The 56,070-nt window shown below is 72.9% G+C and carries 51 protein-coding genes (1 of these 51 cut by a window edge); 32 read left to right on the top strand and 19 right to left on the bottom strand.

The genetic code is table 11. From position 1 onward, the window contains the following. Positions 1-68: 68 nt before the first annotated feature. Positions 69-1,181 (top strand): alpha/beta hydrolase, encoded by a 1,113-nt coding sequence (locus tag AB5J87_RS15895; protein WP_369377332.1) that lies wholly within the window; start codon positions 69-71, stop codon positions 1,179-1,181. Here AB5J87_RS15895 and AB5J87_RS15890 read toward each other — a convergent pair. Then, complete coding sequence (locus AB5J87_RS15890; RefSeq protein ID WP_369377330.1) at positions 1,168-2,322, bottom strand: ABC transporter ATP-binding protein; 1,155 nt, start codon at positions 2,320-2,322, stop codon at positions 1,168-1,170. The genes AB5J87_RS15895 and AB5J87_RS15890 overlap by 14 nt on opposite strands. A 184-nt stretch (positions 2,323-2,506) precedes the next feature. Here AB5J87_RS15890 and AB5J87_RS15885 point away from each other — a divergent pair, with 184 nt between their 5' ends. From AB5J87_RS15885 to AB5J87_RS15870, 4 genes are all read left to right on the top strand, one after another. Next, the gene (locus AB5J87_RS15885) at positions 2,507-3,193 is read left to right on the top strand and encodes an ABC transporter permease (RefSeq protein WP_369377329.1); all 687 of its coding nucleotides are present in this window, start codon (positions 2,507-2,509) and stop codon (positions 3,191-3,193) included. Then, positions 3,193-3,882, top strand: coding sequence for an ABC transporter permease (locus AB5J87_RS15880; protein WP_369383542.1), 690 nt, complete (start codon positions 3,193-3,195; stop codon positions 3,880-3,882). The genes AB5J87_RS15885 and AB5J87_RS15880 overlap by 1 nt, the downstream gene beginning before the upstream one ends. Before the next feature lie 39 nt (positions 3,883-3,921). After that, on the top strand, positions 3,922-4,908 hold the full coding sequence (locus AB5J87_RS15875; RefSeq protein WP_369377328.1) for an ABC transporter substrate-binding protein: 987 nt from the start codon (positions 3,922-3,924) through the stop codon (positions 4,906-4,908). Between the two features lie 96 nt (positions 4,909-5,004). After that, positions 5,005-6,147, top strand: coding sequence for a hypothetical protein (locus AB5J87_RS15870; protein WP_369377327.1), 1,143 nt, complete (start codon positions 5,005-5,007; stop codon positions 6,145-6,147). Between the two features lie 104 nt (positions 6,148-6,251). On the opposite strand, the gene AB5J87_RS15865 is transcribed toward AB5J87_RS15870, so the two are convergent. Further along, complete coding sequence (locus tag AB5J87_RS15865) at positions 6,252-7,394, bottom strand: NADH-quinone oxidoreductase subunit D (protein WP_369377326.1); 1,143 nt, start codon at positions 7,392-7,394, stop codon at positions 6,252-6,254. A gap of 101 nt (positions 7,395-7,495) precedes the next feature. After that, complete coding sequence (locus tag AB5J87_RS15860; protein ID WP_369383541.1) at positions 7,496-8,395, bottom strand: SAM-dependent methyltransferase; 900 nt, start codon at positions 8,393-8,395, stop codon at positions 7,496-7,498. A 426-nt stretch (positions 8,396-8,821) separates the two neighbouring features. On the opposite strand from AB5J87_RS15860, the gene AB5J87_RS15855 reads away from it, so the two are divergent. Then, positions 8,822-10,039, top strand: a complete 1,218-nt coding sequence (locus tag AB5J87_RS15855; protein ID WP_369377325.1) for a sensor histidine kinase — start codon at positions 8,822-8,824, stop codon at positions 10,037-10,039. A 31-nt stretch (positions 10,040-10,070) separates the two neighbouring features. Then, on the top strand, positions 10,071-10,745 hold the full coding sequence (locus tag AB5J87_RS15850) for a response regulator (RefSeq protein ID WP_369377323.1): 675 nt from the start codon (positions 10,071-10,073) through the stop codon (positions 10,743-10,745). Positions 10,746-10,762: 17 nt separating this feature from the next. On the opposite strand, the gene AB5J87_RS15845 is transcribed toward AB5J87_RS15850, so the two are convergent. Then, complete coding sequence (locus tag AB5J87_RS15845) at positions 10,763-11,077, bottom strand: ArsR/SmtB family transcription factor (protein ID WP_369377322.1); 315 nt, start codon at positions 11,075-11,077, stop codon at positions 10,763-10,765. Between the two features lie 99 nt (positions 11,078-11,176). On the opposite strand from AB5J87_RS15845, the gene AB5J87_RS15840 reads away from it, so the two are divergent. Beyond that, complete coding sequence (locus AB5J87_RS15840; protein ID WP_369377320.1) at positions 11,177-12,154, top strand: zinc-binding alcohol dehydrogenase family protein; 978 nt, start codon at positions 11,177-11,179, stop codon at positions 12,152-12,154. Between the two features lie 658 nt (positions 12,155-12,812). Here the strand turns inward: AB5J87_RS15840 and AB5J87_RS15835 are convergent. Then, entirely contained in the window at positions 12,813-13,901 is a 1,089-nt protein-coding gene (locus AB5J87_RS15835; protein ID WP_369377318.1) for a DUF5937 family protein, read from the bottom strand. 98 nt (positions 13,902-13,999) lie between these two features. Between AB5J87_RS15835 and AB5J87_RS15830 the strand changes: the two genes are divergently transcribed. After that, positions 14,000-14,224, top strand: a complete 225-nt coding sequence (locus AB5J87_RS15830; protein WP_369377316.1) for a hypothetical protein — start codon at positions 14,000-14,002, stop codon at positions 14,222-14,224. A 65-nt stretch (positions 14,225-14,289) separates the two neighbouring features. Here the strand turns inward: AB5J87_RS15830 and AB5J87_RS15825 are convergent, their stop codons facing one another. Further along, positions 14,290-15,453: a low specificity L-threonine aldolase gene (locus AB5J87_RS15825; RefSeq protein WP_369377314.1), complete on the bottom strand. Its 1,164-nt coding sequence runs from the start codon at positions 15,451-15,453 to the stop codon at positions 14,290-14,292. Positions 15,454-15,570: 117 nt separating this feature from the next. Between AB5J87_RS15825 and AB5J87_RS15820 the strand changes: the two genes are divergently transcribed. From AB5J87_RS15820 to AB5J87_RS15775, 10 genes are all read left to right on the top strand, one after another. Further along, entirely contained in the window at positions 15,571-16,470 is a 900-nt protein-coding gene (locus AB5J87_RS15820; RefSeq protein ID WP_369377313.1) for a Rossmann-like and DUF2520 domain-containing protein, read from the top strand. Beyond that, a complete protein-coding gene (gene panC / locus AB5J87_RS15815; protein ID WP_369377312.1) occupies positions 16,467-17,453 on the top strand; it encodes a pantoate--beta-alanine ligase in 987 nt (328 codons plus the stop codon). The genes AB5J87_RS15820 and panC overlap by 4 nt, the downstream gene beginning before the upstream one ends. After that, entirely contained in the window at positions 17,450-19,177 is a 1,728-nt protein-coding gene (locus AB5J87_RS15810) for an L-aspartate oxidase (protein WP_369377311.1), read from the top strand. The genes panC and AB5J87_RS15810 overlap by 4 nt, the downstream gene beginning before the upstream one ends. Before the next feature lie 2 nt (positions 19,178-19,179). Beyond that, the gene (gene nadC / locus AB5J87_RS15805) at positions 19,180-20,190 is read left to right on the top strand and encodes a carboxylating nicotinate-nucleotide diphosphorylase (RefSeq protein ID WP_369377310.1); all 1,011 of its coding nucleotides are present in this window, start codon (positions 19,180-19,182) and stop codon (positions 20,188-20,190) included. 3 nt (positions 20,191-20,193) lie between these two features. Beyond that, positions 20,194-21,000, top strand: a complete 807-nt coding sequence (locus AB5J87_RS15800; RefSeq protein ID WP_369377309.1) for a type III pantothenate kinase — start codon at positions 20,194-20,196, stop codon at positions 20,998-21,000. Positions 21,001-21,178: 178 nt separating this feature from the next. Next, the gene (locus AB5J87_RS15795; RefSeq protein ID WP_369377307.1) at positions 21,179-21,745 is read left to right on the top strand and encodes a hypothetical protein; all 567 of its coding nucleotides are present in this window, start codon (positions 21,179-21,181) and stop codon (positions 21,743-21,745) included. A 14-nt stretch (positions 21,746-21,759) separates the two neighbouring features. Next, complete coding sequence (locus tag AB5J87_RS15790; protein WP_369377306.1) at positions 21,760-21,939, top strand: hypothetical protein; 180 nt, start codon at positions 21,760-21,762, stop codon at positions 21,937-21,939. A gap of 119 nt (positions 21,940-22,058) precedes the next feature. Continuing rightward, complete coding sequence (locus AB5J87_RS15785; protein ID WP_369377305.1) at positions 22,059-22,526, top strand: BlaI/MecI/CopY family transcriptional regulator; 468 nt, start codon at positions 22,059-22,061, stop codon at positions 22,524-22,526. Between the two features lie 9 nt (positions 22,527-22,535). After that, entirely contained in the window at positions 22,536-23,057 is a 522-nt protein-coding gene (locus AB5J87_RS15780) for an amino-acid N-acetyltransferase (RefSeq protein WP_369377304.1), read from the top strand. Positions 23,058-23,211: 154 nt separating this feature from the next. Beyond that, the gene (locus AB5J87_RS15775) at positions 23,212-23,550 is read left to right on the top strand and encodes an Lsr2 family protein (RefSeq protein WP_369377302.1); all 339 of its coding nucleotides are present in this window, start codon (positions 23,212-23,214) and stop codon (positions 23,548-23,550) included. Here the strand turns inward: AB5J87_RS15775 and AB5J87_RS15770 are convergent. Then, on the bottom strand, positions 23,529-24,158 hold the full coding sequence (locus AB5J87_RS15770; RefSeq protein ID WP_369377301.1) for an SCO3374 family protein: 630 nt from the start codon (positions 24,156-24,158) through the stop codon (positions 23,529-23,531). The two genes, AB5J87_RS15775 and AB5J87_RS15770, sit on opposite strands and share 22 nt — an antisense overlap. 450 nt (positions 24,159-24,608) lie before the next feature. Here AB5J87_RS15770 and AB5J87_RS15765 point away from each other — a divergent pair, with 450 nt between their 5' ends. Further along, positions 24,609-27,134, top strand: coding sequence for an ATP-dependent Clp protease ATP-binding subunit (locus tag AB5J87_RS15765; RefSeq protein ID WP_344077224.1), 2,526 nt, complete (start codon positions 24,609-24,611; stop codon positions 27,132-27,134). A gap of 78 nt (positions 27,135-27,212) precedes the next feature. Here AB5J87_RS15765 and AB5J87_RS15760 read toward each other — a convergent pair whose 3' ends face one another. Further along, complete coding sequence (locus AB5J87_RS15760) at positions 27,213-30,386, bottom strand: NACHT domain-containing protein (RefSeq protein WP_369377300.1); 3,174 nt, start codon at positions 30,384-30,386, stop codon at positions 27,213-27,215. Between the two features lie 341 nt (positions 30,387-30,727). Here AB5J87_RS15760 and AB5J87_RS15755 point away from each other — a divergent pair, with 341 nt between their 5' ends. Beyond that, positions 30,728-31,378: a M23 family metallopeptidase gene (locus AB5J87_RS15755; RefSeq protein WP_369377298.1), complete on the top strand. Its 651-nt coding sequence runs from the start codon at positions 30,728-30,730 to the stop codon at positions 31,376-31,378. A 125-nt stretch (positions 31,379-31,503) separates the two neighbouring features. On the opposite strand, the gene AB5J87_RS15750 is transcribed toward AB5J87_RS15755, so the two are convergent. Next, positions 31,504-32,061 carry a TetR/AcrR family transcriptional regulator gene (locus tag AB5J87_RS15750; protein ID WP_369377297.1) on the bottom strand — a complete coding sequence of 186 codons (558 nt, stop codon included), beginning with the start codon at positions 32,059-32,061 and terminating at the stop codon, positions 31,504-31,506. A 108-nt stretch (positions 32,062-32,169) separates the two neighbouring features. On the opposite strand from AB5J87_RS15750, the gene AB5J87_RS15745 reads away from it, so the two are divergent. Beyond that, entirely contained in the window at positions 32,170-33,744 is a 1,575-nt protein-coding gene (locus AB5J87_RS15745; protein WP_369377296.1) for an MDR family MFS transporter, read from the top strand. 265 nt (positions 33,745-34,009) lie between these two features. Here the strand turns inward: AB5J87_RS15745 and cseC are convergent, their stop codons facing one another. From cseC to AB5J87_RS15715, 6 genes are all read right to left on the bottom strand, one after another. Then, positions 34,010-35,320 carry a two-component system sensor histidine kinase CseC gene (gene cseC / locus AB5J87_RS15740; RefSeq protein ID WP_369377295.1) on the bottom strand — a complete coding sequence of 437 codons (1,311 nt, stop codon included), beginning with the start codon at positions 35,318-35,320 and terminating at the stop codon, positions 34,010-34,012. A gap of 10 nt (positions 35,321-35,330) precedes the next feature. Beyond that, complete coding sequence (gene cseB, locus AB5J87_RS15735; protein ID WP_369377293.1) at positions 35,331-36,035, bottom strand: two-component system response regulator CseB; 705 nt, start codon at positions 36,033-36,035, stop codon at positions 35,331-35,333. A gap of 93 nt (positions 36,036-36,128) precedes the next feature. Further along, on the bottom strand, positions 36,129-36,728 hold the full coding sequence (locus AB5J87_RS15730; protein ID WP_369377291.1) for a hypothetical protein: 600 nt from the start codon (positions 36,726-36,728) through the stop codon (positions 36,129-36,131). Between the two features lie 41 nt (positions 36,729-36,769). Beyond that, entirely contained in the window at positions 36,770-37,378 is a 609-nt protein-coding gene (locus AB5J87_RS15725) for a SigE family RNA polymerase sigma factor (protein ID WP_369377290.1), read from the bottom strand. Between the two features lie 267 nt (positions 37,379-37,645). Continuing rightward, positions 37,646-38,557 carry an A/G-specific adenine glycosylase gene (locus tag AB5J87_RS15720; protein WP_369377289.1) on the bottom strand — a complete coding sequence of 304 codons (912 nt, stop codon included), beginning with the start codon at positions 38,555-38,557 and terminating at the stop codon, positions 37,646-37,648. A 52-nt stretch (positions 38,558-38,609) separates the two neighbouring features. Next, positions 38,610-39,224, bottom strand: coding sequence for a phosphatase PAP2 family protein (locus AB5J87_RS15715; protein WP_369377288.1), 615 nt, complete (start codon positions 39,222-39,224; stop codon positions 38,610-38,612). A gap of 111 nt (positions 39,225-39,335) precedes the next feature. On the opposite strand from AB5J87_RS15715, the gene AB5J87_RS15710 reads away from it, so the two are divergent. After that, complete coding sequence (locus AB5J87_RS15710; protein ID WP_369377287.1) at positions 39,336-40,178, top strand: hypothetical protein; 843 nt, start codon at positions 39,336-39,338, stop codon at positions 40,176-40,178. A gap of 475 nt (positions 40,179-40,653) precedes the next feature. On the opposite strand, the gene disA is transcribed toward AB5J87_RS15710, so the two are convergent. Then, positions 40,654-41,778, bottom strand: coding sequence for a DNA integrity scanning diadenylate cyclase DisA (gene disA, locus AB5J87_RS15705; protein ID WP_369377286.1), 1,125 nt, complete (start codon positions 41,776-41,778; stop codon positions 40,654-40,656). A gap of 36 nt (positions 41,779-41,814) precedes the next feature. Beyond that, positions 41,815-43,224, bottom strand: coding sequence for a DNA repair protein RadA (gene radA, locus AB5J87_RS15700; RefSeq protein WP_369377285.1), 1,410 nt, complete (start codon positions 43,222-43,224; stop codon positions 41,815-41,817). Between the two features lie 210 nt (positions 43,225-43,434). On the opposite strand from radA, the gene AB5J87_RS15695 reads away from it, so the two are divergent. Beyond that, complete coding sequence (locus tag AB5J87_RS15695; protein ID WP_369377283.1) at positions 43,435-45,159, top strand: hypothetical protein; 1,725 nt, start codon at positions 43,435-43,437, stop codon at positions 45,157-45,159. A 78-nt stretch (positions 45,160-45,237) separates the two neighbouring features. On the opposite strand, the gene AB5J87_RS15690 is transcribed toward AB5J87_RS15695, so the two are convergent. Next, a complete protein-coding gene (locus tag AB5J87_RS15690; RefSeq protein ID WP_369377282.1) occupies positions 45,238-46,050 on the bottom strand; it encodes a hypothetical protein in 813 nt (270 codons plus the stop codon). Positions 46,051-46,090: 40 nt separating this feature from the next. Here AB5J87_RS15690 and AB5J87_RS15685 point away from each other — a divergent pair, with 40 nt between their 5' ends. The 4 genes from AB5J87_RS15685 to ilvD all read left to right on the top strand — a co-directional run bounded on the left by AB5J87_RS15685 (position 46,091) and on the right by ilvD (position 50,795). Continuing rightward, a complete protein-coding gene (locus AB5J87_RS15685) occupies positions 46,091-47,023 on the top strand; it encodes a Ppx/GppA family phosphatase (RefSeq protein WP_369377281.1) in 933 nt (310 codons plus the stop codon). A gap of 101 nt (positions 47,024-47,124) precedes the next feature. Next, positions 47,125-47,940: a sugar phosphate isomerase/epimerase family protein gene (locus AB5J87_RS15680; RefSeq protein ID WP_369377279.1), complete on the top strand. Its 816-nt coding sequence runs from the start codon at positions 47,125-47,127 to the stop codon at positions 47,938-47,940. Further along, positions 47,937-48,575 carry a TetR family transcriptional regulator gene (locus AB5J87_RS15675; RefSeq protein WP_369377277.1) on the top strand — a complete coding sequence of 213 codons (639 nt, stop codon included), beginning with the start codon at positions 47,937-47,939 and terminating at the stop codon, positions 48,573-48,575. The genes AB5J87_RS15680 and AB5J87_RS15675 overlap by 4 nt, the downstream gene beginning before the upstream one ends. A 369-nt stretch (positions 48,576-48,944) precedes the next feature. Beyond that, a complete protein-coding gene (ilvD, locus tag AB5J87_RS15670; RefSeq protein ID WP_369377276.1) occupies positions 48,945-50,795 on the top strand; it encodes a dihydroxy-acid dehydratase in 1,851 nt (616 codons plus the stop codon). A 531-nt stretch (positions 50,796-51,326) separates the two neighbouring features. Here ilvD and AB5J87_RS15665 read toward each other — a convergent pair. After that, positions 51,327-53,522 carry a PQQ-binding-like beta-propeller repeat protein gene (locus AB5J87_RS15665; protein ID WP_369377275.1) on the bottom strand — a complete coding sequence of 732 codons (2,196 nt, stop codon included), beginning with the start codon at positions 53,520-53,522 and terminating at the stop codon, positions 51,327-51,329. 137 nt (positions 53,523-53,659) lie between these two features. Here AB5J87_RS15665 and AB5J87_RS15660 point away from each other — a divergent pair, with 137 nt between their 5' ends. The 4 genes from AB5J87_RS15660 to AB5J87_RS15645 form a co-directional block, all read left to right on the top strand. Next, positions 53,660-53,959, top strand: coding sequence for a peptidase (locus AB5J87_RS15660; RefSeq protein WP_369377274.1), 300 nt, complete (start codon positions 53,660-53,662; stop codon positions 53,957-53,959). Between the two features lie 33 nt (positions 53,960-53,992). Beyond that, positions 53,993-54,487, top strand: coding sequence for an EamA/RhaT family transporter (locus AB5J87_RS15655; RefSeq protein WP_369377272.1), 495 nt, complete (start codon positions 53,993-53,995; stop codon positions 54,485-54,487). A gap of 617 nt (positions 54,488-55,104) precedes the next feature. Beyond that, entirely contained in the window at positions 55,105-55,980 is an 876-nt protein-coding gene (locus AB5J87_RS15650; protein ID WP_369377271.1) for an ABC transporter ATP-binding protein, read from the top strand. After that, on the top strand, positions 55,977-56,070 hold the start of the coding sequence (locus AB5J87_RS15645) for an ABC transporter permease (RefSeq protein ID WP_369377270.1). It continues 644 nt past the right edge of the window; the window shows 94 of its 738 coding nt (coding positions 1-94); the start codon lies at positions 55,977-55,979; its stop codon lies beyond the right edge, outside the window. Before AB5J87_RS15650 ends, AB5J87_RS15645 begins: the two co-directional genes overlap by 4 nt.

The raw sequence follows: 56,070 nt of genomic DNA, 5'->3' as shown, positions 1-56,070 counted from the left end.
GACGGGACATCCCGGGGGAGGGTTCCCTCGGTCTCAGGAAAATCTCAGTCAGAAAGTTTCGACGACTCATGGGTCTCACGAGCAACAAGGTTCTGGCGCTGGCCGTCGTACTGGCGGTGGTGCTGTTCGCGCTCACCATCTGGCTCTGGCCGCGGCTGGCCAGGCGCAGCTGGCGGGCCGTCCTGGGCCGGATCGGCCTGCTCCTCGGCACTCAGCTGATGCTCTTCGCCTCGGTCGGCCTCGCCGCCAACAACTCTTTCCTGTTCTACGGGTCCTGGGCCGACCTCTTCGGCCAGGAGAACGGCATGGGCGTGGTCGTCGACCACTCGGCCGGGACCAAGGACATCAAGGTCACGGGGAAGCAGAAGCCCGACACCCCCGGCGCGGGCAACCCCGCCGTCGGCGGAGAGATCCAGAAGGTGGTCGTCCAGGGCGAACGGTCCAAAATAGCCAGCCCCGCCTACGTCTATCTGCCCCCCGAGTACTTCCAGAAGAAGTACGAGAACCAGAAGTTCCCGGCCGCCGTGGTGCTGACCGGCTACCCGGGCACCGCGGAGAACCTGATCAAGGGGCTGCGGTACCCGAAGACGGCATGGGCGCAGGTCAAGCAGAAGAAGGCGCAGCCCATGATCCTCGTGATGATGCGCCCGACGGTGGCGCCGCCGCGTGACACCGAGTGCGTGGACATCCCGGGCGGCCCGCAGACCGAGACCTTCTTCGCCAAGGACCTCCCCAAGGCCGTCTCCGAGACGTACCGGGTCGGCACCCAGGCGCGGAACTGGGGCTTCATCGGGAACTCGACCGGCGGCTACTGCGCCCTGAAGATCGGCATCCACCACCCGGAGACCTTCGGCGCCAGCGCCGGTCTCTCCGCGTACTACAAGGCCGCGAGCGACCCGACCACCGGTGATCTCTTCCATGGCGACAAGGCCGCGAAGAATCGTTCCAACCTGCTGTGGTCGCTGGACCACGTGAAGCCCGCCAAGTCCTCCTTCCTGGTGACCAGCTCCAAGTCGGGCGAGGACAACCTCAAGCCGACGCTGAAGTTCATCGAGAAGGTGAAGTCGCCCGCGCGCGTCTCGTCGATCACGCTCGACAGCGGCGGGCACAACTTCAACACCTGGCGGCGGGAGATCCCGCCCACCCTGGAGTGGATCAGCGGTCGCCTCAGCGCGAACTGACCGTCTCGACGTCCACTTCCGTACGGGGGAGGTCCTGGGCGTCCGCGTCGATCGAGCGGCGCAGCGCCTCGTGCAGCCGGGCCGGGGTGAGCACGCCCAGGAAGCGGCCCGAGCCCTCCTGGTCGATGACCGCGATCCACCCGGCGTCGTGCTGGAGCATCGTGGCGAACGCCTGCTTGAGCGAGGCGCCGACCGGCAGCCACGCCTCCATCCGCCGGGCGTGCTCGCGCACGGTCGCGCCGCCGCCCGCCGCCGCCGCCCGCTCGGCGGAGATCCAGCCGTGCAGCTCGCCCGAGGCGTCCAGGACCACCGCCCAGGGCGCGTCCAGGGCCGCGGGCAGCGGGTCGTCGAGCCGGACCACCGGCGGCTGCTCCAGGTCGCCCTCCTCGATGGGCGTCACCGAGAGCCGCTTCAGGCCCCGGTCCGCGCCGACGAAGTCCGCCACGTACGGGGTCGCGGGGGCGCCGAGGACCGCCGAGGGGGCGTCGAACTGCTCGATGCGCCCCTGGCCGTACACCGCGATGCGGTCGCCGAGGCGGACCGCCTCCTCGATGTCGTGGGTGACGAACAGGACCGTCTTGCGGACCTGCGACTGGAGCTTGAGGAACTCGTTCTGCAGCCGCTCGCGCACCACCGGGTCCACCGCGCCGAACGGCTCGTCCATCAGGAGCACCGGCGGGTCCGCGGCCAGCGCCCGCGCCACGCCGACCCGCTGGCGCTGTCCGCCCGAGAGCTGCTCGGGGTAGCGCGGTCCGTACACCTTGGGGTCGAGGCCGACCAGGTCGAGCAGTTCGGCCGCGCGCTCGCGGGCCCTGGCGCGCTTGACGCCCAGCAGGTGCGGGACGGTCGCGGTGTTCTCCAGGACCGTCTTGTGCGGGAAGAGCCCGACCTGCTGGATCACGTAGCCGATGCGGCGCCGCAGTTGGACCGGGTCGACGGCGGCTATGTCCTCGCCGTCCAGGAATATCCGGCCCTCGCTGGGCTCGATCAGCCGGTTCACCATCTTCATCGTGGTGGTCTTGCCGCAACCGGACGGTCCGACGAGCGTGACCAGTTCACCCTCGGCCACCTCGAAGGAGAGGTCGTCGACGGCGGTGGTGCCGTCGGCGTACCGCTTGGTGACGTGCTCGAATCGGATCATGGTTCCCCATTGTGACCGGTTGTGACCGAACTTGTGTGAACTCCATGTTGCTGCACTGTGTTCGATGCGGGGATCCCGCTCCGGGCCCTCGGTGATTGTCAGTGGTCGGGGATAAGGTCGCCAGACATACGTTCGGGAGCGACGGGGAGATCCGGCGGGGGAGGTGCGGGGAACCGTGAGTGCCGTGGGCACGCAGAACTGTCTGGTCCGAAACGACTGGATCTGCTGGGAGTACGTGCGCTCCCGCAGCCACGAGCTGACCGACGCCACCGTCCAGCACATCTGGATCACGGCGGTGTCGGTGCTGATCGGGCTGCTGATCGCCTTCCCGCTGGCCCTGCTCGCGCGCGGCCGGCGCGGGGTCGCGGGCGCGGTCCTGACCCTGACGACCGTGCTCTACACGGTGCCGTCGCTGGCCATGTTCTCGCTGCTGCTGCCGGTGTTCGGCCTCTCGGCGTCACTGGTGGTCACCGGCCTCGTGCTCTATTCGCTGACGATCCTGGTCCGCAACATCCTGGCGGGCCTGGAGGCCGTCCCGGCCGAAGTGCGCGAGGCGGCCCGGGGGATGGGGTACGGGAGGATACGGCTGCTGTTCGAGGTCGAGCTCCCGCTGGCGCTGCCCGCGCTGCTCGCCGGGGTGCGCATCGCCACGGTGTCGACGGTCGCGCTCACCACGGTCGGCTCGGTGGTCGGCAAGGGCGGCCTGGGCAACCTCATAGGCGACGGCGTGCAGTCCACGTTCAAGGCGCAGGTGCTCACCGCGTCCGTGCTGTGCGTGCTGCTCGCCCTGGTCGCGGACCTCCTGCTGCTCGGTCTGCAACGGCTGCTCACCCCGTGGACCCGGATACGGACGACGGCGGGGGCGCGCTGATGGGGGTCATGGCCGACGCCTGGACCTGGCTGACGACCGGGGCCAACTGGAAGGGCGACGACGGCGCCTGGCACCGGCTCTCCGAACACGCCTACGTCAGCGGGGTCTCGCTCCTGGTGGCCTGCGCGATCGCGCTGCCGCTCGCCCTGTGGCTGGGGCACATCGGCCGCGGCGGTGCGCTCGCCGTCAACATCTCCAACATCGGCCGGGCGGTGCCCGTCTTCGCGGTGCTCGCCCTGCTGATGCTCACGCCGCTGCGCAAGGCCGGGTACACCCCGACGATCATCGCCCTGGTGCTCTTCGCGGTGCCGCCGCTGCTGACCAACGCCTATGTGGGCATGCGGGAGGTGGACCGGTCGGTGGTGGAGGCCGCGCGCGGCATGGGGATGTCGGGCGGCCAGCTCTTCGCCCGGGTCGAGCTGCCGCTCGCCTACCCGCTGATCATGATCGGGGTGCGGTCGGCCGCGGTGCAGGTGGTGGCGACCGCCACGATCGCCTCCATGGTCGGGCTCGGCGGCCTGGGCCGGATCATCACGGCCGGGTTCGCCACGTACAACACACCGCAGGTGGTCGCGGGGGCGATCCTCGCCGCGCTGCTCGCGTTGCTGGTCGAGGGCGTACTGGTGGTCGCGGACCGGCTGTTCAGCCCGCTGCGCCGGCGCCCCGCCCGCTCGCCCCGAACCTCCTGATCCTTCTCGTCTCCTCGAATTCCCGGATGGTGAACCTTCATGAGCAAGATCCTGCGCACGGCCGGTGCGGCCCTCGGCACACTGGCGCTGGCCGGTTCGCTGGCCGCGTGCGGCGGCGACAGCCTGGAGAAGGACAAGGACAAGAGCGCCGCCCCGGCCTCCGACGGCTCGGGGGGCGGCAAGAAGGGCTCGCTGACCGTGGGCGCCGCGGGCTTCACGGAGTCCGCCGTCCTCGCCGAGCTGTACGCGCAGATCCTGCGCGACGCCGGATACGGCACGTCGGTCACCACGGTGAAGAACCGCGAACTCTATGAACCCGCCCTGGAGAAGGGCGAGATCGACATCGTTCCGGAATACGCGGCTACGCTTACCGAATTCCTCAATGCCAAGGTGAACGGCGACAAGGCCAAGGACAAGCCGCTCGCCTCCAGCGACGCCGCCGCGACCGTGGCCGAGCTGACCAAGCTCGCCGGACCGCGCGGACTGAAGGTGCTTCCGGCGGGCGCGGCGGTCGACCAGAACGCGTTCGCGGTGACCAAGGAATTCGCCGCCAAGAACAACCTCAAGACCCTTTCGGATCTGGGGAAGTCGAAGGTCAAGGTCAAGATCGCGGCCGGTGACGAGTGCACGGTCCGCCCCTTCTGCGCACCGGGCCTCAAGGAGAAGTACGGGATCGACGTCGGTGGCATCGACCCCAAGGGCGTCGGCACCCCGCAGTCCAAGCAGGCCGTCAAGGACGGCGTCGACCAACTGGTGCTGACCACCACGACGGACGCCACCCTGGACCAGTTCGGCCTGGTGCTCCTGGACGACGACAAGAAGCTCCAGAACGCGGACAACGTGCTTCCCGTCGTCAATGCGAAGGACGCCGGCGACCAGGCGATAGCCGATGTGCTCGCGAAGCTCACCAAGGCGCTGACGACCGGTGATCTCGTGGAACTGAACCGCAAGGTGGACGCCGAGCGGGCCAAGCCCGCCGACGTCGCCAAGGACTATCTCCAGTCGAAGGGGCTGATCAAGAAGTAGGGAAAACCGCGGACAACGGAACGCGGTGGCAAGAAGTTTCAGGAGTTTGCCGGGCCGGGGGTCCATCGGATGTCTACGCACGGTAAATTTCAGGCCATGCCACGTGGACGCCACCGCCATTCCCCTCCTCTGCACAGGCTCCTCTCGCCGTCGGTCGTCGCCGGCGCCGCTGTCTTCTGCGCCGGTGGCGCCTGGCTGCTCGATCAGCCCTTGGCGCTGCGCGGTCTGGCGGCAGCCGCCGCGGCGGCTGCCGTCACCGGCTCGGTGCTGATGCGCGGCTGGGACCGGGCCGCCGGTCGCCGGGTCGCCGAACTGACCCGCTCGCGCGCCGCCGACCAATGGCAGACCGAGGAGCGGATCGCCGAGCTGGAGGCGGAGCTGGAGGAGTCGCGCGAGCTGCGCGGCCGGCTGGACGCCAAGCTGCGGGCCAAGCGCATGGAGCTGGCCGGGCTGCGCGGCGAACACGCGGCGCTGCTGCGGCGGTACGCGACGGCGGAGACCGAGCGGGCCACCGCCCTGGAGGGCCGCCGGGTGCTCGCCCTCGAAGCCTCCGCCCCCAAGGCGCTGCCGGCCACGGCCAGTACGCCGACGGCCGCCGCGTACGCCTCGGCGTCCCGCGCCCTGGAGAACCTGCCGTACGCACGCCGTGCGCAGGAGGCCCGGCGGGCCGCCGCCGCGGTCGACGAGGCCCGCCGGGCCGCGCAGCGGGCGCGCGAGCTCCAGCAGGCCGAGGCCGCCCGCAGGTCCGGCGCGCTGGAGCCGCTCGGCGCCAAGGACGCGCGGTCCACGGGCGACCGGTCCGCGCCGTCGGGCGGGCCCGCCGGCGCGGCCAAGGGCCCGGCGACGGGCGCGCAGACTCCGCCGGACTCCCAGGAGCCGCAGGGGAAGTCCGGGGCGGTCGCCGGCGGGGAGCACGTCCGCCCGTCGTCCGCCGCCCTTCCGGCGCTCCCCGCGGCCCCGGCGCCGGTCGCCGCCGCCGTCGTGCCGTACGTGGCGCGCCCGGCCGTCCGGCCCGAGGGCAGCTTCGACTTCTTCGGCACCGCCGCCGAGAAGGAGGCCGCCGCCAAGGCGATAGAGGCCGCCGCCGAGGAGGACCTGGCCGACGTGGTCGGCGAGGAGGTGCTGGCCGAGCGCCCGCTGGGCGGCCCCGGCCGGGTCGTCGGCAAGGTCATCGACCTGACCGCGCACGACGAGACCGAGCAGCTGGACGTGGCGGTGCTGCGGACGGCGATCTCGTAGTCCCGCGGTACGTACGAGGAGGGCCCCGGCAGCGTCTGCCGGGGCCCTCCTCGTGTCCCGCATCGCGCATCCCGTGTCCGTGCGGCGGGCGCGCGCCCTGCTCGCTACTTGTCGATGTCGCCGACGACGAAGAAGAGCGAGCCCAGGATCGCGACCATGTCGGCGACCAGCGTGCCCGGCAGGAGCTCGGCGAGCGCCTGGATGTTGTTGTACGAGGCCGAGCGGAGCTTGAGGCGGTACGGGGTCTTCTCGCCCTTGCTGACCAGGTAGTAGCCGTTGATGCCCAGCGGGTTCTCGGTCCAGGCGTAGGTGTGGCCCTCGGGGGCCTTCAGGACCTTCGGCAGCCGCTGGTTGATCGGGCCGGGCGGGAGCTCGGCGAGCCGGTCGAGGCAGGCACCGGCGAGTTCCAGGGCGTTGTGGGTCTGCTCCAGCAGCACCTCGAAGCGGGCCAGGCAGTCGCCCTCGGTGCGGGTGACGACCCGCAGGGTGTCCTGGAGTTCGCCGTAGGCCAGGTAGGGCTCGTCGCGGCGCAGGTCGAAGTCGACGCCGGAGCCGCGGGCGATGGGCCCGCTGACGCCGTACGCGTGCACGGCCTCCTGGGAGAGCACGCCGACGCCCCGGGTGCGCCCGCGGAAGATCTCGTTGCCGAGCACCAGCCGGTCGTACACGTCCATGCGCGAGTCGGCGGCGGCGACGGCGTCGCGGACGCGGCCGAGCCAGCCGAGCGGCAGGTCCTCCTTGAGGCCGCCGACGCGGTTGAACATGTAGTGCATGCGCCCGCCGGAGACCTCCTCCATCACGTGCTGGAGCTCCTCGCGCTCCCGGAAGGCGTGGAAGATCGGGGTGATTCCGCCCAGTTCGAGCGGGTACGACCCGAGGAACATCAGATGGTTGAGCGCCCGGTTCAGCTCGGCGAGGAGCGTACGGGTCCACACCGCGCGCTCCGGGACCTCCATGCCCAGCATCCGCTCGACGGCCATCACCACACCGAGCTCGTTGGAGAAGGCGGAGAGCCAGTCGTGGCGGTTGGCCAGCATGACGATCTGGCGGTAGTCGCGCGCCTCGAAGAGCTTCTCGGCGCCGCGGTGCATATAGCCGACGACGGGCTCGGCGTGCTGGATCCGCTCGCCGTCGAGCACGAGGCGCAGGCGGAGCACGCCGTGGGTGGAGGGGTGCTGGGGGCCGATGTTGAGCACCATGTCGGTGCTCTCCGCCGCGCCGCCGATACCGACCGTGGTCTCCGTCATGGGCGACAGTATCCCTGTTCGGGTACGGGGATGGGAATGCGGCTCGGGCCCGTCCGCGCACACCCGCCGGGGGGAGGGGAGCGCGGCCCGGCCCCTTCCGCTCACACCCTCCGGCGCAGCCAGAGGAAGTCGCCGAGCCCGCCCCGGGCGGTCAGCTCCGCCGCCTCGCCCGCCCGCGCAAGCGCCCCGATGTAGGCGGCCGGGTCGGTGGAGGCGAGCGCGAGGGGCGGGCGGGCGCCCGACACCCCGAGGGCGGCCAGCGCCTCGCGCTGGGGCAGCAGCTCCCCGCCCGGGTCCGCGCAGGAGTCCAGGGCCACGTGCGCGGTGATGTCGCAGCTGCCGTCGGGCACGGGCGGGACCTCGCGCCCGCCCCGGAAGCCGGTGAGCGTGCCGTACGGAGGGCGGGCGTCCGCCGTGTGTCCGTAGTCCACGGCCACCGCGAGGCCCGCCGCCAGACCGTCCACCGCCCGCGCCCACGCCTCGTCCCGGGCGCGCCCCACCTCCGCGCGCGCACCGGGCTCGCGCAGCGGCCACCACCGCTCCAGCCAGCGCGCGTCGGCGCCGGTGACGGGGGCGCCGAGGCGTTCGGTGCCGTCGGGGCGGACCAGCACCCGGCGCGGGACGCCGTCGGCGTCGGCCTCGGCGACCTCCACGGGCACGTTGTCGAGCCACTCGTTGGCGAAGAGCAGGCCCCGCACACCCCGCGGCGGCTCGGCCACCCAGGCGACGCGCGGGTCGAGCCCGTCGGGGCGGGCCGCGCGCTCCACGGCGTACGCCCGTACGGGGAACCCTTCGGGGAGCGCGGCGAGCACGCCGGTGACCAGTTCCCCGCGTCCGGCGCCCATGTCGACGAAGGCGACCTCGCCGCCGCCGAGCTCCTCGGCGACGGTCCGCAGCAGCCGCGCGACCGCCGCCGCGAAGAGGGGGGAGGCGTGCACGGAGGTACGGAAGTGGCCCGCGGGGCCCTCGGGGCGGAGATAGAAGCCACCGGGCCCGTACAGCGCACGCTCGGCGGCGTCCCGCCACCCGGCCCACTCGCCGGGGGCGTCGCGGTCGGGAGCGCTGCCGTACGCGGCGTCCGGGCCGCCGCCGTCCCGGGCTTCCCGGCTGTCGTGATCGGGAGCTTCGGCGTCCGGGCCGGCGCTCTTCCGGGCCTCTTCTCCGTAGTGGTCCTCTCCGTCGCGGTCCGGAGCCTCCACGTCCGGAGCGTCGGCGTCCGGGCCGGTGCCGTTCCGGGGGTCGCGGTCGCCGCCGCCCGGGGCGTCGCCGTCCGCGTCGTCCTTGAGGAGGTCCCGCACGCCGTCCCTCACCTCGTCGTTCACAGGGAAAGGCTAGGTCCCCCTCCACCTTGGGGAGTACGCCCCGGCGGCCCGGATCGACCCTCCGGTTGACCCATGCACCGATCCGGCTTCCCTACGCTGGGTTACGTGCAGCGCCTCTACGACTTCATCCGCAGACACCCGACCGCGGTCGACGCCCTCTGGGCCGTCGTCCTCTTCGGGCTCTCCGGCATGACGATCGTGTCCAACGGAGTGAGCCACGGCCGGGCGCCGCTGGCCCTCCTGACCGCCCTCGGCCTGAGCGTCGTCGTGGCCCTGCGCCGCCGTGCGCCGGAGAAGATGGTGGTGCTCGCCGCGCTGATCGGCCTGGCGCAGCTGGCGTTCAACGTCGGTCCGAACCTGTCGGACTTCGCCATGCTGGTCGCCATCTACACGGCCGCCGCCATCGGCGAGCGCTGGGCCTCCCGGTTCGCCCTGGGCGGCGCGCTGTCGGCGGCGGTGATCGCGATGTGGCGCTGGCCCGACTACACCGACGACAGCGCCGCCGGGCACGTGAGCCCCGGGCAGGTGATCTTCTACACCGTCGTGATGACGGTCCCGTTCGTCCTCGCCTGGGTGCTGGGCGACTCCATGCGCACCCGCCGGGCCTACTTCGCCCAGCTGGAGGAGCGCGCGGCCCGGCTGGAGAAGGAGCGCGAGGCCCAGGCCAAGGTCGCCGTCGCCGCCGAGCGCGCCCGGATCGCCCGCGAGCTCCACGACGTCGTCGCGCACAACGTCTCGGTGATGGTGGTGCAGGCGGACGGCGCCGCCTACGTCATGGAGACCGCCCCCGACCAGGCGAAGATCGCCCTGGAGACGATCTCCATGACCGGCCGCCAGGCGCTCGCCGAGATGCGCCGGCTGCTCGGCGTACTGCGCACCGGCGAGCACCGCGAGGCCGGGGAGTACGTGCCGCAGCCCGATGTGGAGCAGATCGAGGAGCTGGTCGAGCAGGTGCGCACGGCCGGGCTCACCGTGGACTTCAAGATCGAGGGCACCCCGCGTCCGCTGCCCAGCGGCGTCGAGCTCACCGCGTACCGGATCGTGCAGGAGGCGCTGACCAACACGCGCAAGCACGGGGGCCCGGACGCGGGCGCCAGCGTCCGGCTGGTCTACTTCGACGACGGGCTCGGCCTGCTGGTCGAGGACGACGGCCGGGGCGCGGCGCACGAGATGTACGAGGACGGCGGCGCCGACGGCCAGGGCCACGGCCTGATCGGCATGCGCGAGCGCGTCGGCATGGTGGGCGGCACCCTGGACGCGGGGCCGCGTCCGGGCGGTGGCTTCCGCATCAGCGCCCTGCTGCCGCTCAAGCCCGCCCACTGACTTCGTACTCCCCGAGGAGGAGAGGGATCCGATGACGATCCGCGTGATGCTCGTCGACGACCAGGTGCTGCTGCGCACCGGCTTCCGGATGGTGCTGGCCGCCCAGCCGGACATGGAGGTCGTCGCGGAGGCGGGCGACGGCGCGGAGGCCATCGACATCCTCCGCGCGACCGCCGTGGACGTGGTGCTGATGGACGTGCGCATGCCCAGGCTCGACGGGGTGGAGGCGACCCGGCGGATCTGCTCGGCCGAGACGCACCCGAAGGTGCTGATCCTGACCACGTTCGACCTGGACGAATACGCGTTCTCCGGGCTCAAGGCCGGGGCCAGCGGCTTCATGCTCAAGGACGTGCCGCCCGCCGAGCTGCTCGGGGCGATCCGCTCGGTGCACAGCGGGGACGCCGTGGTCGCGCCCTCCACCACCCGCCGCCTCCTCGACCGGTTCGCCCCGATGCTGCCCGCCACCGGACGGGAGCCGCGGCCGGGCGGCACCGCGATGGACAAGCTGACCGAGCGCGAGCGCGAGGTCATGCTGCTCGTCGCGCAGGGCCTCTCGAATGGCGAGATCGCGGCGGGTCTGGTGCTCTCCGAGGCCACGGTGAAGACCCACGTCGGCCGGATCCTGACCAAGCTCGGCCTGCGGGACCGGGTGCAGGTGGTCGTCCTGGCGTACGAGACGGGGCTGGTCCGGGCCGGGGGGCTGTGAGCCCGGGCCGCCGGTCGTCAGTCGCCGCGCAGGACCAGTGCGAGCAGGCCGGGGAAGCGGCCGTCGAACTCCTCGCGGCGCAGCCGGTTGATCCGTTTGGGGCCGTCGTCGCGCTGCTCGACGAGCCCGGCCGCGCGCAGCACCGAGAAGTGGTGGCTCAGCGCCGCCTTGCGCACCGGCACGTCGAAGGAGCCGCAGCTGCGCGTCCAGTCCGCCGAGTCGGCGAGCTCGCGCACGAGCTGGAGCCGGACCGGATCGCCCAGCGCGTCCAGGGCCGTGATCAGCGGAACCTTGTCGGGGTGGGTGTGCTCGGGGGGCGCGCGGTGGGTCATGGGGTGTCCTCTCCCCTTGCCGTGTGTTCGATGGCGGCCGTACACTCCTGGGTGTTCGACCTTCATTGAACACTTTACGTGCCGAGGGGGACCCACGTCATGCGTGCGATTCAGGTCAGCGAGCTGGGCGGTCCGGAAGTGCTGCGGTCGGTGGAGACCGGTGTGCCCGAGCCCGGCCCGGGCGAGGTCGCCGTCGACGTGGCGTACGCGGGCGTCAACTTCGCCGAGGTGAAGGCGCGTGCCGAGGGGTACCGGGTGACGTCCCTGCCGTTCGTGCCGGGGCTGGAGGTCTCCGGGCGGGTACGGGCGGTGGGCCGGGGCGTCACAGGGCTCGCGGTCGGACAGCGGGTCGCCGCGCTGGCCGAGGGCGGCGGATACGCGGAGGTCGCCCTCGCCCCGGCCGCCACCGTCTTCCCGGTCCCGGACGGCGTGGACCTGCGCACCGCCGCCACGCTGCCGACCGTGCTGCCCACCGCGCACGCCCTGGTCCACGAGGTCGGACGGCTGGCGCCCGGCGAGACCGTCCTGGTCCAGGGCGCGGCCGGGGGCGTCGGCACGGTCGTCGGCCAGCTCGCCCGGCTCGCGGGCGCGGGGGCCGTCTACGGCGTGGTGTCGAGCGGCGAGAAGGCCGCGTACGCCCGGCGGTACGGGTACGACGACGTGTTCCTCACCGCCGCCTTCCAGGACGACGTGCACCGCGTCACCCGGGGGCGGGGCGTGGACCTCGTCCTCGACCCGGTCGGCGGCGCCACCCTGCGGCGCGGGCTCGACTCGCTCGCCCTCTTCGGCCGTCTCGTCTCGTACGGGAACGCGGGCGGGGAGGAGCCCTGGCAGGTGGGCCAGCCCGAGCTGTACCCGCGCGGCCGGTCGGTCTCCGGCTTCTCGATCCTCGGCCTGGCGGCGGGCGACCCCGACGCCCTGCGAGCCCTGGCGAACCGGTCCTTCGCCCTGGCCACGGACGGCCGCGCGACACTGCCGGTGACCGCCGAATTCCCCCTCCACGACGCCCCCGAGGCCCATCGCCTGATGGAGAGCCGGAAGTCGATGGGGAAGTTGGTGTTGAGGGTGGGGGGTTGAGGGGCGGGGGTCCGCCTGCGGGCCGGTGGGTGGTTGCGCCCGCAGGGGGTACGGCCAGTGCTGCCACTGTGGGGCGCGGGCATGGGCCCGACGTCACCTGCGGGCCGGTGGGGGCTGGTCGCGCAGTTCCCCGCGCGCCTTCTGGGCCCGGCCTTTGTCTGCGGGCCGGTGGGTCGTTGCTCGCGCAGTTCCCCGCGCCCCTAGGGGGTACGAGTGGCGCGGCCACTGTGGGGCGCGGGCATGGGACCGACGTCACCTGCGGGCCGGTGGGGGCTGGTCGCGCCGTTCCCCGCGCCCCTTAAAAGCTGGTGGCTGAGCCGATCGTTTCGGCCTCCCCCGTGCCCCAAAGGGATACCCGGCAGCCAGAGAACTCAGCTCAGCCCCAGGCTTTTAGGGGCGCGGGGAACTGCGCGAGAAGCGGGCACGGTCCGCAGGCGAACGAGGGTTTCCAGGGGGCGCGGGGAACTGCGCGAGCAACCCTGCACGGTCCGCAGCTGAGGGCGGGTTTCCTAGGGGCGCGGGGAACTGCGCGAGAAGCGGGCACGGTCCGCAGGCGAACGAGGGTTTCCAGGGGGCGCGGGGAACGGCGCGAACAACCCTGCACGGTCCGCGGGCGAACACCCGGCGAGACCAGCCGCCCCCCACTCCCCGCGGAGCGCTACCGCAGCACCCCCTCCAGGAAATCACTGCCCAGCCGCGCCACCACAGCCACATCCAGCTGGTGCAACACATAGCGGCCCCGCCGCTGAGTGGTGAGCAGCCCCGCCTTCTTCATCACCGACAGGTGACGGGACACCTCCGGCGCACTGATCCCGTACGCGTCCGCCAGCTCGCTCGTGGTGTACGCCCCCCGCGCCAGACTGCGGCACAGCCGCATCCGCATCGGGTGCGCCACCGCCTCCAGCCGCGCCTTCACCACGTCCACGGGAGCGCTGCCGCCCAACTCCCCGGTGGGCACCGGGTACTGGACGACCGGCTGCCAGCCCGGCGCGTGCAGCGCGAACAGGTGCGGCCAGCCGAACGCGGTGGGGATGAACGTCAGGCCCGTCCCCGCCGCGCTGGTGCGCCCGTGCGTCAGCTTGTCGACGACGACCCGGGCACCGCCCTCGTACTGTTCGAGGGTGACGGCGGGGGAGACCGCCGCGACCGCCTCCGCCACCCCCTTGCGCTTGAGCAGCTCCGTCTTGTGGCGGGCGTCGGCGGCCAGCTGCACCCGCACCCGCTGCCAGGTCTCGGCGAAGAACGCCTCGTGGCAGTCCTCGAACAGCCTGCGTATCCACGCGCGCGCACCCGGCGGGTCGAGCAGCATGCGCTTGACGAAGGCGTGCTGGCGGGGGCCGCGCGCGGCGGCCAGCTCCAGCGCCCGGTCCCGCATCGCCGCGTCGACCAGCGGGGACGGCGCCCCCGCGTTGTAGAGGCTGGCGCAGGAGATCTCCAGCGCCGCCGCCACGTACTTCTCGTCCTCCATGCGGTCGAGGTCGTCCAGCTCCTCGGCGAGCGTCTCGCGCGGGCGGGCGGGCAGCAGGATGTCCGAGCGGGTCGAGCGCCACATGAAGTCCGCCTCGTGCAGCCGGTCGGCCAGCTCCGGCTTGAGGCCCGCGCAGGTCGTGGTGGTCCAGCCGTGCAGCCGGGCGTGGTGGGCGGGCTCGGAGAGCGCGTGCAGCGCGGCGCCCAGCTCGGCCAGGGGGGAGGGCCCGAAGGAGATCCGCTCCTGCGGGAGTCCGGTGATGTCGATGCACACGCTCATGGGCCCATGGTGCACCCCGCCACCGACACCGCCCCTGTCGATTGACGCCCCTGGTCAATCGACGCGACGCGGCGCCCGGACCGGCGCAGCCTGGAGACATGGACGCCATCCAGCAGCAGATGTTCGACACCTACCGCGCGGCCCGTCTCCAGGAGCCCCCGCCGCCCCTGGTGGGCACGCACGACGCCCGGGTCCTGCGCGAACTGCGCGACTACCGGCGCTTCGAGGCCGTACTGCACGGTCGGCTCGCCACCGGGCGCCTGCGCGCCGCCCTGACCCGTCTGTTCGCCCCGCCGCGACCCCGCCCGCCGGCCTGCCGCTGAGCCCGGCGGGGGCCCGGCCCTGGGGGGCCGGGAGGGGGCCGACGCCGCGCCGTGAGGATCGCGCCCTAGGCGAGCCCGCGGACGAACTCCACGGTGGCGTCCCGCACGTCCTGCGCCGTCCACTCCAGCGCCGGCCCGGCCACCGTCACCTCCGTGCACGCGATCCCGGGCGGGCCCGCCGGGGCCGGGAACCAGCGGCGGAAGAGCGTCACCCCGGTCTCCTCGGCCTGGGTCAGTGCCGCTTCCGACAGGACGTCCGCGTCGTAGGGCAGCCACACCTGGAACTGGTGGGTGTGCGGCACCTCCGGGTTGATCCGGAACCACGGCGTGCCCGCCTTGGCGAACCCTTCCGCCAGCCCCTCCGCCACTACGCGCGCGTGGGCGACGTAGGAGGGCAGCTCGGGCAGCACCCGGTCCAGCCCGACCAGCGCCGCCAGGGCCGCCGGATACTGCTGGAAGAGGAGCCCGCCGTACCGGTGGCGCCAGGCGCGGGCCTCGTCGACGAGCGACTGGGGACCGGCGAGCGCCGCGCCCGACAGGCCCTCCAGGGACTTGTAGTACGACACGTAGACGCTGTCCGCGAGCCGCGCGATCTCCCGCAGCGGACGGCCGAAGCGCTCGGTGCACTCCCACAGCCGCGCGCCGTCGAAGTGCACCACCGCGTCCCGCTCGCGGGCCGCCTCCACCACGGCCGTCAGCTCGTCCCAGGTGGGCAGCGTGAACCCGGCGTCGCGCAGCGGCAGCTCCAGCATCAACGTGCCGAAGGGCTCCTCGAAGTCCCGTACCTCCTCGGCCGTGGGCAGCCGGGGCGCGGTCGTCGGGTGGACCGTGCGCAGCCCGCTGACCGTGTCGAACGCGCGCCGCTCGTGCACCTCGGGGTGGGACAGCGGATGCAGCGCGACCGTGGCGTCACGGGTGCGTCCCGCCCAGCAGCGCAGGGCGATCTGCTGGGCCATCGTGCCGGTCGGGAAGAAGACGGCGGCCGGGAAGCCCAGCGCCTCGGCGGTGCGCCGCTCCAGCTCGGCCACCGGGCCGTCGCCGTAGAAGTCGGGCGCCTCGCCCGTGTCGTACACGGCGGAGGCGTCCGCGACCAGGGCCGTCAGCCGCTCGCCCATGGGCTCCTCGGCGGGCGACCGCCACAGGGTCCGCCGGGAACCGCGCCACGCCGCCTGCCTGCGCCTGCGCTGTTCTTCCTCGTTCCGCGCGCCCTCGGCGCTCTCTTCCACCATGATCAGATCATCACTCAGGGCCTGTGGACAGTCACGCGAGTATGTCGATACCTGGGCGTAGCATGACGGGGAAATCGTCCGGTACCCCTCGCGGACTGGAACGGAAGGCCCCGCCGCGTGAACGCACCACCAGAGAACCGCCCAGCCCGCCTCGCCGTCGGAGTCGTCGGCGCCGGCCGGGTCGGCCCCGCCCTCGCCGCCTCCCTGAAGCTCGCCGGACACCGCCCGGTCGCCGTCTCCGGCGTCTCGGACGCCTCCGTGCGCCGCGCCGCGGCCCTGCTGCCGGACGTGCCCCTGGTGCCGCCCGCGCAGGTCTTCGCCGCCGCCGACCTGGTGCTGCTCACCGTCCCCGACGACGCGCTGCCGGGCCTGGTGCAGGGCCTCGCCGACACCGGCGCGGTCCGCCCGGGCCAGCTGCTCGTGCACACCTCCGGGCGGTACGGGACGGACGTGCTGGCGCCCGCCACGCGCGCGGGGGCGCTGCCGCTGGCGCTGCACCCCGCGATGACGTTCACCGGGACCGCGGTGGACGTGCAGCGGCTGGCCGGGTGCTCGTTCGGCGTCACCGCGCCCCAGGAGCTGCGGCTGGCCGCCGAGGCGCTCGTCATCGAGATGGGCGGCGAGCCCGAGTGGATCGAGGAGGAGAACCGCCCGCTCTACCACGCGGCCCTCGCCCTCGGCGCCAACCACCTGGTCACCCTGGTGGCCCAGGCCATGGAGCTGCTGCGCACGGCGGGCGTCGCCGCCCCCGACCGGATGCTCGGCCCGCTGCTGGGCGCCGCCCTGGACAACGCGCTGCGCTCCGGCGACGCGGCCCTGACCGGCCCCGTCGCGCGCGGGGACGCGGGCACGGTCGCCGCCCACATCACCGAGCTGCGCAAGCACGCCCCCGCGGCCGTCGCCGGATACGTCGCGATGGCCCGTACGACCGCCGACCGGGCCCTGGCCCACGGCCTGCTGAAGCCCGAGCTCGCCGAGGACCTGCTGGGCGTGCTCGCGGACGGAGAGAACCGATGAGCCTTCTGGTCCGCACCGCCGCCGAACTGGGCGCCCTGGAGCGCACCGGCCGCCGCGCCGTCGTCATGACCATGGGCGCCCTGCACGAGGGCCACGCCACGCTGGTGCGCACCGCGCGCGAGAGCGTCGGCCCGGCCGGCCAGGTCGTGGTCACGGTCTTCGTGAACCCGCTGCAGTTCGGCGCGGGCGAGGACCTGGACCGCTATCCGCGCACCCTGGACGCGGACCGCGACCTCGCCGAACGGGCGGGCGCCGACGCGGTGTTCGCCCCGTCCGTGGACGAGGTCTACCCCGGCGGCGAGCCCCAGGTCCGCATCACGGCGGGCCCGATGGGCGAGCGCCTGGAGGGCGCCTCGCGCCCCGGTCACTTCGACGGGATGCTCACCGTCGTCGCCAAGCTCCTCCATCTGACCGCGCCCGACCTCGCCCTGTTCGGGCAGAAGGACGCCCAGCAGCTGGCCCTGATCCGGCGCATGGTGCGCGATCTGAACTTCCCGGTCGAGATCGTCGGCGTACCGACGGTCCGCGAGGCGGACGGGCTCGCGCTCTCCAGCCGCAACCGCTACCTGTCGCCCGCCGACCGGGACACCGCGCTCGCGCTCTCGCGCGCGCTGTTCGCGGCCCGCGACCGGCTCGCCGCCGAGCACGCGCTGCACGCGCGCGCGAGCGCCACCCACTCCACCGCCGGGCGGGCCGAGGCGCTCTCCCGGATCGGCGAGGCCCGCGCCGCCGCGGACGCGTACGCGGTGGGTGCGGCCGGACCGTCCCCCGCGGTCGTGCGCGCCGCCGCCCAGAGCGTGCTGGACGGGGCCGCCAGGTCGCGGCACCCGCTGGAGCTCGACTATCTGGCGCTGGTCGACCCGGCGACGTTCGCCGAGGCCGAGGACGGCTTCACGGGCGAGGCGGTCCTGGCGATCGCCGCGCGCGTGGGCACCACCCGCCTGATCGACAACATCCCCCTGAGTTTCGGAGCCCCCGCATGACCAGGACGACCGAAGGTCCGGCCACGACCGGAATACGCCTGGAGGCGCCCGCCCCGGGCTGGTCCATCGACGCGGACGTCGTGGTCGTCGGCTCGGGCGTGGCGGGCCTGACGGCCGCCCTGCGCTGCACCGCGGCCGGGCTCGCCACCGTGGTGGTGACCAAGGCGCGGCTCGACGACGGCTCCACCCGCTGGGCGCAGGGCGGCGTCGCCGCCGCACTCGGCGAGGGCGACACCCCCGAGCAGCACCTGGACGACACCCTGGTGGCCGGTGCGGGCGTGTGCGACGCGACCGCGGTGCGCACCCTGGTCACCGAGGGCCCCGACGCGGTGCGGCGCCTGATCGCCACCGGCGCCCACTTCGACACCGACGACTCCGGCGCCATCTCGCTGACCCGCGAGGGCGGCCACCACCGCCGCCGCATCGTCCACGCGGGCGGCGACGCCACCGGCGCCGAGATCTCCCGGGCGCTGGTCGGGGCGGTCCGCGAGCAGGCCGTACGGACCATCGAGAACGCGCTGGTGCTCGACCTCCTGCGGGACGAGGACGGCCGCACCGCGGGCATCACCCTGCACGTCATGGGCGAGGGCCAGCACGACGGCGTGGGCGCCGTCCGCGCCCCCGCCGTCGTGCTCGCCACCGGCGGCATGGGCCAGGTCTTCTCCGCCACCACCAACCCGGCCGTCGCCACCGGCGACGGCGTGGCCCTGGCGCTGCGCGCCGGAGCGGAGATCTCCGACCTGGAGTTCGTCCAGTTCCACCCGACCGTGCTCTTCCTCGGCGCCGACTCCGAGGGCCAGCAGCCGCTGGTCTCCGAGGCGGTGCGCGGCGAGGGCGCGCACCTCGTCGACGCCTTCGGCACCCGCTTCATGCTCGGACAGCACGAGCTGGCGGAGCTGGCGCCCCGCGACATCGTGGCCAAGGCGATCACCCGCCAGATGCTGGCGCACGGCGCCACGCACATGTACCTGGACGCGCGGCACTTCGGCGCCGCGATGTGGGAGCAGCGCTTCCCGACCATCCTGGCCGCCTGCCGCGCCCACGGGATCGACCCGGTCACCGAGCCGATCCCGATCTCCCCGGCCGCCCACCATGCCTCCGGCGGCGTCCGCACCGACCTGCACGGCCGCACCACGGTGCCCGGCCTCTACGCGTGCGGAGAGGTCGCCTGCACCGGCGTCCACGGCGCCAACCGGCTGGCCTCCAACTCCCTGCTGGAGGGGCTGGTCTTCGCCGAGCGGATCGCGGCGGACATCGCGGCGGGCGGTCACACGCGCGTGGCGGCGGCCGACGGCGCCGGGGCCCCGCAGACCGCCCCCACCTGCCCGCTGCTGGCCCCCGAGGCCCGCATCCAGATCCAGCGGACCATGACGGACGGCGCCGGGGTGCTGCGCTCGGCCGACAGCCTCGCCGAGGCCGCCGCCCGCCTGGAGGCGATCCGCGCCGACGCCGACGGGACCGGTGAGCGCAAGGCCGCCGTGCCCGGCGTGGAGGCTTGGGAGACCACCAACCTGCTGCTGGTCGCGCGCGTCCTGGTGGCCGCCGCCGCGGCCCGCGAGGAGACCCGCGGCTGTCACTGGCGCGAGGACCGGCCCGACCGGGACGACGCGGACTGGCGCCGCCACCTCGTCGTCCGGGTGACCCCGGACCGTACGCTCGACCTCCGCCGCACCGATTCCACCGACTTCCCCCCGACAGTCGCCGACGCCCCCAGGGAGCCGTAACCGTGAGCACCCCCGACGAACACCGCCCCGAGCCGGTGGACGTACCGCTGATCCAGATCGGCGTCCCCGCGAACGGGGGCGGCTGCGGCGACGACTGCGGCTGCGGCGACGAGGACGTGTACGAGTGCGGCCTCGACCCGACGCTGGCGGCCCTGCTGGCCGAGGCGGGCCTGGACCCCGTCCAGGTCGAGGACATCGCCCACCTGGCCATCGAGGAGGACCTGGACGGCGGCGTGGACGTGACGACCGCCGCCACCGTCCCCGAGGACGCCGTCGCCACCGGTGACTTCACCGCGCGCGAGGCGGGCACGGTGGCGGGTCTGCGGGTCGCCGAGGCGGTCCTGTCGATCGTCTGCACCGAGGAGTTCGAGGTCGAGCGGCACGTCGCCGACGGCGACCGGGTCGAGGCGGGCCAGAAGCTGCTCAGCGTCACCACCCGCACCCGCGACCTGCTCACCGGCGAGCGCAGCGCGCTCAACATCCTGTGCCGCCTCTCCGGCATCGCGACCGCCACGCGCGCGTGGGCGGACGCGCTGGAGGGCACCGGCGCCAAGGTGCGCGACACCCGCAAGACGACGCCGGGGCTGCGCGCCCTGGAGAAGTTCGCGGTGCGCTGCGGCGGGGGCGTCAACCACCGGATGTCGCTCTCCGACGCGGCCCTGGTCAAGGACAACCACGTGGTGGCGGCGGGCGGTGTCGCCCCGGCCTTCAAGGCGGTCCGGGAGATGTTCCCCGACCTGCCGATCGAGGTCGAGGTCGACACCGTCGAGCAGGTCGCCGAGGTGCTGGCGGCCGGCGCCGACCTGATCCTGCTGGACAACTTCACGCCCGAGCAGACCGCGCGGGCCGTCGAGCTGGTGGCCGGGCGGGCCGTGCTGGAGTCCTCGGGCCGGCTCACCCTGGCCAACGCCGCCGCGTACGCGGCGACCGGCGTGGACTACCTGGCGGTCGGGGCGCTCACCCACTCCGCCGCGATCCTCGACATCGGCCTCGACCTCCGCGAGGCGGAGTAACCCATGCTGCTGACGATCGACGTGGGCAACACGCACACCGTCCTCGGCCTGTTCGACGGCGAGGAGGTCGTCGAGCACTGGCGCATCTCCACCGACGCGCGGCGCACCGCCGACGAGATGGCGGTGCTGCTCAACGGGCTGATGGGGATGCACCCGCTGCTCGGCGCCGAACTCGGTGACGGCATCGAGGGGATCGCGATCTGCTCCACGGTGCCGTCGGTGCTGCACGAGCTGCGCGAGGTGACCCGCCGCTACTACGGCGACGTCCCGGCGGTCCTGGTCGAGCCCGGCATCAAGACCGGCGTGCCGATCCTGATGGACAACCCGAAGGAGGTCGGCGCCGACCGCATCATCAACGCGGTCGCGGCGGTCGAGCTGTACGGGGGGCCCGCGATCGTCGTCGACTTCGGCACGGCGACGACGTTCGACGCGATCAGCGCGCGCGGGGAGTACGCGGGCGGGGTCATCGCGCCCGGCATCGAGATCTCCGTCGAGGCCCTCGGGGTCAAGGGCGCGCAACTGCGCAAGATCGAACTTGCCCGGCCGCGCGCGGTGATCGGCAAGAACACGGTCGAGGCGATGCAGGCCGGCATCGTGTACGGCTTCGCGGGCCAGGTCGACGGGGTCGTGACCCGGATGGCCCGTGAGCTGGTCGGCCCGGTCGGCGACCCGGACGACGTGACGGTCATCGCCACGGGCGGCCTGGCGCCGATGGTCCTCGGCGAGGCCCATGTGATCGACGAGCACGAGCCGTGGCTGACCCTGATCGGCCTGCGCCTGGTCTACGAGCGCAACATCTCCCGCATGTAGCCGCACCCCGCGCCTCTGAGCACTCAGGGGCGCGGGGAACCGCGCGTGCGCCCCCGGGGCTTTCGCCAAGAGCGGGGGCCGCGGAAAAACAACTCGCCGCAAAACCCCATTAAACGGATTTTGTCCATTTCCGGCGTATTGTCGGTTCATGCCCACGCCTTACGGATCCCGCGGCGGAATGGCGTTCAGCGCAGACGAGCTGCGTGTGCTCCGACGTGCCCTCGCCGTCGCCCTCCACCCCGCCCCCCTCGCAGACGCGGACGTCCACGCCTGTCTGCGGCTCGCCGGCTCGCTGGACGAGGCCGCCCGGGAGGGCGACCGGCTGCGCGCCTTCCTGCTGGCCGACCTCGCCCGCTACCGCACCGCCCTGCCCGGCTCCGCCCCCGGCTACCTGGAGCTGCTCCAGGACGCCCTGGCGGCCGGTTACGACCCCCGTCCGGAGGACCTGGCCGCGCTGCGCACCCTGCGCACCCACCCGGTCGCCGCCGCCCTGCTGGAGCGGTGCCGGCGCCTCGCCGAGCACTCGGTACGGGCCCGGCTCGCCGCGGTGACCCCCGGCCCCCGCACCCGGCTCTTCGCCCTGCCCGGCGGACGCGCCGCCGACAAGGACGCCCCGAAGCCCGCGGCCCAGCCCAAGACGCCCCCCAAGGGCCCCGTCCCGGGCCGCCCCATCCCCACGCCCGGCGAGGTCTTCCCGCCGCGCCGCAAGCCCACGCCCCCACCGGCGGCCCGCGCGGCCGGGTAGCTACCCTGGACGGCATGGACTACGTTTCCGCGCTCGTTCCCCCCGTGGTGATGGCCGTCTTCTTCATCGGGCTCATCGTGACGATCGTCAAGAGCCAGGGCGGCCCCAACAAGGGCAAGGAGGACGCGGCGGTGGACGCCGCGATCGCCCGCGCCGAGGCCGCCCAGCAGCGGCCGAACACCGGCCAGGTCTGAGCGGAAAGCTCGGCCGGCCGCCTGGAGGGCGCGCGACCCATATAGGGGCGCGCGCTCTTTTTGCTGTTCACCACCGTAAATAACCAGCCATTCGGGACATCTCCCACTATGGTGCAGATGTGCCGCGCCAATTGGGAGAGCTGGAAGACGCCGTCATGACGCGCGTCTGGCAGTGGAACCGTCCGGTCACCGTCCGGGAAGTCCTGGAAGACCTTCAGCAGGAACGGTCCATCGCGTACACGACGGTCATGACCGTAATGGACAATCTCCATCAGAAGGGCTGGGTGCGCCGGGAAGTGGACGGCCGCGCCTATCGATATACCGCCGTCTCCACGCGCGCCGCCTACGCGGCCGCACTGATGAACGAAGCGTGGTCCCAGAGCGACAACCCGGCCGCCGCGCTCGTCGCCTTCTTCGGCATGATGTCGCCCGAGCAGCGCGAGTCCCTGCGCGATGCCGTACGGATGGTCGGACCGGCCGAGGAGTCCCCGGATCCGGTTCCCGCCGGGCCCGTACGGACGTCCGGACCGAACGACGCGCAAGAAGCGGAAGAACCCGATGGACCCGGGGGTGGCGCGGGGCGATAGCGTCCGCTCATGTCTTATGCCCCTGCAAATGCCGTCACCGTCCGCCGGGCCAGGACCAGCGATGTCCCGGCGGTCCGCCGCCTTCTCGACGCGTACGTGGGCGAGGGGATCCTGCTCGACAAAGCGATGGTGACGCTTTACGAGGACATCCAGGAGTTCTGGGTCGCGGAACGCGACTCGGACGCCCGAGTGGTGGGCTGCGGCGCACTGCACGTGATGTGGGAAGACCTCGCCGAAGTGCGCACTCTCGCCGTCGACCGCGAGTTCAAGGGCGCCGGAGTGGGGCATCTGGTACTGGACAAGCTGCTGGGCACCGCCCGCTGGCTGGGGGTGCGCAGGGTTTTCTGTCTCACCTTCGAAGTGGAGTTCTTCGCGAAGCACGGCTTCACCGAGATCGGTGAGACTCCGGTCGACACCGATGTCTACAGCGAGCTGCTGCGCTCCTATGACGAGGGTGTCGCCGAGTTCCTGGGTCTCGAACGAGTGAAGCCGAACACCTTGGGCAACAGCCGGATGCTTCTGCACCTGTGATCGCGGGAACCCGGCGGAAGCCGAGAGAACCCTATGTCCGAATCGCGTACGTTTCCCGCTCGGCAAGGCCCCTGAACCTCTGCCGGGGGTTTGTGTTTTCCAGGCAAAAGCGGTTTCCTTTCCGCGTACTGCATTTTCGATGAAAGGAAATCCGGTGGCACAGAAGGTTCAGGTCCTTCTTGTCGATGACCTCGACGGTGGCGAGGCGGACGAGACCGTGACGTTCGCTCTCGACGGCAAGACCTACGAGATCGACCTCACCACCGCCAACGCGGACAAGCTCCGGGGTCTGCTCGACCCGTACACCAAGAGCGGACGGCGCACCGGTGGCCGCGCCGCCGGCGGCCGGGGCAAGGCCCGCGCCGTCGCCGCGTCCGGCAACCAGGACACGGCCCAGATCCGCAAGTGGGCCAAGGAGCAGGGCTACAACGTGAACGACCGCGGACGCGTCCCGGCCGATATCCGTGAGGCTTACGAGAAGGCGAACGGCTGAGTTCCCGCGTTACCCGATCCCTTCGCATCGGCCCTCCGCTGCGCGACCGCGGAGCCGGTTACCGATTTCGTGGGGAACAACAGGGCACGGTGGCATTCGGTGGCCGCCGCGTCCACCAGCCGGACGAGGTCGGGGGCGTCCCCACAGCCCCCGCCGTCCTTCGGCCCGGCGAATCCGGTGAAGGCCGGAAGGGTTGCCTCGATCCCGCATCCCGGACCGGGAGGCCGCAGCCACACGGCGGTCTCCCGCGAGCCGTTCCACCCGGGCGGCACGGGGGCGGCGATCCGGCCCCCGGCGCCGACGGCGGAGAGGTCCAGGGCGACCCCGCCCCACTCCAGCCAGTCGAGGAGCCCCGGCAGCTCCTCCGCGCCGCCCGGCGCCACCAGGAACCGCATCCGGCGCCCCATGAGGGCGACGGGGCCCGTGCGCGCGAACCGCTCCAGCAGGGCCGCTCCGGCGGGCGCGGGCACATCGAGCACGTCGAAGCGCACACCGGTCTCCAGCCGCACCGGCGGCCCGGCCGACACGGGCCAGCCGAGCTCCCGCTCGTACCACTGGGCGAGCGCGCGGCCGACGGGGGCGCGGGGCGAGGGCACGGTGAGGGCCATGTCCGGAGCAACTCCCGAAACGGCCGGGGGTTACGCAGAGTTTCCGGATGATTGCGTTCCGTAGAGATTGCGGGGGCGCTCGGAAGCATTCGGCGGCGCAAGTGTGTTCGCCCGTAGCTGAGGGAACCGGGGCGCGCCGCATGGACTGTCAGTCGTTACGGGTAAGACATTCCTAGTGGGGAGGGGCGAGAAGCTCGCCGGGCCGTCTCGCGTTCGCCATCGGCGTACTGGAGACAGGGGTATCTGCCTGGCCTGCGGGAACATCGTCTCGCACCATCGGGTTGGAGCAGTTGTCGGCTGTTCGGCAGTAAGTTTCCCCGCCTGGGCGGGGGTGATCGGGTCGGATGTCGGCAGTTGGAATGAGCTGTCCCGTCCCACGGGACTAGCATGCGGAAGGACAGGGAGGGGACCGACCCCTAACTGCCCGACCGCTCTGAGGAGCGATTAACGATGTTCGAGAGGTTCACCGACCGCGCGCGGCGGGTTGTCGTCCTGGCTCAGGAAGAAGCCCGGATGCTCAACCACAACTACATCGGCACCGAGCACATTCTCCTGGGCCTGATCCACGAGGGTGAGGGTGTCGCCGCTAAGGCCCTGGAGAGCCTCGGGATTTCTCTTGAGGCGGTCCGCCAGCAGGTGGAGGAGATCATCGGCCAGGGCCAGCAGGCCCCGTCCGGTCACATCCCCTTCACGCCGCGTGCCAAGAAGGTCCTGGAGCTGTCGCTCCGCGAGGCCCTCCAGCTCGGCCACAACTACATCGGCACCGAGCACATCCTGCTCGGCCTGATCCGCGAGGGCGAGGGCGTCGCCGCCCAGGTCCTCGTGAAGCTGGGCGCCGATCTCAACCGGGTGCGGCAGCAGGTCATCCAGCTGCTCTCCGGCTACCAGGGCAAGGAAGCCGCCACCGCGGGCGGCCCGGCCGAGGGCACGCCTTCGACCTCCCTCGTCCTCGACCAGTTCGGCCGGAACCTCACCCAGGCCGCTCGTGAGTCCAAGCTCGACCCGGTCATCGGGCGCGAGAAGGAGATCGAGCGGGTCATGCAGGTGCTGTCCCGCCGTACCAAGAACAACCCGGTGCTCATCGGCGAGCCCGGCGTCGGCAAGACCGCCGTCGTCGAGGGCCTGGCGCAGGCCATCGTCAAGGGCGAGGTGCCCGAGACCCTCAAGGACAAGCACCTCTACACCCTGGACCTGGGCGCGCTGGTCGCCGGCTCCCGCTACCGCGGTGACTTCGAGGAGCGCCTGAAGAAGGTCCTCAAGGAGATCCGCACCCGCGGCGACATCATCCTGTTCATCGACGAGCTCCACACCCTGGTGGGTGCGGGTGCCGCCGAGGGCGCCATCGATGCCGCCTCGATCCTGAAGCCGATGCTCGCCCGCGGTGAGCTCCAGACCATCGGCGCCACCACGCTCGACGAGTACCGCAAGCACCTGGAGAAGGACGCGGCCCTGGAGCGCCGCTTCCAGCCGATCCAGGTCGCGGAGCCGTCGCTGCCGCACACCATCGAGATCCTCAAGGGTCTGCGCGACCGGTACGAGGCCCACCACCGCGTGTCCATCACGGACGAGGCGCTGGTCCAGGCCGCGACCCTGGCCGACCGGTACATCTCGGACCGCTTCCTGCCGGACAAGGCGATCGACCTGATCGACGAGGCCGGTTCCCGGATGCGCATCCGCCGGATGACCGCGCCGCCGGACCTCCGCGAGTTCGACGAGAAGATCGCGGGCGTGCGCCGCGACAAGGAGTCGGCCATCGACTCCCAGGACTTCGAGAAGGCGGCCTCTCTCCGCGACAAGGAGAAGCAGCTGCTGGCGGCGAAGGCCAAGCGCGAGAAGGAGTGGAAGGCCGGCGACATGGACGTCGTCGCCGAGGTCGACGGCGAGCTCATCGCCGAGGTCCTCGCGACCGCGACCGGCATTCCCGTCTTCAAGCTGACGGAGGAGGAGTCCTCCCGTCTGCTGCGCATGGAGGACGAGCTGCACAAGCGCGTCATCGGCCAGAAGGACGCCATCAAGGCGCTCTCCCAGGCGATCCGGCGCACCCGTGCGGGTCTGAAGGACCCGAAGCGCCCCGGTGGCTCGTTCATCTTCGCCGGTCCGTCCGGTGTCGGTAAGACCGAGCTCTCCAAGACGCTCGCCGAATTCCTCTTCGGCGACGAGGACGCGCTGATCTCCCTCGACATGTCGGAGTTCAGCGAGAAGCACACGGTTTCCCGCCTCTTCGGTTCCCCGCCCGGATACGTGGGTTACGAAGAGGGCGGCCAGCTGACCGAGAAGGTCCGCCGGAAGCCGTTCTCCGTCGTCCTCTTCGACGAGGTCGAAAAGGCCCACCCGGACATCTTCAATTCCCTGCTCCAGATCCTGGAGGACGGTCGTCTGACCGACTCCCAGGGCCGGGTCGTCGACTTCAAGAACACGGTCATCATCATGACCACGAACCTCGGCACCCGGGACATCTCCAAGGGCTTCAACCTGGGCTTCGCCGCCCAGGGCGATGTGAAGACCGGCTACGAGCGGATGAAGGCCAAGGTCAACGAGGAGCTGAAGCAGCACTTCCGCCCCGAGTTCCTGAACCGTGTCGACGACACGGTGGTCTTCCACCAGCTCACCGAGGAAGACATCATCCAGATCGTCGACCTCATGGTCGCCAAGGTGGACGAGCGGCTGAAGGACCGCGACATGGGCATCGAGCTGAGCTCCGAGGCCAAGTCGCTCCTGGCGAAGAAGGGCTACGACCCGATCCTGGGCGCCCGTCCGCTGCGCCGCACGATCCAGCGCGAGATCGAGGACATCCTCTCGGAGAAGATCCTCTTCGGCGAGCTGCGCCCCGGCCACATCGTGGTCGTCGACACCGAGGGCGAGGGCGAGGCGAAGAAGTTCACCTTCCGCGGCGAGGAGAAGTCGGCTCTGCCCGACGTCCCGCCGATCGAGCAGGCGGCCGGCGGCGCCGGTCCGAACCTGAGCAAGGAGGCGTAGCCTCCGCAGGGCTCGCAAGGGGCTGCCCCGGATTCCGTACGAGAAGTCGTACGGGGCCGGGGCAGCCCCTTTTCCGGGTCAGAGCAGGCTGCCGTTGACGATCACGCCGACGGTGGGTGGGAAGAGGGCCTTGAGATCCTTGAGCTCTCTGGGGCCGGGCACTCTGAAGTCTGCGTTCAGGAGGAGGTGCAGCCGCTTCAGCGAGGGGAACAGGCCGGGCAGTCGCTCGATGCCGTGGCGGTCTTCGGCGAGGTGCAGGGTCAGATCGCGCACCGCTGGACAGGCGGGCGCGCCATGGAAATCCCGGGCGGAGCCGATCCACAGCTCCAGTTGGTTCAGCTTCGGCAGCTCGTCGACCTGGCGCAGCAGCGCGGTGGGGTTCGCGGGCCGGCTCACAGACAGGTAGGACAAGCTCCTCCAGGCTTCCAGTCCCACCGTGCCGACCGGTCCCGTACTCGCCTCGATCGCGAGCCGGGTCACCCCTGAATGTGCCGGGACGGCGGAGAGGTCGTCGGCTCCCACGCGGCGGAGACGCAACTCGGTGAGGCCCGTGAGGCCCGTGAGGTCGGAGAGGGCCGAGAAGTCGTCGAGCCGCGGGCACATCACCAGATCCAGGCGTTCCAGCCGGTTCGTCGCGCCGCGCAGGAACGAGAGGTCCGAGACGGCGGTGTTGGAGCGCAGAAGAAGAGAGCGCGGGGCCGAGCCGTCCAGTGCTCCGGCCAGCTCGCCGGTGGTGAAGTCGCCCCAGATCATCAGCCGGTCCAGGCCGGGCAGGCCGCGTACTTCGTCCAACTGCTCCTTCGACCGCACCTGCAAGGTGAAGTGCGCCAACGGAATCCGGGCGAGCACCTCCCGCGCGTAGGCCGCGGCGGGATACTGCGACCAGCTCTGGGCGAGCACCTGCGCGGCGGCAGGGTGGCGGGAACCCCAGGCGTACGCGTGGGGGACGGCTTCCGCGCCGCCGATCGCGCTGATCAACTCGGCGTAGCGCGCGATGCCGCGGTCTGCGGAGGTGACGGTCGCGGGGTCGGGCAGCAGTGGGAGAAGCGAAGGGCCCAGGCGGGCCAGGGTCCGCAGGCCATCCCCACTGACGGGCGGCAGCAGCCGCACGACGCCCTCCCGGACCCGCTCCAGCGTCCGCTCGTCGAGCCAGGCCGCGTGCTGCGCGCACAGCGCCGCGAGCACCGGGGTGTCCCCGCGCCCCCGGCCGCGCAACTTCAGCAGCCCGTTGACCAGCCCGGCCAGTTGCTGGCGTCCGCAGTGGCCCGCGGCCAGCAGGATCACGTCCTGCCAGGTGTCCTCCGTGGCGTGCCGCACCAGTTCCTTGAGGTGGTCGTCCTCGACCAGCTCCTTCGCGGCCAGGAAGTCCTGGAAGGTGCGGTGGGCGAACTGGTAGACCCCTTCGTCGCGTTCCTGGAGCAGCCCGCTGCGGTTGAGCAGGTACCGCAGCACATCGGCCGGGGTGCCCCGGTCCCGCGCGCCCGCCATGCCCGGCAGCGCCCGTTCGATCCGCTGCGCCGCCTCCAGGTCCGTGAACAAGGACTGGCCCTCCCGCACCAGCCACACCGCGATGCGCTGGAGGAGCTGGGTGGACTCCTCGACGGTGAGGGCGATCCGTTCGGGCGCGCCCACCTTGCGGCGCTCGTCGCGCTCCCCGAGCAGCATCCTCAGCGCCGACTGGTACAGGTCCCAGCGGGTCTTGGGCAGGAAGCCCTGGCGCAGCCGGTGCAGGGCGCAGATGACCGCGCAGAGCAGGGGCGTACGGGCGAGGTCGGCCAGGGTGGGGTTGGTGCGGAACTGGTGGGCGAGGTCGCGCTCCAGGTCGTCCAGCGGTTCGCGCGGGTCGCTGTCCAGCCGGGCCGCCGCGTGCCAGGCGGTGACGAACGCCTGGATGTCGTCGTCCCGCATCGGCAGCAGCCGCAGCTCCGCGAAGCCGGACCGCTTCAGCCAGTCCGGCTCGACGGCGAGCGGGCGTACGGTCGCGACGCAGCGGTTCCCGGGGTAGCGCTCCAGCAGGTGGGAGAGCCAGCGGTGGGCCTCCTCGCGGTCGTCCGGCGGCACTTCGTCCAGGCCGTCCACGAGCAGCAGCGCCCGCCCGGCGGCCAGGACCCGGACCGCCCAGCCCTCCGGTGGGCCGTCGATCATCAGGCGGGCGGAGTGAGGGAGTTCGCCCGGCACGGGGTAGCGGGTGGCCGTGGCGCGCAGGGTGCGCAGCGGGACGACGAACGGCACCAGCCCGTTCAGCTCGGCCAGGCCGGGCCCCAGGGTGCCCGCCGCCGCGTGCGCGGCCAGCCACCACACCAGGGTCGTCTTGCCCGCGCCCGCGTCGCCGCGCAGCAGCACGCACGGCCGGGACGCCAGCAGGGCGTCGATGCGCTGGGGCGTCCCGCCGCCGTACGGCAGGCCGGGTCCGCCGGGGCCCTTCGCCTCGGCCTCCAGGCTGAGGTAGGCGGTGTCCAGGTCCCACTCGGAGTCGTTCCGGCCCAGTTCGTCGAGGCCGAAGATGCGGGTGCGGCGGTACTCGGCGCGCAGGGCCCCGGCGTACTCCCCTTCGTAGCGCGCGTCCTCGGAGTGGGCGCCGGTGACGGCCTCCAGGGTCACTCGCGGCCACACCCCGTTCCACCGTGCGTGGGAGGCGAAGTCCGGGCGGTCGACGATCACCGACACGGGGACGCAGCGCACCCGGTAGTGCGCCCGTCCCCCCTGCACCTCGCGGGCGATGCCGATCAGCGTCTCGCCCGCGAAGACCGGAGCGCCGGAGAGGCCCGCCAGGGGCGAGGTGCCGTCGGCGCGCTCGGCCGCGGGCGGGCGGTCGAACTCGAAGGTCATCTCCTCGCTCCGCAGCCCGGCCAGCGGCAGTACGGTCCCGGTGAAGTGGTCCCGGTCCAGCTCCCGCCCCCGCAGCCGCTGCACGTCGGGGAACCCGGTCACCTCACACCCCGGCAGCGGCTGTTCGGTGCCGAGCCTGCCGAGCCGGAGCACCCCGCCCGGCCACTGCGCCGCCTCGTCCACGCAGGCGAGGAGCGCGACATCGAGCTCCCGGTCGCACCACGCCACCTGCGCGGTGACCGTCCGGGTCGGTTCGGTGAGGACGATGGGCAAGGCGTCCAGATCCAGTAGATGGGCGCAGGTCAGCACCAGGCCGGGCCCGATCAGTACGCCGGTGCCCTGCCGGGGCCCGAGGACGGCGACCACGCGGGCGCCCCGGCCCGTGCCGGTCGCGGCGGGTACGGCGGGGGCGTGGTGCGGCATCCGGTTCTCCTTGCGACGCGACGCGGACCCGGTTCCAGGACCCGTCAGCGTAGTCGCGCACACGGGACCTTGGTCCCGAATCGGAAGGACCAAAGGCCCATGGCCCGGCGGTGCGCGGTGACAAGGCGCACAGGCCGGCGGGGGCCTACTACCGGGGATAGCGGGCCCGGACCGGTGGCGGGGCCGGATTCCCCGTCTGATCGTTACGGCTTTCGTTAGTAGATGGGCGTTTTGGGGCGGGATGGGGGTGCGGGGTACCAAGGGATGCCGCCCGGTGCGCTCTCGTGCCGGGCGGCTTCCTGCCCCACCGCTCCTGTCCCCGACCCGGAGGTCCGTCCCGTATGTCCCCGCGTTCCGCTCTCCCCGGCTCCCGTCCGTCCGCCCGCCGTCTCTGCGCCGCCCTCGTGGGCGCGGGCCTCGGAGCGGCGGCCCTGCTGGGTACGGGAACGGCCGCGGCGGCCGACAAGGCGGGCGCCCCGGCGCTGACCGGCGCGGCCACCGCCGTCGCCGCGCAGGCCGACGCGCAGGCCAAGGCGGCCGTGAAGGCCGAGCGGGCGGCGGCGGCGAAGGCCGCGAGCTGGGTGGACCCGGTGGACGTGTACCAGCTCAGCGCCACCTTCGGCACCGGCGGCTCGATGTGGGCCCACAAGCACTCCGGCCAGGACTTCGCGGTGCCGGTCGGCACCCCGGTCAAGGCCGTGCACGCGGGCACCGTCGTCAAGGCGGGCCCGGTCGGCGGCGGCGACGGGCCGGCGTACGGCAACGCCGTCGTGATCCGCCACGCCGACAACACGTACTCGCAGTACGCGCACCTGTCGCGGATCGACGTCCGCATCGGGCAGTCGGTCTCCACCGACCAGCGGATCGCCCTCTCCGGCAACACCGGCAACTCCAGCGGCCCGCACCTCCACTTCGAGATCCGCACCACCGCGAACTACGGCTCGGCCGTGAACCCGGTCGTCTTCCTGCGCGCCGAGGGCGTCAAGGTCTGACGGACCGCGGCCCGGCGGACCGCTGCTCGGGGGATCACTTGACGGACGGGCCGCTGTCCGGCGGACCGGCTGGCCCCGCCGCCTGACGGGCCGCCTGTCCGGCGGACCCCCGTCCGTCGCGGGCGCTACTGCCCGCCGTGGGCCTGGGTGACCAGGTCGATGGCGACTTCGAGGACGGCCTTGCGCTTCTCCTCGGGCTCGCCCTCCAGGTCCTTCAGGGCGTGCATGCCCACGTGCATGGAGAAGAGCGCGGTGAAGCAGCGGACCTGGTCCGCCAGCGGCGCGCCGGGGGCCTTCAGCAGCCCGACCATCGCGATGACGCGGTCCTTGAAGTTCTCCCCGATGGACAGCTCCCGGACGGTCGCCTGGTTCTCCTGCATGAAGCGGAAGAGCGGGGCGGCGCCGGTCAGGGCCTCGCTGTAACGTCGCAGAATCTCGATCTTGGAATCCAAGGTCTGGGGCTGGGTCTTGCCCCATTCGAGAAGCTCGTCCATCGGCCTGGTGAGGTCCTGAAACAGGCTCACCAGGATGTCTTCCTTGGTTTTGAAGTGGTAGTAGAGCGCGGCCTTGGTGACGTCGAGCCGCTCGGCGATCTCGCGCAGCGAGGTCTTCTCGTACCCCTGCTCGCCGAAGAGCTCCAGGGCGACATCCTGGATCCGCTGGCGGGTGTTGCCTCTGGCCATCGAGCTCTCCCGAAAACTTACTTGACGCCCGGCTAGTAGGGGGTCTACTTTCCCCAGTGTAGTAACTAGCCGGGCGGCAAGTAAGTGTGGGGCAGGGGAGTGGTCGACATGGCGGAACAAACACAGCAGGGGGCCGTGGCCGAAGGGGCGGCTCCAGCGGGACCCAAGCAGCGCAGCGTGCGAGTGGTCCTGATGGCCCTGATGATCGCGATGCTGCTGGCAATGCTCGACAACATGATCGTCGGCACTGCCATGCCGACCATCGTCGGCGACCTCGGCGGCATGGAGCACCTGTCCTGGGTCGTCACCGCGTACACCCTGGCCACCGCCGCCTCGACCCCCATCTGGGGCAAGCTCGGCGACATGTACGGCCGCAAGGGCGCCTTCCTCAGCTCCATAGTGGTCTTCCTGATCGGCTCCGCCCTCAGCGGCATGGCCCAGGGGATGGGCCAGCTGATCGGCTTCCGGGCCCTCCAGGGTCTCGGCGCGGGCGGTCTGATCGTCGGCGTCATGGCGATCATCGGAGAGCTGATCCCGCCCCGGGAGCGCGGCAAGTACCAGGGCATGATGGCCGGCGTCATGGGCATCGCCATGATCGGCGGCCCGCTGGTCGGCGGCTCCATCACCGACCACCTCGGCTGGCGCTGGTCCTTCTACATCAACCTGCCGCTCGGCGTGGTCGCGCTCGCGATGGTCACCGCCGTCCTGCACCTCCCCAAGAAGAAGTCCAAGCCGAAGATCGACTACCTCGGTACGGTGCTGCTGACCGTCGGCATCACCGCGATCGTGCTGGTCACCACTTGGGGCGGGACGGAGTACGCCTGGGGCTCGGCCCGGATCATGGAGCTGATCGCCCTCGGCGTCGCCTCCCTGGTCGGCTTCCTCTTCGTCGAGACCAAGGCCGCCGAGCCGATCGTGCCGCTGCACATCTTCCGCAGCCGCAATTTCTCCCTGATGGCGACCATCGCCTTCATGACCGGGTTCGTGATGTTCGGCGCGGTGCTCTTCCTCCCGCTGTACCAGCAGTCGGTGCAGGGCGCCTCCGCGACGAACTCGGGGCTGCTGCTCCTGCCGATGCTGCTCTCGATGACCGTCGTCTCGCTCTTCGCGGGCCGCGTCACCACGTCGACCGGCCGCTACAAGGCGTTCCCGATCGTCGGCAGCCTCCTGATGGTGACCGGTCTGTACCTGCTGTCCACCATGGGCACCGGCACCACGCGGCTCACCTCGGGTCTGTACATGGCCGTCCTCGGCGCGGGCATGGGCTGCCTGCTCCAGATCACCATGCTGGTCGCCCAGAACAGCGTGGAGCTCAGGGACATCGGCGTCGGCTCCTCCACCAGCACGCTGGCCCGTACGCTCGGCTCGTCCTTCGGTGTCGCCATCATGGGTGCGCTGTTCAACAGCCGGGTGCAGGACGAGATGAGTGCGCGTGGGGGTGGCGGGGTGACCCAGCGGTCCGCGCAGCTCGACGCGTCGAGTCTCGGGAAGCTGCCGGAGCAGTTGCGGGAGGCTTACCAGCACGCGGTGTCGTCCGGTACGCACGGGGCGTTCCTGCTGGGTGCGGTCGTCGCGTTGGGGGCGTTCGTGGCGTCCCTCTTCGTGAAGGAAGTGCCGTTGCGGGGGGCGGGGCCGAAGGCCGCGGCTCCCGTGGACGCGGTGCCCGTCCACGAGCCTGTCTGAACCAGTTCCCTGCCGACGCCCCCTCCTCCTGCCCGCTGGGTACGGGGAGGGGGCGGCGGTGTTTCCGTCCCGGGTGGTTCGTCTGCCTGCGGGGCGTGGTCGCTTCTCGCGCCGTTCCCCGCGCCCCTGGGAAACCCGCCTTCGTCCGCGGGGCGTGGTCGCTTCTCGCGCCGTTCCCCGCGCCCCCAACCCCGCTGCCGTCTGCGGGTCGTGGTGGGTTGCTCGCGCCGTTCCCCGCGCCCCTTGCGAGGTGTTGCTCGGGTGGTTACTTGGGGGGGAGTACCGGGAAGCTGCCCGTTGCCGTGGGGGCGTGTTCCGGGAGCCAGAGTACTGCGATCGCGCCGCCCGACTCCGCCGAGGAGCCCGCCGCGTTGCGGAACGTCAGGCGGGCGCCCAGCACCCGGGCCTGGCCCGCCGCGATCGTCAGGCCCAGGCCGTGGCCGTGGCCGGAGCGGTCGCTGCTGCCGGTGCGGAAGCGGCTCGGCCCCTCGCGCAGCAGCGCCTCCGGGAAGCCGGGCCCGTGGTCGCGGACCCGCACCACGCGGCCCTCGACCGTGACCTCCACCGGCCCCGAACCCGGCCCCTTGCCGTGCTTCGCCGCGTTCCCCAGCAGGTTGCCCAGGATCCGCTCCAGGCGCCGCGGGTCGGTGTTCACCCACGACTCGTGGACGACCCGCACCACCGCCTCCGGGTCGAGCACGGACACCCGCCGGCTCACGAACTCCCCGAGGGCGATCTCCTGGAGCTCCGCCCGCTCGGACGCGCTGTCGAGCCGCGCGACCTCCAGGACGTCCTCCACCAGCGTCCGCATCGCCTGGGCCCGGTTCCGTACCAGCTCGGTGGGGCGGCCGGGCGGCAGCAGTTCGGCGGCGGTGAGCAGCCCCGTGACGGGCGTGCGCAGCTCGTGCGCGATGTCGGCGGTGACCCGTCGCTCGGCCTCCAGGCGCTCCTGGAGGGCGTCGGTGAGCGCGTCGACGGCCCGGGCCAGCTCGTCCGTCTCGTCGCGCACGACACCGCCGATGGCGTCCCGTACGCGTACGTCCGTGTGCCCCTCGGCGACCTTCGTCGCCGCCGCCGCGGCCTTGCGCAGCCGTCGCGAGATCTGCCCGCCGATGAGGATGCCGAGCGCGCAGCCGCCGAAGACGACGGCGACGGACCCGATGACGAGCGCCCGGTCGAGGTCGGAGATGACGTTGGAGCTGCGGTCGGTGAACGTGCTGTGCAGCGACAGGACGTCGCCGTTGCCGACCGGTACGGCCGCCCAGATGTCGGGCACGCCGTTCTTGCCCTCCGCCACGGACGTGGCCTTGCGGCCCCGGTCCGTCTTGGCCTTGAGGTCGGCGGGCAGCGCCGGGTCGTTGAGCTTGGCGCCGAACCGGGTCTGCTTGCTGGTCTCGTAGATGCGCTGTGCGAAGAGCACGCGGTCGAGCTGGAGGTCGCGCGCGTTGTCGAGCATCGAGACGCGGGCCGCGTTGTGGACCACGAGGCTGAGGGCCATCACGGTCAGCGCGCCGACGGCCGTGATGGCGATGCTGATCTTCCAGCGGACGCCCGTCCGCAGGGAGGGACGTCTCACTAGCCGACCCTCACGCCTTCAGTTTGTAGCCGAAGCCACGCACGGTCTCGATCCGGTCCTGCCCGATCTTCGTCCGCAGCCGCTGTACGTGGACGTCCACCACGCGCGTGTCACCGCCCCACCCGTAGTCCCAGACCCGCTCCAGGAGCTTGTCACGGGAGAGCACGGTACCGGGCGCCGAGGAGAACTCCAGGAGCAGCCGCATCTCGGTCGGGGTGAGGGCGACGGGCGCGCCGCCCTTGCGGACCTCCATGCCCTCGGTGTCGACCTCCAGGTCGCCGAAGGCGAGGACCCCGCGCTCGGTGTCCTCGGCGGGCTCGGCGCCGCCCGCGCCCGGCCCGCCCGCGTGCCCGAAGCGGCGCAGCACGGCGCGGATCCGGGCGACGAGGACGGCCCCGTCGAACGGCTTGGTCACGTAGTCGTCGGCGCCCGCCTCCAGGCCGAGCACCACGTCGATGGAGTCGGCGCGCGCGGACAGCATGATCACGGGAACGGTGGACTCGTCACGGATGCGGCGGCACAGGCTCACCCCGTCGAGGCCGGGCAGCATCACGTCGAGGAGCGCGATGTCGGGCTGGTCGGCGCGGAACGCCTCCAGACCGGAGAGCCCGTCGGGCATCGCGGTCACGGTGAAGCCGTCGCGCTCCAGCGCGAGCTGGGTGGCTTCACGGATGACGTCGTCGTCCTCGACGAACAGGACATGGGTCTCGGCCATCGTGCTGCTCTCAGTTCCTTGGCGGGCGCTTGCGGCTTGCGGGCTTCGGCCGGCGGCTTCGGCGTGCGACGTACCGCCCCGGCGGAGGCGGGGTCAGGGCGAGGGCGGCACCGGTGGCTCGCTGCCCTCGTCGTTGCCGACCGCCTTGCTGAAATCGTTCTCCACCTGGTCGTGCTTGGTGAACTTCCCGCCGGTCCAGCGGTACGTGGTGACGATCTCACTGGAGGCGAACGCCGGCTTGTCGCCCTTCGCGTACATCTGCTTGGTCACCACCAGGTCGCCCCGGTCGATCTCCGCGTAGACCGGCGCTTCCTCGGAGGTGAAGACATTGTCGTACGACGTGCCGTCCTCGCGGTACACATAGGCGCCGAGTCCCACGGCGTCGCCGCACGTCATCACGTTCACCACGACGTCCTGGCCGGTGGCGCCGGTGATGTGCCCGTAGCTGACGTCGATCGGGTACTCGTCCTTCACGCAGGGCTTCAGATCCGCCTTGACGCGCTCGCTGACCTTGGGGTCGGCCTTGAGCAGCCGGACGGGGTTGATCTTCTTGAAGGGCGCCTCGGTCGTCGCGACCGGGGTCGGCGTGGCGTGGCTGACCTTGTCGGTGTGGGCCTCGCCCTCGTCGCGCGTGCCCGTACCGCCGGTCGAGCATCCCGCGGTGAGCAGCCCGAAGGCGGCGAGTCCGGCCATCGCCGTGGTACTCGCCGCCAGTACGCCCCCTCTGCCCCTGCCTAGGCCGCGCACCGCTCCCGCCCCTTTTCGTCGCGCTCCTCGCGGCCGACGCGTCGGTCCGCCTGGCGGCCCACGCGACCGCTCCGTACATCAGCGTCGCCGAGCGCGTGGAAGTCAAGCTCGCGGCTCTCCAACTCCTGCCGGAGCCGGGCCAGCGCCCGGTGCAGCGTGCTCTTCACCGTACCCGCCGACATTCCGAGGGCCGCGGCGGTCTCCTCCGTGCTCATCTGCTCCCAGTGTCGCAGCACCACGACGCTGCGCTGCTTGGGAGCCAGCACCTTGAGGACGTCCATCAGCAGGGCGCGGTCGGCGCGCTGCTCGGAGCCGTCCTCGATGCGCGCGTCGGGCAGCTGCTCGGTGGGCACCTCTTCGAGCTTGCGGGCGCGCCACCACTCGGTCCGGGTGTTGATCATCACGCGGCGCAGGTACGCGTCGGCGAGCGCCTTGTCGGCGATGCCGTCCCAGCGGCCGTACGTACGGGCCAGCGCGGTCTGGAGCAGGTCCTGGGCGTCGACCGGGTCCGGCACGAGCCGCCGGGCGCTGCGCAGGAGAGCCTCCTGCCGGGTGCGTACGTACTCTTCGAACTCAAGCACCTCGCCGTGCGCCATACCCAACCGCCTCCGTCCCCGTGACTTTCACCTGCTGGTCAACCTGCTGTCCCGCTTACCGGAATGAAGCTACGGAGGCGTTGTCACGGGCCTGTGCGGAGCAGCCCTCGGGTGGCGCACGGAGAGCCATCGGTTGTGTAACAGCGGAGGTTTGACCCGCGATTTCGGGGGGTACGGGGCGTCTCCCCACGGTGACAGAGGGTCCGCCGAAAGAGCTGACCCGCTGGTCAACGCGGTGCCCGTCGGCGTCCCGGGGCGCCGCCCCGGTCAGCCCAGCGGCAGCCGGTACAGCCCGTCGGCCAGCGGCTCCACGAGACCGTCCGAGACGAGGCCGTCCAGCGCCCGGGCCCGCTGCACCGGCTCGTGCCACACCGCGTCCAGCGCCGACTGCGGCACCGGCTCCACCGCCTCGCGCAGCACGGCCAGCAGCTTGCCGCGCACCTGGCGGTCGGTGCCCGCGTACGTCTGACCGCGCCGGGGCGGCCCGTCGTGGGCGGGCTTGCCCGCGAGGCGCCAGGCGCAGCTCGCGGCGATGGGGCAGCTCCCGCAGTCCTCGCCGCGGGCGGTGCACACCAGCGCGCCCAGCTCCATCGAGGCCGCCGCCCAGCGGGCCGCGCGGGCGTCCTCGTCGGGCAGCAGGGCGCGGGCGAGGCGTCGCTCGGCGGCGGTGGTGGCGTTCGGCGGGTACTGGACGCCGGTGACGGCCCGCGCGAAGACCCGGCGCACATTGGTGTCCAGGACCGGGTGGCGCTGCCCGTACGCGAAGGAGGCGACGGCCGCCGCCGTGTACTCGCCGATCCCGGGCAGCGCGAGGAGGCGGGCGTGGTCGCTGGGGACGTCGCCGCCGTGCCGCTCCGTTATCGCCACGGCCGCCCCGTGCAGCCGCAGCGCGCGGCGCGGGTAGCCCAGCCGCCCCCAGGCGCGCACGGCCTCGCCGGGCGCCTCGGCGGCCAGGTCGGCCGGGCGCGGCCAGCGGGCCAGCCACTGCTCGTACACCGGGAGCACCCGGCTCACCGGCGTCTGCTGGAGCATGAACTCGCTGACCATCACCCCCCAGGCACCGGCCTCGGGGCGGCGCCAGGGCAGGTCGCGCGCGTGCTGGTCGAACCACCCGATGACGGGGGTGTGGAGGGCGGCGGGGGAGACCGTGTCGGGACCGGTCGTCGGCATCGTCGTCATGGCACCCCCGATCCTGGCACGGAACGGGGGTGCGACGGGCACGGCGGGCCGCTCAGCGGCGTGCGTGCAGGGGCGCGCCGGGACCGGTCAGCCAGGTGGCCGCGCCGTTCCCGCTGCCGCGCATCGACTCCACCAGGGACGTCACCGGGCGCTTGGCGACCTTGGCGACGAGGAGGGCGACGGCCGTGCCGAGCAGCAGGCCCACCGCCACGTCGTGCGGATAGTGCACCCCGACGTACACCCGCGAGAACGCCATCGCCAGCGCCATCGGCACGGTCAGCGCCCAGATGCGCGGCCAGGCCAGCAGCAGCGCCACGGCCGCGCCGCCCGCGATGGTGGCGTGGTTGGACGGGAACGACCAGTCGCCGTTGGCCGGGCACGTGATCAGGGAGGCCGCCGCGCCCTTGACCGCGCGGCACGGGCGCTCCTCGTCCACCAGCGACTTGATCACCTCGCTGCAGACGTAGGCCAGGGCCGTCGCCAGCGGGGCGAGCAGGGCGAGCGCCATCGCCGCGGTGTCCGCCCGGCGCGCCCGCCACCAGCAGACGACGAACAGCACGCCGAACAGGAGCAGCCCCACCTCCGTCCAGAGCTCGACGAAGTGCTGCATCCACGAGGGCGTGTCGTGGGCGAAGTCGGTGATGTCGCGGTAGAGATCGCTATCCATGGTGACGGACAGTATGGAACATCGACTTCCGGAATGATGATCCGGAAAAGTTGCGGGGGGCGGCGGCGGGTGGGGCGGGAGTTGGCCCAGAACTCTCGTAGAGTTTCGCCCGTGGGATCTCTGCGCAATCCGGTCGGGCCGCTTCCCTCCTCCATCTACTGGCGACGGAGGGCAGTCGCGCTGTCCCTGCTCGCGCTGCTGGCGGTGGTGATCCTATGGATCGTCAGTTCCGGTGGCGGTGGCGGCGGCAAGGGCGCCTCCAACGACAAGGGCGCGCACCCGGCCCCCTCGATCACGCCCGGACCGGGCAGCTCGGGACCCGCGATCACTACGGCGCCGGGGGGCCGCGACGAGTCCTCGTCCGGCTCCGGTTCCGCCTCCGGCGGCTCGTCCGGCGGCTCCTCCTCCGGTGACGGTACGGGCGGTTCGGGCGACGGCGGCGGCAACGGGGGAGCGGGCGGCGGGAGTTCGTCCTCCACGGGCGGCTCGGGCGCCGTCGGCGGCGGCTCCACCGACGGCGGTACGGCGCGGCAGGTGCCCGCGGGGTCCGCGATGCCGGTCTGCGCGCCGGGCCAGCTGAAGCTGACCGTGCGCAGCCTGAAGAACGCGTACGAGCCGGGGGAGAAGCCCCGGGCCGAGATCTCCGTGCAGAACACCGCGGGCTCCAGCTGCAAGGCCGACCTCGGGCCCAAGGGGGCGGTCCTGGTGGTGACCGACTCCGGCGACAGCAAGGTCTGGTCGTCGGACGACTGCCCGGGCGGAGCGGGGAGCGTGCTGTACCAGGTGCCGGGGAACTCCACGGTCACGCACGTGGTGGCGTGGGACCGGACCCGCAGCGCGGCGCACTGCGCGACGCCCGCGCCGGGGGCGCCGGGCGCGGGCACGTACCTCTTCGAGGTGCAGGCGACGGGGCTGCCGGTGGCCCGGGCCCCGTTCTCACTGACGAAGGACTAGGTTCCGGCCCCGGGGTTCGCCCGCGGACCGTGGTCGCTTCTCGCGCAGTTCCCCGCGCCCCTGAACGCGCCCCTACGGGCCGCCCAGGGGATTGCCGCGGAACGGCACCGTCAGGAGCACGGGCAAGCCAGTACGGTCCGCAGGCGAAGTCCCGGCCCGATAGGGGCGCGGGGAACTGCGCGAGTAAGCCAGCACGGTCCGCAGGTGTAGGCGGGGTTGATGAGGGGCGCGGGGAACTGCGCGAGTAAGCCAGCACGGTCCGCAGGTGTAGGCGGGCTTGATGAGGGGCGCGGGGAACTGCGCGAGCAACCCACCGCCGGTCCGCAGGTGAACACCGGCCCGATAGGGGCGCGGGGAACGGCGCGAGTAAGCCAGCACGGTCTGCAAGCCAAAAGTCCCGGCCCAAAAAGGGGCGCGGGGAACTGCGCGAGCGGCCACGACGGGCCGCAGGCGGAGTCGCCGCACCCCGGCGGAGCTACACGTACCGCTCCAGGATGGACGACTCGGCCAACCGCGACAGCCCCTCGCGGACACTGCGTGCGCGCGCCTCACCGACCCCGTCCACCGTCTGGAGGTCGTCCACCGAAGCCGCCAGCAGCTTCTGGAGGCCACCGAAGTGCTCCACCAGCCGCTCGATGATCGCGCCGGGCAGCCGCGGGACCTTCGCCAGGAGACGGTAGCCGCGCGGCGACACCGCCGAGTCCAGCGTCTCGGGCGAGCCGCTGTACCCCAAGGCGCGCGCCACTATGGGCAGTTCGAGCAGCTCCGCGTGGGTCAGCTCGTTGAGCTCGTGCAGCGCCTCGGCCACGGTCCGCGACCGCTTGGCCGTGGGCTCGGGCACATAGTCCCGCACGACCAGCTCCCGCTCCGGCTCCACGCCCGCGATCAACTCGTCCAGCTGGAGCGAGAGGAGGCGGCCGTCGGTGCCCAACTCCACCACGTACTCGGCGATTTCGGTGGCGATGCGTCTCACCATCTCCAGCCGCTGCGCGACCGCCGTCACGTCCCGGACCGTCACCAGGTCCTCGATCTCCAGCGCGGAGAGCGTGCCCGCGACCTCGTCGAGGCGCAGCTTGTAGCGCTCCAGGGTGGCGAGGGCCTGGTTGGCGCGGGAGAGGATCGCCGCCGACTCCTCCAAGACCCGGCGCTCCCCGTTCACGTACAGCGCGATCAGGCGCATGGACTGGGAGACCGAGACGACCGGGAAGTTGCACTGCTTGGAGACCCGGTCCGCCGTGCGGTGGCGGGTGCCGGTCTCCTCGGTGGGGATGTCCGCGTCCGGGACCAGCTGCACCCCGGCCCGGTGGATCTTGGTGATGTCCTTGTCGAGGACCAGCGCGCCGTCGAGCTTGCACAGCTCGCGCAGCCGCGTCGCGGCGAACTCGACGTCCAGCACGAAGCCGCCCGTGCACATCGAGTCGACGGTCTTGTCCAGACCGAGGACGATGAGGCCGCCCGTGTTGCCCCGGAGGATGCGCTCCAGGCCGTCGCGGAGTGCGGTGCCGGGCGCGACGGCGCTCAGCGCGGCACGCATCAGCGCTTCGTTGCCGGAGCCTGTGCCGGACTTTCCGGTTCCCGCTGCCCGGTCGTTGGCTGCCACTGCACTCCTCCGGTCGCAGACGTTCGACGGCAAAGTCTACCGGCGCTCCTCCTCCGCCCGTGGGGCCTCGGCACGACGTCCGCGCGGCAGCACCCGCAGCGCGTCCCCCATGTCGGCGACTTCCGTGACCTTCATACCGGCCGGGACCTTGCCGGGATCGGACGGCACCAGCGCGTGCGTGAAGCCCAGGCGGTGCGCCTCGGCGAGCCGGCGCTGGACGCCGGTCACCCGTCTGACCTCGCCCGCCAGCCCCACTTCGCCGATCGCCACCAGGTTCTTCGGGAGCGGGGTGTCGCTGGCCGCCGAGGCGAGCGCGAGCGCGATGGCGAGGTCGGCGGCGGGCTCGGAGAGCTTCACCCCGCCGACGGTCGCGCTGTAGATGTCGCGCTTGCCGAGCGCGCTGATCCGCCCGCGCTGCTCCAGGACGGCCAGCATCATGGAGACCCGGGAGGTCTCCAGCCCCGAGGTGGTGCGGCGGGGCGAGGGGATCTGGGAGTCCACGGTGAGCGCCTGGACCTCGGCCACCAGCGGCCTGCGGCCCTCCAGGGTCACCGTCAGACAGGTGCCCGGCACGGGCTCGTCACGGCGGGTCAGGAAGAGGCCGGAGGGGTCGGCGAGGCCCGTGATGCCCTCGTCGTGCAGTTCGAAGCAGCCCACCTCGTCGGTGGCCCCGAAGCGGTTCTTCACGCCGCGCACCAGCCGCAGGCGCGCGTGCCGGTCGCCCTCGAAGGAGAGGACGACGTCCACGAGGTGTTCGAGCAGCCGGGGGCCCGCGATCGCGCCGTCCTTGGTCACGTGGCCCACCAGGAGCGTCGCCATCCCGCGCTCCTTGGAGGCGCGGATCAGCGCGCCCGCCACCTCGCGCACCTGGGCCATCCCGCCGGGCGCGCCGTCGATCTCCGGCGAGGCCACCGTCTGCACGGAGTCGAGGACCAGCAGGGACGGCTTGACCGCGTCCAGATGGCCGAGGACGGCCGACAGGTCCGTCTCGGCGGCCAGGTACAGGTGGTCGTCCAGCGCGTTGATCCGGTCGGCGCGCAGCCGGACCTGGCTGGCGGACTCCTCGCCCGTCACATAGAGCGTGCGGTGCTCCTCGCCGGCCGCCTTGGCCGCCACGTCGAGCAGCAGCGTGGACTTGCCGACGCCCGGCTCGCCCGCGAGCAGCACCACGGCGCCGGGCACGAGCCCGCCGCCGAGGACCCGGTCGAGCTCGGCGACCCCGGTCGAGCGCGCGGTCGCCTGGCGGGCGTCCACCTGGCCGATGGGGAGCGCGGCCGTGGAGACCCGGCCGGCGGCGGTGGTGCGCACCGCGGGCGCGCCGTACTCCTCGACCGTCCCCCACGCCTGGCACTCGGGGCAGCGGCCGAGCCACTTGGCGGTCGTCCAGCCGCATTCGGTGCAGCGGTAGGACGGCCGGTCCTTCGCGGATTTCGTACGGGTAGCCATGACGTCACCGTAGCGGCGCCCACTGACAGCGCCGCCGCCCGCCGGGCCCGGCCGCCGTCCGCAGGTGCCGGAAGCAGTCCTTCCGCCCGCCCGGCGTGCGCTCCGCCGTTCAGGGGAAGGCAATGTTCCGTGCTGGGGAAGGCAATCTTCCGCGACGGAAGAGGCCGTTCCTGTCCCCTTTTGGGGGATAGCTTCACCCGTAAGGAGTAAATGTGCTCAAGGGACCCGAAGGGGCCTGGATCCTGCGCCTACCTTCGCCGGGTGAAGAGCAGCGGTCTGGATCACTCCACGCACACCACCGGCGCACACCGGGCGGGGCGCCGCGCGCCCCGGACGCTGGCCCAGCGTCCGCCGGCGCGCTACGAGGCGTATCTCGACGGCCTGTTCACCTACTGCCTGTCCGTGCTCTGCGACCACGACGAGGCCGTCCAGGTCCTCGGTGACGTGCTGGCCGTCTCCGAGCGCCAGCACGCCCGCTGCCCCGAACCGGAGCCCGAGCGCCGGGCCTGGCTGTACGCGCTGGCGCGCTGGTCCTGTCTGCGCAAGCTCGCCGAGCGCAAACGCGGCCGCAAGGGCGCCCACACCGGCCGCCCCGAGCCCTGCGAGCAGAGCGCCGAGCCGCCCGTCCCCGCCGAGGAGGCCGAGCGGCGCCGGGCCGAACTGGCGCTGCTGGCCTGGCCCGAGGCCGCCGGCACCACGCCCGAGCAGCGCGAGGCCCTGGAGCTCGCCGTCCGCCACCAGCTGGGCCCGCGCCAGGTGGCGTCCGTCCTCGGCATGAACTACCCGGCCGCGCGCGAACTGCTGGCCGCGGGCGCCTGCGAGGTCGAGCGGACCCGGGCCGCGCTCGCCGTGGTGGAGACCGGCGGCTGCCCCTCGGTGGCCCGGCTCACCGGCGACCACCAGGTGCTCCTCTCGGCGGCGCTGCGCCGCGAGCTGGTGCGGCACGTGGACGACTGCCCGCGCTGCCGCCGGGCCGCCGAGCGGGCGGGCGCCGCCGGGCCCTGGCCGGGCTCCTCGGTCACCCCGGCCGCGCTGCCGCTGGCCGAGGCCCCGCGCGCGGAGGCGTACGCGGCGATGCTCCACGTCCCGCGCACGCGTGGCGGCGCGCCCCGCTTCGACCGGAGCGGCTTCCCGATGGACCCCAAGGACCGCGCGGCCCGCCGGGACCGGCTGCGCGCGCGTGCCCTGACGACCACGGTGGTGGCGACCGTGGTGGCCGCCCCCGCGTTCGCGCTCTGGGCCGCCTACCGGGGCGCCCCCGCCACCGGCGAGTCGCACGACGGCGCCAAGATCACGGCCAGTGAGGCGGACTCCCCGGGCGGCCTCGAAGGGCACCCGTACGAGCGCTACCAGAACGCGGGCAACGCGCGCGCGGAGCCGGATCCCCGCCTCCCGTCGGGCAGCCGCGCCCCCGCCGACGTCTCCGTGGAGGTCGTCAGCCCCGGCTCCACCCCGTCCGACCCCGGCGAACTCGCCGTCTCCGCCCGCACCTCGGGCGGCGTCACGGTGCTCACGATCAGCGCGACCGGCGACGCGCCGGTGCGCTGGTCGCTGTGGACGAACGCGTCCTGGCTCACCTTCAGCCGCACCGACGGGGCCCTGGAGCCGGGCGCCAGCGTGTCGGTGTACGTGGCCGTCAACCACGCGCGCGAACCGCGCGGCCAGTGGTCGGCGCACGTCGGACTCAACCCCTCGGGCGCGGTCGTCCGCATCTTCGGTACGGGCCAGGGGACCCGGGCCATCCCGCCCGCCTCGCCCGACCCCGGCACCCCGTCGTCGCCGGAGCCCGATCCGACGCCGCCGACGAGCCCGCCCGCGTCCCCGACGCCGACCAGCCCCTCGCCGACCGAGACCGCGCCGACGCCGACCCCCACGCCGCCGACCTCGCCCCCGGCCACCCCGTCCGACCCGGCGTCCTCACCGGCGCCCTCGTGACGTGGCCGGGGTGAGGGGGAACCGTCGGCGGGCGCCCGTCGACGGGCGCCCCTCATGAGGCCGACGGGCCCCCGCCGCTCAGCGCGCCGGGTCCGCCGGGTGCGGGGCCACCAGCGGCAGCTGCGAGGCCAGGCGCGCCTCGCACAGACCCACCAGCACGGCGTACGCCTTCTTGCCCATCAGCTCCGTCAGCTCCGGCCGGTAGGTGACGTAGACCGGGTCGCCCGCGCCGTGCGCCGAGGTCGCCGAGGTGCACCACCAGTGCAGGTCGTGGCCGCCCGGCCCCCAGCCCCGCCGGTCGTACTCGCCGATCGAGATCTGCAGCACCCGGGTGTCGTCGGGCCGGTCGATCCAGTCGTAGGTGCGGCGCACCGGCAGCTGCCAGCAGACGTCCGGCTTGGTCTCCAGCGGCTCCTTGCCCTCCTTCAGGGCCAGGATGTGCAGCGAACAGCCCGCGCCGCCCGCGAAGCCCGGCCGGTTCTGGAAGATGCAGGAACCTTCCCACCTGCGGGTCTGCCGATCGCCGTCCTCGTCGAGCTGCACCCAGCCGCTCTCGGCTCCCACATCGTGGAACTGCCACAGCTCCGGCGTGAGCCGGGCCACGTTCTTCGCCACCCGCTTCTCGTCGTCCTCGTCGGAGAAGTGCGCGCCCAGCGTGCAGCAGCCGTCGTCGGCGCGGCCCGCCTGGATGCCCTGGCAGCCGCTGCCGAAGATGCACGTCCACCGCGAGGTGAGCCAGGTCAGATCGCAGCGGAAGACCTGTTCGTCGTCGGCGGGGTCGGGGAACTCGACCCACGCGCGCGGGAAGTCCACCCCCTGCTCGTCCGCCCGCTGCCCGGGGGTCTTGGGGGTCTTGGCTTTGCCCGGCTTCGCCTTTTTCGTCTTTGGCACGGGACAAGCGTATGTCCGCGACCGCAGTAGCGTTCAGCTCATGAGACTCGGAGTCCTCGATGTGGGGTCGAATACGGTTCACCTGCTGGTGGTGGACGCGCACGCCGGTGCCGCGCCGCTGCCCGCGTACTCGCACAAGGCCGAGCTGAGGCTCGCCGAACTCCTCGACGGGGACGGTGCGATCGGACCGGAAGGCGTCGACCGGCTGGTGGCCACGGTCAGCGGCGCGCTGCTCGCGGCCGAGGACAAGGGCGTCGAGGAGATGCTGCCGTTCGCCACCTCCGCGGTGCGCGAGGCCAGCAACGCCGACCTGGTGATCGCCCGGGTCAAGGACGAGACCGGCGTCGACCTGGGCGTGCTCTCCGGCGAGGAGGAGGCCCGCCTCACCTTCCTGGCGGCCCGCCGCTGGTACGGCTGGTCGGCCGGGAAACTGCTGCTCCTGGACATCGGCGGCGGCTCCCTGGAGATCGCCTACGGCATCGACGAGGAGCCCGACGCGGCCGTCTCGCTGCCGCTCGGCGCGGGCCGCCTCACCGCCGGCTGGCTGCCCGGCGACCCGCCGGACCCCTCGGACGTCAGGGCGCTGCGCCGGCACGTCCGGGCGCAGATCGCCCGTACCGTCGGCGAGTTCACCCGCTCCGGCTCGCCGGACCACGTGGTCGCCACCTCCAAGACCTTCAAACAGCTCGCCAGGATCGCGGGCGCGGCCCGCTCCACCGAGGGCGTGTACGTCCAGCGCACCCTGAGCCGCAAGGCGCTGGAGGAGTGGGTGCCCAAGCTCGCCGCGATGACCACCGAGCAGCGCACCACGCTGCCGGGCGTCTCCGAGGGCCGGGCGCCCCAGCTGCTGGCGGGGGCGCTGGTGGCCGAGGGGGCGATGGACCTGTTCGGGGTGGAGGAGCTGGAGATCTGTCCATGGGCACTGCGCGAGGGCGTGATCCTGCGTCATCTGGACCAGCTGCCGGTGGGGTGACGCCCGGGGACCGGGGGGCCCAGGAGGCGGCCGGGGGCGGGATCCGGCCACCTGGACGGTCCCCCCGCGGCCCCGGCGGCGGCTGCCCGTACGCTGTCTCCGTGGCAGAACCAGTGGTGCGCATCCCGGATGCGAAGGTCGCCCTGTCGACTGCTTCGGTCTATCCGGAGTCGACGGCGACGGCCTTCGAGATCGCCGCGCGCCTGGGCTACGACGGCGTCGAGGTCATGGTCTGGACCGACCCGGTCAGCCAGGACATCGACGCGCTGCGCCGCCTCTCGGACTACCACCAGGTGCCCATCCTGGCCGTTCACGCCCCCTGCCTGCTGATCACCCAGCGGGTCTGGTCGACCGACCCGTGGGTGAAGCTCCAGCGCGCGAAGGCCGCCGCCGAGAAGCTGGGCGCCTCCACCGTGGTGGTGCACCCGCCGTTCCGCTGGCAGCGGCAGTACGCGCGCGACTTCGTCACCGGCATCTGGCGGATGGCCGACGAGACGGACGTGCGGTTCGCCGTCGAGAACATGTACCCGTGGCGCTACCGCGACCGCGAGATGCTCGCGTACGCGCCCGACTGGGACGTCACCAAGGACGACTACCGGCACTTCACGGTCGACCTCTCGCACGCCGCGACCGCCCGCACCGACGCCATGGCGCTGGTGGACCGCATGGGCGACCGGCTCGCCCACGTCCACCTCGCCGACGGCAAGGGCTCGGCCAAGGACGAGCACCTGGTCCCCGGCCGGGGCACCCAGCCGTGCGCCGAGCTCCTGGAGGGGCTGGCCCGCACCGGCTTCGGCGGCCACGTCGTCATCGAGGTCAACACCCGCCGGGCCATGTCCGCCGCCGAACGCGAGGCCGACCTCGCCGAGGCCCTCGCCTTCACCCGGCTCCACCTCGCCTCCACGGTGCGCCGGTGATCGGCGCCGCGCCCGACTCCGCCCCGCGCCGGCGGGGCCGGGGCCGCCCGCCCCGCGCCGAGGCCGAGAGCGGCCCCGGCACCCGCGAACGCATCCTGGAGGCGGCCCGCGCGGAGTTCGCCCAGCGCGGCTACGACAAGACCTCCGTACGCGGCATCGCCAAGGCCGCCGGGGTCGACGCGGCCCTGGTCCACCACTACTTCGGCACCAAGGACGAGGTGTTCGAGGCGGCCGTCGAGATGACGCTGGAGCCGGTCCAGCTGGTCCCGGAGGTCATCGCCGCCGGGGCCGCGCGGGACGGCGTCGGCGAGCGCATGGCCCGCTACTTCATCGAGGTCTGGGAGAACCCGGCCACCCGCAAGCAGCTGCTCGCGCTCTTCCGCTCGGCGCTCACCCACGAGGCGGCGGCGAAGGTCCTGCGCACGTTCGTGCTGCGCCGGGTGCTGGAGAAGGTGGCGGCGGACCTGGACGTCCCCGACCCCCGCTTCCGGGCGGAACTGGCCGCCTCCCACATGGTCGGCATCGCGGTCCTGCGCTACGTGATCAAGGTAGAACCCCTGGCATCGGCGGACCCGGAGGACATCGTCACGATGGTGGCCCCGACCCTCCAGAGATACCTGACGGACCCAACCTGACCAGAGCAGCCCCACGGGCACCGCTTTTGGGGGCGCGGGGAACGGCGCGAGGAGCGAGCACGGCCCGCGGGTAACGTCGGGTTTCAGGGGCGCGGGAACTGCGCGAGGAGCGAGCACGGCCCGCGGACGAAGGCGGGTTTCAAGGGGGCGCGGGGAACTGCGCGACCGGCCACCCACGGCCCGCAGACGATCACGGCCGGGGCCACAGCGCCCCCCCGGGGCCCGGGGCAAGGCCCAGGAAACCCCACCCCACCTGCCCGCATGCCGAACCCCCGTCCCACCCCCCGGACAACCTGTCCAGATCTTGGAGCCGAGGCGTACCCTCGAACCAGCCCGATACGGCTCTCTGGATGCTGAGGAGCGACCGCAATGCCCGAGCTGAGGTCCCGCACCGTCACTCACGGCCGCAACATGGCCGGCGCCCGCGCCCTGATGCGCGCCTCGGGCGTAGCCGGCGCGGACATCGGCAAGCCGATCATCGCGGTGGCCAACAGCTTCACCGAGTTCGTGCCCGGGCACACCCACCTCGCCCCGGTCGGCCGCATCGTCTCCGACGCGATCCTGGCCGCCGGTGCCGTCCCCCGCGAGTTCAACACGATCGCGGTCGACGACGGCATCGCGATGGGCCACGGCGGCATGCTCTACAGCCTCCCCTCCCGCGACCTGATCGCGGACAGCGTGGAGTACATGGTCGAGGCGCACTGCGCGGACGCGCTGATCTGCATCTCCAACTGCGACAAGATCACCCCGGGCATGCTGATGGCCGCGATGCGCCTCAACATCCCCGCCGTCTTCGTCTCCGGCGGCCCGATGGAGGCCGGCCAGGCCACCCTCGTGGACGGCACCGTCCGCAAGCTCGACCTGATCAACGCGATCAGCGACGCCGTCAACGAGAACGTCTCCGACGAGGACATCCTCCGCATCGAGGAGAACGCCTGCCCCACCTGCGGCAGCTGTTCCGGCATGTTCACCGCCAACTCGATGAACTGCCTCACCGAGGCGATCGGCCTGAGCCTCCCCGGCAACGGCTCGGTCCTCGCCACCCACACCGCCCGCCGCGCCCTGTACGAGAACGCGGCGCGCACGGTCGTCGACATCACCAAGCGGTACTACGAGGACGACGACGCCTCCGTGCTGCCCCGCTCCATCGCCACGCGCGCGGCGTTCGAGAACGCCATGGCGCTGGACATCGCCATGGGCGGCTCCACCAACACGATCCTGCACCTGCTGGCCGCCGCGCAGGAGGCCGAGCTGGCGTACGACCTGAAGGACATCGACGCCGTCTCGCGCCGCGTCCCGTGCCTGGCCAAGGTCGCGCCCAACGTGGCGCCCTCCACCACGTACTACATGGAGGACGTGCACCGCGCGGGCGGCATCCCCGCCATCCTCGGCGAGCTCTACCGCGCCGGTCTGCTCAACGAGGACGTCCACACCGTGCACTCCCGCTCCATCAAGGAGTGGCTGGACGCGTGGGACGTGCGCGGCGGTTCGGCGAGCCCCGAGGCGGTCGAGCTGTGGCACGCGGCGCCCGGCTGCGAGCGCTCGGCCACCGCGTTCTCCCAGTCGAAGCGGTGGGAGACGCTGGACACGGACGCGGCGAACGGCTGCATCCGGGACGCCGAGCACGCGTACTCCAAGGACGGCGGCCTCGCCGTCCTGCGCGGCAACCTCGCCGAGGACGGCTGCGTCGTGAAGACGGCCGGCGTCGACGAGTCCATCTGGACGTTCGAGGGCCCGGCGGTCGTCTGCGAGTCGCAGGACGAGGCCGTCGACAAGATCCTCCGCAAGGAGGTGAAGGAGGGCGACGTCGTCGTCATCCGGTACGAGGGTCCCAAGGGCGGCCCGGGCATGCAGGAGATGCTGTACCCGACGTCCTTCCTGAAGGGGCGGGGCCTGGGCAAGTCGTGCGCCCTCGTCACCGACGGCCGCTTCTCCGGCGGCACTTCGGGCCTGTCGATCGGCCACGCCTCGCCCGAGGCGGCGTCCGGCGGCACGATCGCCCTGGTCGAGGACGGCGACCGCATCCGCATCGACATCCCGAGCCGTACGATCGAACTCCTCGTCCCCGAAGCCGAACTGACGGCCCGTCGGGAAGCTCTGGGCGGCGTCTACGCCCCCAAGTCCCGCGAGCGAAAGGTGTCGGCGGCGCTGCGGGCGTACGCGGCGATGGCGACGAGCGCGGACAAGGGAGCGGTCCGCGACGTCTCGAACCTGACCTGACCCACCCGGGCGCGCCCCCTTCCGCCGGGGGCGCGCCCGGCCGCCCACGCGCCTCCCCGTCCCACCACGACGGCTACCGCGCCCCTCCCCGCCGCCGCTGCCGCCCTCCCCCGGCCGCTGTGGGCCTGCCTGCCTCCTCTGCCGCTGTGGGCGACGCGCCCCCCGCCGCCGCTGTGGGCGACGCGCCCCCCGCCGCCGCTGTGGGCGACGCGCCCCCCCGCCGCCGCTGCGGGCACCCCGGCCCCGCCGCCGCTCTGGGCCTGAGTGCCGTCCTCTCTCCCCCCGCCGCCGCTGTGGGCATGCGTGCCGCTAGGGGCGGCACGGGTGGGCACAGCGGCGCCCCGGCCCCGCCGGACTTCGCACTCGCCCTGACCCCGGCCCCGCCGGACCCGCGCCCCGCATTCGCGCTCGTCTGCGGCCCGGTGGGGGCTGGTCGCGCAGTTCCCCGCGCCCCTGGAAACCCGCGTTCGTCCGCGGGCCGGTGGTGGGTTGCTCGCGCAGTTCCCCGCGCCCCTGCAGGACGGGGGGACCTCAGTGGCTCAAAGTCGTGGTCCTCACCCCGAACACCGCCCCGTCCGGCGCGCTGCCGTACACCACGCCCCCCGCCAGCACCGGCGCAGCCAGGCTCGGGGTGAAGGTGTCGCGGCCCGACGCCATGCGGGGGGCCGTCTGGCCGAGCAGTACGCCCCGCGCCGCGTCGACCGCCAGCAGACGGCCGTCCGCCGCCGTCACGTACACCCGGCCGCCACCGGAGACCGGGCGGGACGCCCGCGCCGCGCCCGTCTCCAGCCGCCACCGCTGCGCCCCCGCCCGCGCGTCCACCGCGAGCAGCGCCCCGCCCGCCCCGAACACGTACACCGCGTCGCCCTCGACGGTCGCCTGCGCCTGGTCGACGGGGACGGGCAGGGGCGTGCGGCGGACGGCCCGGGTCGCGGTGTCCAGGCGTACGACCGCCGTCGTGAAGTTGTTGGCGTCCGCCGCCAGCAGGGCGAGCGCCCCGCCCGAGACCCCCACCGGCCCCAGCACACCCGGCAGCCGCTTGGTCCACAGCACCTTGCCGGTGTCCGGCGCGACGGCGGTGACCAGCGAGGTCGTCGCGTCCTCGGCCACCGAGACGGCGTACAGCGCGCCGCCCCCGGGCGCCGCCACCCACTGCGCCGTCGCCGCGGCGGGCCGCCCCCGCCAGCGTTCCCTGCCGGTGGCGCTGTCGAGGCAGCGCACCTCCCCGCTGCCGGTGGTGAACACGACGGAGGTGTCCCCGAAGGCGAGCGTGCCGGTCGCCGGGACCGGCCGGGTCCAGCGCCGCGCACCGGTCGCCGGGTCGAGCGCGTCGAGGCGCCCCGCACCGGCCGGCGCGACCAGGACGAGCCCGCCGGAGACCCGGGGCTGGCCCCCGTCGCCCACCCGCTCGCCCGCGCCCGCCGCCTTCACCGACCACAGGACGCGCCCGTCCAGCGGATCGAGCCGGGCCGCCGTGACTCCGGGGGCCGCGCAGTACAGCGCCCCGCCCGTACCGGAGAGCGAGCAGACGGGCGTACGGTTGCCGCCCCCGCGGGCCGCGAGCGGCACGGCCCAGGGCGCGAAGGCCCGCCCGGCCGGGCCCGAGGGCACCGCGGCCGGGGAGCCGTCGCCGTCCCCGTCCGAGGCCGCCCGTACGCCCAGCACCGCACCCGCGACCACGGCCACCAATCCGGCCGCGGCCCCGATCCACAGCAGGGGCCGCCGGGTGCGGCGCGGGGGAGCCGGGGGAGCGGAGGGCGACGGCCCGGCGCTCTCCCGCTTGTGCGTCGGCGCGTCGGAGCAGGCGTCCTCCCCGCCCGGCCACGGCCGCCCCGGCACCTTCTCGACCGGGTTGCGGAAGCGCTGGGTGGGGATGAACGCCTCGGTCCCGTACGCCACCGAGCGCAGCTGGGCCATCAGCTCGTCGGGGGTCGGCCGGTCCTCGGGCTTCTTGGCCAGACAACTGCTCAGCAGCGGGACCAGGTCGGCGGGGACGCCGGTCAGATCGGGCTCGTTGTGGACGACCTGGTACGCCACGATGTAGTGGCTCTCGGAGTCGAACGGCCCGTTCCCGGTCGCCGCGTGCACCAGCACCGCGCCCATCGCGAACACGTCGGCCGCCGGCCCGACCTCGCGCGGCGACTGGAACTGCTCGGGCGCCATGAACGGCGGCGTCCCGATCAGCTTCCCCGTCTCGGTGCGCAGATCGCTGTCGTACGGCCGCGAGATCCCGAAGTCGATCACCTTGGGTCCGTCGGCGGCCAGCAGCACGTTGCTCGGCTTGAGGTCGCGGTGCACCACCCCGGCCCGGTGGATGTCCCGCAGCGCCTCGGCGAGCCCGGCGCCGAGCCGCCGCACCTGCGCGGCCTCCAGCGGCCCGTTCCGCTTCACCTCTTCGGCGAGCGTGGGGCCGGGGATGTAGAGGGTGGCCATCCAGGGCCGGGCGGCCTCCGGGTCGGCGTCGACGACGGAGGCGGTGAACGCACCGCTCACCCGCCGCGCGGCCGACACCTCCTGCCGGAACCGCGCCCTGAACTCGGGGTCCTTGGCATGCTCGGCGTGCACCACCTTGACCGCCAGGCGCAGCCCGGAGGCGGACGCGGCCAGCCGGACCACCCCCATGCCACCGGAACCGAGAGTCGACTCCAGCAGGTACTGCCCGGCGTACTCCGGTATCCCCGGCTGTTCCGCTTCCGGGCCCTGCCCCGTCCTGCGCAGCGGCGGCATCGCCCACCCCCGTGTGTTCGTCCCCGAGCGCGACGCTCGGAGCCTAGTCGATGATGCGTACGGGGCCCGAAGGGCTTGCTAGCCTGCGGGTCGCGTGCGGTGCGTACGCACAGTGACGGTGATGGGGGAGGTTCCGGATGGCTGCGGACGCGGAAGAGACGACGGCCGAACTGACGGCGGAGGCGGCGACGCGCCGGTACCCGGTCGCGCCCGGCACCCGGGTGAACGTCCGCAGCGGCCCCGGCACGGGATACCCCGTCGTGAAGGTCCTGCCGGTGGGCGTCAGCGTCCCGATCAACTGCCAGTGCCCCGGCACGACGGTCTCCGGCCCGTACGGCACCACCGACATCTGGGACAACATCGCCAACGGCCAGTACGTCTCGGACGCGTACGTGCGGACGGGCAGCGACGGGTACGTGGCGGTGCGGTGCGGGTGAGGGGAAGCCGGGGGAGCGGGGATAATCGCCCCCATGAGCGAGCAGACCGGTAAGGCGGCCGGGGACGGCGAGGCTCCCGGCCCCCGGCCCGAGCCCATCCGCTTCTTCGGCACGACCTGGGTCGAGCACGACGGCCACTACGGCCTGCGCCGCGCCGGAGTGGCGATCGGCGCCCTGGTGACGGCGGTGGCGGCCTGTTTCGTGCTGCGCTTCGCCTACCAGGGCCTGCAGATCGCCGACACGGGCAGCTTCGTGAACGTCCTGGTCGTGGTGATGTTCGCGCTGTGCAGCGCGATGGCGTTCCGCAAGACGTGGGAGGGCTTCGGCGCCCGCCCCACGGACCCCGACCGGGAACGTTCCCTCCAGGGCCTGAAGGCGATCGGCTTCATCGGCTCCCTCCTCGCGTACGCCTTCCGTGCCCTGAAGGAGGCCCCCGGCGAGGCCCTCCACCGCAAGGAGTACGAGGAGGCGCAGACCCGCTACACGCGCCGAAAGTCCCGCCCCACCAAAAAACCCAAACGCAAGTAACCCCCACCCCCCCCAAAGCCCCCACCGCCCAGCCCAAGCCAGCGGCGAATGGGGGCTTCGCCACACCCCCCGCCGGCCGAACAGGGACGCGGGAAGCGCCCACGGCTCGCAGTCGAAGGCGGGTTTCAAGGCGCGAGGGGAACGGCGCGAGGAGCGACCACGGCCCGCAGGTGAAGGCGGGTTTCTCAGGGGCGCGGGGAACTGCGCGAGTAAGCCAGCACGGTCCGCAGGTGAAAGCGGGTTTCTCGGGGGCGCGGGGAACGGCGCGAGGAGCGACCACGGCCCGCAGGTGAAAGCGGGTTTCTCAGGGGCGCGGGGAACTGCGCGAGTAAGCCGGCACGGTCCGCAGGCGAAGGCCGGCCGATGAGGGGCGCGGGGAACTGCGCGAGCAGCCCCCACCGGCCCGCAGTCGAAGGCCGGCCGATGAGGGGCGCGGGGAACGGCGCGACAAGCCCCCACCCACCCGCAGTCAAAAACCTGCCCCGCCCTCACCCCCACCAGGACCAGGGCCGCACCCCCAGCAACACCCCCCCCACCCACCCCCGGAGGGTTTGGGGAAGGGGCGGGGAGGGGCCAAATCCTTGACCCGCACCCCCTCCAGGAGCATTATTCACCACATGATGAATAAAAAGCAGCAACCCCCCGACCCCGCCCTCACCGCCACCTCCCTGACGGTGACCCGAGGCCCCCACCCCGTACTCCACAACCTCACCTTCACCCTCCCCCCCTCCCGAATCACCGGCCTCCTGGGCCCCTCGGGCTGCGGCAAATCCACCCTCATGAGGGCCGTCGTCGGCACCCAGGCCCACACCGAGGGCACCCTCACCGTCCTGGGCCACCCCGCCGGCACCCCCGCCCTCCGCCCCCGCATCGGCTACGTCACCCAGGCCCCGTCGGTGTACGACGACCTGACGGTCCGCCAGAACCTGGAGTACTTCGCGGCCGTCCTCACCCCCGGCCGCCCCCACCGCGAGACCCGCGCCGCCACCGTCGACCGCGCCCTCGCGGACGTCGCCCTCACCACCCACGCCGACGCCCTCGCCGGCCGCCTCTCCGGCGGCCAGCGCAACCGCGTCTCGCTCGCCGTGGCCCTCCTCGGCACCCCGGACCTGCTCGTACTCGACGAACCGACCGTCGGCCTCGACCCCGTGCTCCGCCGCGACCTGTGGACCCTCTTCCACACCATCGCCGCCGACCGGGGCACCACGATCCTCGTCTCCTCGCACGTCATGGACGAGGCCGAGCGCTGCCACGACCTGCTCCTCATGCGCGAGGGCCGGATCCTCGCCCAGGGCACCCCGGACGCCCTGCGCACCCGTACCGGCACCGCCACCGTGGAGGACGCGTTCCTCGCCCTGGTCGACGAGGCAGACCTGGCCGCAGGGACGAACGCCCCCGACACCCGGCCCGGCACCCGGCCCGCATCCGGGCCCGGCCGCCCGCTCACGACGCCCCACGACGAGCCCCGGCACCAGAAGGAGGCCGCGCGATGAACGCGTCCCGCACCCTCGCCACCGCCGCCCGCGTCCTGCGCCAGCTCCGCCACGACCCCCGCACCATCGCCCTGATGCTGCTGGTCCCGG

The organism is Streptomyces sp. cg36, from assembly GCF_041080675.1.
Taxonomy (GTDB): Bacteria; Actinomycetota; Actinomycetes; order Streptomycetales; family Streptomycetaceae; genus Streptomyces.
This window is presented reverse-complemented; position numbering and strand designations above follow the sequence as displayed.

What these genes read in the sequence shown, in the direction of transcription:
- AB5J87_RS15715 (WP_369377288.1), bottom strand. Translation starts at nt 39,224, where the DNA reads ATGGATAGCGATCTCTACCGCGACATCACCGACTTCGCCCACGACACG.
- ilvD (WP_369377276.1), top strand. Translation starts at nt 48,945, where the DNA reads ATGCCCGAGCTGAGGTCCCGCACCGTCACTCACGGCCGCAACATGGCC.
- AB5J87_RS15730 (WP_369377291.1), bottom strand. Translation starts at nt 36,728, where the DNA reads ATGGCCGGACTCGCCGCCTTCGGGCTGCTCACCGCGGGATGCTCGACC.
- AB5J87_RS15650 (WP_369377271.1), top strand. Translation starts at nt 55,105, where the DNA reads ATGATGAATAAAAAGCAGCAACCCCCCGACCCCGCCCTCACCGCCACC.
- AB5J87_RS15750 (WP_369377297.1), bottom strand. Translation starts at nt 32,061, where the DNA reads ATGGCCAGAGGCAACACCCGCCAGCGGATCCAGGATGTCGCCCTGGAG.
- AB5J87_RS15695 (WP_369377283.1), top strand. Translation starts at nt 43,435, where the DNA reads ATGTGCTCAAGGGACCCGAAGGGGCCTGGATCCTGCGCCTACCTTCGC.
- radA (WP_369377285.1), bottom strand. Translation starts at nt 43,224, where the DNA reads ATGGCTACCCGTACGAAATCCGCGAAGGACCGGCCGTCCTACCGCTGC.
- AB5J87_RS15875 (WP_369377328.1), top strand. Translation starts at nt 3,922, where the DNA reads ATGAGCAAGATCCTGCGCACGGCCGGTGCGGCCCTCGGCACACTGGCG.
- AB5J87_RS15755 (WP_369377298.1), top strand. Translation starts at nt 30,728, where the DNA reads ATGTCCCCGCGTTCCGCTCTCCCCGGCTCCCGTCCGTCCGCCCGCCGT.
- AB5J87_RS15720 (WP_369377289.1), bottom strand. Translation starts at nt 38,557, where the DNA reads ATGACGACGATGCCGACGACCGGTCCCGACACGGTCTCCCCCGCCGCC.
- AB5J87_RS15810 (WP_369377311.1), top strand. Translation starts at nt 17,450, where the DNA reads ATGACCAGGACGACCGAAGGTCCGGCCACGACCGGAATACGCCTGGAG.
- AB5J87_RS15850 (WP_369377323.1), top strand. Translation starts at nt 10,071, where the DNA reads ATGACGATCCGCGTGATGCTCGTCGACGACCAGGTGCTGCTGCGCACC.
- AB5J87_RS15660 (WP_369377274.1), top strand. Translation starts at nt 53,660, where the DNA reads ATGGCTGCGGACGCGGAAGAGACGACGGCCGAACTGACGGCGGAGGCG.
- AB5J87_RS15870 (WP_369377327.1), top strand. Translation starts at nt 5,005, where the DNA reads ATGCCACGTGGACGCCACCGCCATTCCCCTCCTCTGCACAGGCTCCTC.
- AB5J87_RS15760 (WP_369377300.1), bottom strand. Translation starts at nt 30,386, where the DNA reads ATGCCGCACCACGCCCCCGCCGTACCCGCCGCGACCGGCACGGGCCGG.
- AB5J87_RS15795 (WP_369377307.1), top strand. Translation starts at nt 21,179, where the DNA reads ATGGCGTTCAGCGCAGACGAGCTGCGTGTGCTCCGACGTGCCCTCGCC.
- AB5J87_RS15880 (WP_369383542.1), top strand. Translation starts at nt 3,193, where the DNA reads ATGGGGGTCATGGCCGACGCCTGGACCTGGCTGACGACCGGGGCCAAC.
- AB5J87_RS15840 (WP_369377320.1), top strand. Translation starts at nt 11,177, where the DNA reads ATGCGTGCGATTCAGGTCAGCGAGCTGGGCGGTCCGGAAGTGCTGCGG.
- AB5J87_RS15835 (WP_369377318.1), bottom strand. Translation starts at nt 13,901, where the DNA reads ATGAGCGTGTGCATCGACATCACCGGACTCCCGCAGGAGCGGATCTCC.
- AB5J87_RS15745 (WP_369377296.1), top strand. Translation starts at nt 32,170, where the DNA reads ATGGCGGAACAAACACAGCAGGGGGCCGTGGCCGAAGGGGCGGCTCCA.
- AB5J87_RS15830 (WP_369377316.1), top strand. Translation starts at nt 14,000, where the DNA reads ATGGACGCCATCCAGCAGCAGATGTTCGACACCTACCGCGCGGCCCGT.
- AB5J87_RS15655 (WP_369377272.1), top strand. Translation starts at nt 53,993, where the DNA reads ATGAGCGAGCAGACCGGTAAGGCGGCCGGGGACGGCGAGGCTCCCGGC.
- AB5J87_RS15665 (WP_369377275.1), bottom strand. Translation starts at nt 53,522, where the DNA reads ATGCCGCCGCTGCGCAGGACGGGGCAGGGCCCGGAAGCGGAACAGCCG.
- AB5J87_RS15685 (WP_369377281.1), top strand. Translation starts at nt 46,091, where the DNA reads ATGAGACTCGGAGTCCTCGATGTGGGGTCGAATACGGTTCACCTGCTG.
- panC (WP_369377312.1), top strand. Translation starts at nt 16,467, where the DNA reads ATGAGCCTTCTGGTCCGCACCGCCGCCGAACTGGGCGCCCTGGAGCGC.
- AB5J87_RS15845 (WP_369377322.1), bottom strand. Translation starts at nt 11,077, where the DNA reads ATGACCCACCGCGCGCCCCCCGAGCACACCCACCCCGACAAGGTTCCG.
- AB5J87_RS15865 (WP_369377326.1), bottom strand. Translation starts at nt 7,394, where the DNA reads ATGACGGAGACCACGGTCGGTATCGGCGGCGCGGCGGAGAGCACCGAC.
- AB5J87_RS15725 (WP_369377290.1), bottom strand. Translation starts at nt 37,378, where the DNA reads ATGGCGCACGGCGAGGTGCTTGAGTTCGAAGAGTACGTACGCACCCGG.
- AB5J87_RS15770 (WP_369377301.1), bottom strand. Translation starts at nt 24,158, where the DNA reads ATGGCCCTCACCGTGCCCTCGCCCCGCGCCCCCGTCGGCCGCGCGCTC.
- AB5J87_RS15780 (WP_369377304.1), top strand. Translation starts at nt 22,536, where the DNA reads ATGTCTTATGCCCCTGCAAATGCCGTCACCGTCCGCCGGGCCAGGACC.
- AB5J87_RS15825 (WP_369377314.1), bottom strand. Translation starts at nt 15,453, where the DNA reads ATGGTGGAAGAGAGCGCCGAGGGCGCGCGGAACGAGGAAGAACAGCGC.
- AB5J87_RS15890 (WP_369377330.1), bottom strand. Translation starts at nt 2,322, where the DNA reads ATGATCCGATTCGAGCACGTCACCAAGCGGTACGCCGACGGCACCACC.
- AB5J87_RS15800 (WP_369377309.1), top strand. Translation starts at nt 20,194, where the DNA reads ATGCTGCTGACGATCGACGTGGGCAACACGCACACCGTCCTCGGCCTG.
- cseB (WP_369377293.1), bottom strand. Translation starts at nt 36,035, where the DNA reads ATGGCCGAGACCCATGTCCTGTTCGTCGAGGACGACGACGTCATCCGT.
- AB5J87_RS15895 (WP_369377332.1), top strand. Translation starts at nt 69, where the DNA reads ATGGGTCTCACGAGCAACAAGGTTCTGGCGCTGGCCGTCGTACTGGCG.
- AB5J87_RS15790 (WP_369377306.1), top strand. Translation starts at nt 21,760, where the DNA reads ATGGACTACGTTTCCGCGCTCGTTCCCCCCGTGGTGATGGCCGTCTTC.
- AB5J87_RS15765 (WP_344077224.1), top strand. Translation starts at nt 24,609, where the DNA reads ATGTTCGAGAGGTTCACCGACCGCGCGCGGCGGGTTGTCGTCCTGGCT.